A 57,671-nucleotide genomic window follows, 5' to 3' on the forward strand; every position below is an offset into this window, starting at 1 on the left:
ATCCTGAACTAATACCTCTTGCAAATTAGCGTCGTCCGTCGCCCATCCTAATACCATGAAGCCGCCGACATAACTCGGCACGACCGTGAGATAAAACGACACATCCGCGAACAGGGGCGTTAATCGCTGGTACGTCGTCGTCACCTCATCAGGTTGGAAAAACGGCACACCGTTCTGAGTCACCAAAATCCCACCCGGCGCAAGACAGCGTTTACAATCCGCATAAAATGCCTCGGTGAAGAGAACTTCGCCAGGACCTATCGGATCGGTTGAATCGACAAGGATCACATCGAAGGATTGTGCAGGGCTCTCGGCCATGTACGTCACTCCGTCGGCAATCACCACGTCAGTCCGCGCATCATCAAACGCGCCTGCGCTCAACATCGGCATGTGTTCAAGGCAGGCATCGATCACGCTGCGATCTAACTCCACAAGGGTCACAGATTTAACTCCCTTATGATGCAATACCTCCCGCAACACCCCACCGTCACCGCCGCCAACAATCAAAACACGACTGGCACTTCCATGCGCAAACAGCGGCACATGAGCCAGCATCTCATGATAGCAGGCCTCATCCTTCTCGGTCGTCTGAATAACCCCATCAAGCGCCAAAACCCGCCCAAACCGAGGATTATCAAAAATAACCAAATCTTGAAACTCAGACCGGTCTCGATGAACAACCCGGCTCATTTCAAAGCGCTGAGCATAACCATGGTTCAGCCGACTCAGATGCAAATCCTCATCAAACCAGTCCATTAGGGGGATACCTCCAACATGTGGGCACAATATGTTAGAGCTTTCTGATTGGCAAAAGAATAGGGGGGAGAGCCCATTCTCTAGAGGGTATTTCTTGCCTTCTCCTTGCTAAAGCGATGCGAAGGATTTGTTAAACTCCCAAGTGCAAAAGGCAAGACTTGACCCCGCACTTACGATTAGAGAACCTGATCCCGTGCTATTTTTGTAAAATAACAAACGCGTGCCGACCCCGGAGAGAACTTTGGATCCGGCGATATTTTTAGATGGCTTAGGAGAATTGACATGAAGGATGCGAATAGAGACCTTAGCCCCTTATATTTCTGGAAATTGAATGGAGGTGCCAAGAGACGTTCCCACCTGTTCAACACAGCTTTCAAATATGCGCTTTTTGGCTTATTTGCGTTTGTTATCGCCTCCCCTCTGTTTCCAGTTCCGAGCCGGAGTGAGGAAATTAAAGTCAAGGTTACGGATTTGACTCGAGAAGATTTCCGCGTTCGCCTGTTCCTCTATGAAAGAGTAATAGGGCGGTCTATTTGGACGGTTTCTCTCCAATGGTCACCGCGAGTGGCAACCATATGGAACGAACTGACCGATCTCTATATTTCTCATACTGGAGAAAGTTACAAAAGATCGAGCTATATGACTGATGCTGTACAAGTCGAAGGTGACGATGTCTGGTCATCAAATGAATTTTATCTGAAGTTCAAGACCTGGAGCGGAAAGGAAATCGGACCTTTTAAATATAATTTGGATTATCGGAAATTCGCTCAAGAATATAAACTGAAATATTAAATGACAATTTTGATTCCTTAGTCCCAATAAAATTTGGGTTGCAGGTATATCTCATCTACCCGATCAGGCTTCGAGTCGCGCTGCCTCAAGATGAAGAGGGCGGGTGAAGTTGCTTCATAATACTGAAGCTTCAACTCCCCCTACCTCACCCCTCTCTTCTGCTCCGACACATTCAGTTTATCAGGAGAAAAAAAATCGCGGATTTTGGGGATGGAATTGTAGGGATCACACGCGCCGCACATGAAGATGTCGATGGCGGCGAAATTTCGTTCTGGCCAGGTGTGGATGCTGATGTGGGATTCTGCGAGCACGACGACGCCGGAGACGCCGCCGCCGCTTTCGAAGCGGTGGATGTGGGCATGCAGTACTGTTGCGCCTGCTGCTTCTGCCGCAGCAGAGAGGACTTGTTCGATCTGATCCGGGTCCTCAAGGTTGTTGGCACCCCATAGGTCGAGCAACAGGTGAGAGCCTGCAAAGGTCAGGCCGTCTTGCTCAACGAAATAGTCATCGCTTACTATTCTTGCTGTATTTTGGGGCAATTGGGTATTGATCCGGGCCATCTGCCACACACTCCTAAATCAGGATACGAGATTTAGGGGATATAGGCGGGGGGTGGCAAGCGAATTGGCGACTTTGGGACTAATTAATTCCGCTTAGATTGCCCTGCTTCAAACGTTCTTTATAGGCTGCCATGAAGGTGGTGAATTTTTCCGCGTCCTTCACCTTTCCAGCGATGGTCCGATAGTCGATCAAGGCGCCTGTTTGCGGAGTAGCAATCAGGCGGAAGGCATCGCCGTAGGACGTCACATTCATCGCCGGACCAAAATCACGACGGATGCGGCTGGTGGCGCGCTCATTGCCGCTTAGGGTCATCGAAATTGCCAGATTCAAAACATAGCGCCCCTGTTCGTCAGTCAGTGGTTCATCTGGCTTGGCCTTAAGCTGGCGCAACAATCGGCGCAGGACCTGCGATGCGTTGGCCCAGTCTTTCCCAGTCCAAAAAATTTCGATGCGGAGTAAATTGGCGTTGATGCTTTTGTCTTTTTTCAGCAGTTGCAAGGCCGCCGTATCAAGCTTCATCCCCATCAGCGCCCGCGCCCGAAGGTGGCGGCGTTCTTCGGCTAATTCTTTTGATATATTTGGCTCATCGGTTGAAGACAGCACATTTCGGGCCTTGGCATATCGCCGGTCCATCAAATTAATAACGGAAAGTCGAGCGCCGACACGCGCCTTCTCCTCGCCTTTAAGCCGGAATTTGATCTGGTCTTCTAGTAGTTTTGCCCCTTCCGGTAATAGATCCACATTAACCATGCGGTCCGCCAACTTGCGGATCATTTCATCGCCTTGAGCACCGACGGGTGTCAGTTCCTTAAACTCGTCGAACAGCGCAATTGCAGTGACCGGCGGCAGAGAGTCGGCGGCACTGTTTAAATATAATTCGGCGAAAGCATCGGTCATTTCCTGGGTGACTTCCTTGGCTTTATTGATTTCCCGGAAATGAGTCGCTGCTTGCTTCAGCGTCCGCAACCCGTTTCGGAAATTGCCGTCTTCCATATAAAGCCGTCCCAACCGGCGCAGCAGGTTGAATTCGAATTCATCCCCCCGCCAGGCAAAGCGGAGCTTTTCCAATTCATCGATGGTTTCACCGCGGGAAATATTCTTAAGCTTCAGCAATAGTTCGGCGCGTGCAACAGCAGCACGGGCACGGGTCGGCCGATGCGGGCCTTTCATCGCGGTTTCCCATTCAGCCACTGCGTTTTCAAAATCCCCGGACAATTCCATGAACCGGCCCTTGGTAAAACTGAGTTGCCCCTTGATGCCGGGCTTGAGATTTTCCTCGGCTTCGACAACGTCCATAAACCGCTTGGAAATACGAATATCGCCGACATCGATCGCAGCTTCGGCAATGAGAAGACTCAGGGGGTACTTTAATTCTACTGGGTAGGGCCGGGTAATTCCCGCTAATCGACGCAGGTTAAGCGATGCCTGTTTTCTATCCCCCATCGTTCCGCTAACCGCTGAGCGCCAGAACTTTCCTTCGTCATATTCATCAATACTTTTGTGATTCACATCGGCCTGCGCTTCAGTAAATCGACCCAGCATATAATTCCCAATTCCGCGCATCAGCATGAATTCTGGGTCTTTCGTTGCTGCAGGTCTGTCTTTCTCGATCACTCGCATCATGCCAATGACTTCGGCTCCGAACCCATTGGCCATATAGAAACGCGCCAAATCCAACCGAGCGTCTTCCTTCTTAAGACCTTTCTTGCGCGTGATCGTGTATTGCAGTTTTCGTCTGTCTCGGGTGAAAGATTTAACCTTCACGTTCCGCCATTTCTTAAAATCCAACAATCGCGTCAAAGATCGAAGACCACCACTTTTAGAGCCCGCTGCAGCGGCTTTGGAAACTTTAGAAATGAGCAGTTTTCCGGGGCTGCTGATTTCTACCCCTTGGCGGAGCGAACGAACCCGAATGTTGTCTGCCCAAGGCCGCACGACCACCCCTTGGCTGGACGGAAGCAGTTGAAGCTGCGGATACATATATCGTTTAACCACGCCGTTCCCCAAAGGTACGACAGGCACCACAACCAGGCTGTCACCGACCTCTGGGTCCGTAACGACAACTGGGTCGCCTGGTTCTTGAACAGGCATAAAAATGCGGGCGCCGATGGGGGAGTTTGGCTGAGCCTTTGCATCGATGGCTTTGTTAACTTGCAGGCTTTGCTTCTTGAAATCAAAAATCCAAGCAAACCCATCGCGTTTGAGGGTCGGATTTATGCCTGAAACTGCGACCAAGCGCAGAACGGTTCCGTTTTGTGACGGGATAAGGTCGATGCTGCGGATTGCATTACCCCCTGCGGCGCGGAGGGCATCTAAATTTAATCCCTGGGCCTTGCGGTCAAATACGATCCAAAGCGCCCCTGCCCGCGGGAACACAGCCGCCGCAACTGGCTCTTCCCAATCCACTCGAAGCGATACGGTACCGGCGGCAAGTTTCATTTGCTCGGCTGGGGTGAGGGCCTTTGGCGGGTTCTTTTTAGCCGTTGTTGAACTTGCTGGTTTGGCGGGAGTAGGTGCCGGCGGCGGTGCCGTTTTTCCACGTTTTCCGCCTTCGGTAATTTTAATACCTTTACCGGGCGTCAAGGCCATGGGCTTCCCAGGTTTGGGTGGACCTGATTTTTTGGTCGCTGCTTTTGCAGGCGGCTGCTTCGGTGCATTTTTTGGTGCCGCTGCAAGCTGAGCTGGTTTCTTTGTTATTTTTTTCTTTGGTTTCGTCACCGGTTTAGCGGCTGGCTTTGCGGTAGGCTTCTTAGCAGGTAAAGCCTTCGCCGTTTTGACGGGCGATTTAGAATCAGCCGTCCGGGTCCCTGGTGCCATCACATCGACGACCACCTTAGACCCGGCTAGAAAATGGCGAACCTTTGATGTTTCGGGGACTTTTAAGGTGACGACGGGGCCCTTATTTCCAGCACCAGTGCGGATGCTTTTTACAAACTTCGGTGGCCGACGACCAACCGATCCCAAATTAATTTGGGCCGGGCTTTGGAACGCTATGGTTGCTGTATCGCCACTTTGCGTGAACGTATATTTCACCTTGCGCGGCCAATCGAAAACCACACGGCTATATTTGGCATGCTGACCCTTGCGGACCTTAATCGACAAACCACCCGACGAAGACGGGGATACTGAAGGTGGCGCAGACGAGGTCGCGGAGGCGCTTTTCTTAGCCTTTTTGGGTGTCGGTTGTGGCTTTGCAGCCTCGGTTGCTTTTGGCGCTTCGTCAATTAGGTCGACAACTACAGCTGTGCCAGAATCAAAACTACGCAAGCCAAACTTTCTCGTGAGCGCAAAAGTGACCGTGCGCTCGTCCGGTCCCGGCTGAACACCGCCGATGTATTTTTTTAGTGCACCGATGGCCCTGCTGTAATTGGCAACAATTGGGCGGCCAAATTGAATGACCAGGCGATTGCCGGAAATTCTTGCCGAATATTGTACGGGCGCGGGCCAATTAAAGACCAATCGCCCATAACCTTGATGGGGTGCAGACTTAACCGGCACTTGGTCGGCGTGAACGCCCGCACCGGCCGACAGCAAAACTATCGCTGTCAGCGCAATCCCCAGAACCCGACGGGCCAGAATCCGATAGGTCAGAACCCGATAGGCCGGAACCTGATAGGTCAGAACCTGATGAAAATACCTATTCTTCATCTGTCCTCCCTATTGTCGGCATGACGACAATATCCACCCGACGCCCCAAGGCGCGTCTTTCCTGATCAGGTAAATCCGGCAAGTAGCTAAATCGCCCATCCGCATAGCCGAAGGCGCTCAAATTTTCGGTGTAGCCCGATTGACGGAGCGTATTTGCCACCGACACCGCACGCGCCAGTGACAGCTCCCATTTAGAGGCATAGGTACCGCCTGTAACCTTCCCCGGTTCGGAATGCCCATTGACGATAACTTTATTGCCGATGTGGCGAAGTGCGCCGCCTAAATTAGAGATCGCCTGCTTGGCACTTTCGGTCAAATTTGCCAGACCGCCAGAAAATAACAAGTCACCAGGAATGGAAATGATCATCCGGTCTTCAAGTCGGATCAACTGCGCTTGTGCAAGGAATGCATCTTTACTGACCGCTTCCGTCAAAACCGATGTTAGGTAATCGAGATTGATCGCCTGTTTGCGAAAAATTCCAGAGATATTGAATTGCGCCGTGGCTTTGGCTTCCGTCTGAGTACTGTTTGGTCGCAGGCTCTGTGAGAGGGCGTCGGTAATCGATTTCCATTTGTCGACCGTTACGTTCGACATTGAAAACAGCAGCACGAAGAATGTCAGCATCAGCGCGACCAAGTCGGTGAAGATCACCATCCAGGCGAAACTTCGATGCTGGGGCTTGATATCGCCGATATTTGCCCCACGATTTGCCCCGGGATTATGTAACTGAGATACGGACATTACGGTGTATCTCCTTTAGCAGTGGGATTTTGACGTTCTTTAAAATTGATCGTCAGGTCCTCCTGGCTTCGTGTGAAGAACCAGAATTTTACCACATCTACATCGCCTGGTTCCACACCGACGGCAACGGCATCGGGGGGCGCGCCACGTCGCAGCATCTCGCGCGCAAAAACGTCTGCGCGTTCAACCTCAAGCGTCCGACCAAGCGGGAAGTTTCCATCTTTGTCCATCCTGGCACCAAGGACAAATTCCAGATCATGGTGAGTGCCTTCAGGCCGCCCCGCCAAGGCACTGACGAGTCGTTCCATCAAGTCTTCCTGCACAGGTTTGAGCTTAGACTGCCCAGGCACGAATAAAACATCGGTCGGGACTTTAATCAGCATCACCCGACCGGGTTGAACCGATTCGACCTTCGCAACCTGTAATGAGGTTGCGAACATGCCGGTGATTTCTTCTTGGAATGCCTGGCCCGCTTCTATGCCGCTATCTTCAGACGATGTGGCGATCTCTTCATTGCTGGGCAGGACGGTACTAAACACCGCCGTCAGGCTTTGCATTGCCAGCTTCGATTTAACATCTTCCAAAGTCGAAATGCTGACCAGCATGATAAAAAATGCGAGGACGAGCAGGTATAAGGCCAGGAAGAGAAACAGCGTACTGCGACTGTGCCCCCCCGCTTCGACGTGCCCTGTGTATTCTAATTCGGACATAACGCCACTCCCCACGACACCCCCAAGCGGCGCATCAACCGCCACCATCCTCGTCACCAGGGCTCGGCAGTTGGCGCAAACGCGAAAGCTCTACGGTAATTTCTGTGGCCTTTTTGGGATTCATTTTGGCCATGATTGGTGCCAGTTTACGCTCACTCATTTTCTCAACCACGAGCATCAACGTATTGATTTCTAATTCCTGAAAAATGCGTGCGGCATCTTTCGGCTTCATATTCTGATAAATCTTGACCATCTTGTCGGTTTTCTTTTGCTGCTCTTGATCGTGCGCAGCGAGCAGGTTCTCGATGGTCCTCTCAATTGCTTTCAATTCGCGGATTTTCTTGTCGATCCGAGTTTCAGCTGCCTTCATTAAAGCAACCCGCATATCTAATTCTTTCGCGCGCCCATCTAAAACATCGCGCCTTTCGGCAAGTTTTTGCAGCAGGTCAATTTCTGCCTGAGTCAGCAACGTCGGGTCTTTGGAAAGTAGGCCCGCTTGGCTCGGGTCACCCGCCATTCTTCCATCATCACCACCAGAACTCCCTGGTGCAGGTTGGCTGCCTTCTTCCAATTGAATCGTTGATGGTTTTGCTGTTGCGGGTTTGGCAGCCGCTGCCGGTTGTTTTGGTTGGGGTTTCTCTTTTGGCTTTTCCTGGGCGACAGCATCGGAAACAGAGATGCTCCCGTTCATCATCACGTCCACGCCTTCCCAGATGTTGCCGATTTTAACCGTTAACATTAAAACGGCGGCAAATATCGTAATTGGCAAAAAGCGAATTTTTGAAATTAAGTTCGTCATGACATCCTCAAGACGCTAATCAACGTGCTGCTTGCAAGGCTTTTAAAAGTTCCCGCTCGGCTTCGGCTCGAGTATCATCCGCCTCAGACGAATTGTCCTGAGTTGGTTGAGAGCCTTCCTTCACCGATTGAGCCCCCGTATTTTCCTCTGGCTTTGCGGGGTTATCTGTCTGTGGCCGAGGCGAGATATCGCCGTGCTTACGCGCTGTTCGGACTGTATCTTCCAATCGATCTGCAGCAGACCCGCCACGATCAATTAAAAAGACCAAGTCGTCTCTTAGCGACTGCGCCTTATCGACACGCTGTTGCAATTGCTCGGCTGTGTTTTTCAGCTTCCCAACACCTTCTTCAGCCCGAAGCGTCGCATTTGCAAAGGTTGATGCCAACTTTTCCAAGTCTTCTTTATCCTGGCGGAGCATTCCCAACCGCTTATTAAGAGACATTGCATAGCCGATGGTGATGACCAACAGGACAGCAAGCAACAAATCGAGCATTAAGGATATGGGCACGGCTAGTCCTTCAATTCTTCGATATGGCGTTCGGAGATACGCACGGCCATTCTATCACCTTTGCGACCCATTTTGCCTGTATATAATGAAACGTCCCCACAACGTAGATCAACCGGCGTATCCGGTTTTGCGTTGAACATTATCTGGGACCCTAGTTTTAGATTCATGACTTCGCTTAAACGCATCAGTTGCTCATCCAAAACAGCAACTAGGTCCACGTCAGTCACCCAAAGTTCTTCGCCCAAGTGAGTTTCCCAAATTGAGTCACGACCGAATTTTTCACCCATGAACTGCTGCAACAGAAGTTCACGAACCGGCTCCAACGTCGCATAGGGCATAAGTAACTCGAAGCGTCCGCCGCGGTCTTCCATGTCAATCCGGAGCTTGACCACGATCGCCGCATTCGCCGGCTGTGTAATGGTTGCAAACCGAGGATTGGTTTCCAAACGGTCGAAGCGGAATGTGACGGGACTCAACGGTTCGAACGCAGCGCTGAGATCTTCCAGCATCACATGAACCATACGTTCAACGAGGCTGCGTTCAATCGTCGTATAAGGCCGACCTTCGATCCGCATTGCTGCGGTGCCTCTGCGCCCGCCCAACAACACGTCAACGATGGAATAGATTAGCGATGAATCAACCGTGACCAGGCCATGGTTATCCCATTCTTCCGCCTTGAACACGCTGAGCATGGCGGGCAGCGGAATTGAATTCAAATAATCACCGAAACGCGTGGACGCGATACTGTCGAGAGAGACTTCAACGTTATCAGAGGTAAAGTTTCGAAGCGATGTCGACATCAGGCGAACCAGCCTGTCAAACACGACTTCCAACATCGGCAGACGTTCGTACGATACCATCGCACTGTTTAGGATTGCCTGAATGCCGGTACGGTCTATGCCGGAGACGTCTTCTTCATCATCAAAGCCGAGCAGACTGTCAATTTCATTCTGGTCGAGAACGCGCGTCGATTCGCGTCCTTGAGCAGCGCCCATGGGACCTGCCGAGGCCGTCTCCCCTCCGGCCATCGCATTTTCCCATTCGGCCGCAAGGTCGTCCTGGCTGTCGCCATCACCACCACCTTCGCCGCCACCCATGGCAGCTTCCCATTCTGCGGCTAGCGCATCTTGGTCTTCATCACCCGGAGCCGTCATTGTTTCACACTCTTATGTTTCATCGTCTACGCTCGGTTCGCGGTGTTTTGTCCGCGTTGAATTTTCATACCCTTATTGAATGAGTATTTGATTAAAAAGAACATCCCGTACCTTAATCGGTGCAACAGCAGCGCGGACCCGGGCCAATAATTCTTCTCGCAAACGATACATTCCCGCCGATCCTTTCAAATCTTCAACACGCAATTCTCTTAGATACACCTGGAAATAATCGATTACCCTGGGCATCAACACTTCGATTTTTTCCTTATCTGCCTCGTTGGTTAGCTCTAAACTGACCTTCATATTCAAAAAAACTGATTTCTTACCACCTGTATTGAGGTTGACGATCAAATCCGGCAAAGGCTTGAAGGCGCTTTCACCCGATGTCTCCACCGCGTCTTTGCTTTTTCCTTCGCCTTCCACAGGGTCCTCAGCACCACCCGATATCATCTCGATAACAGGCTGTAGTAACCCAGTGAAATAGGCCGCCGCCGCACCACCGACGACTAAGAACAGAACCAATCCGACGATGATGAGGAGTTTCTTATTGCCACCGCCCCCTCCTCCTCCTTCTTCTTCATCATCTTCGTCATATTCTTCTTCATCGTCGTCGTCAAAATCTTCGTCTTCGTCGGCCATACTTTCGCCTCGATCACGCTCTGAGCTCGAGCCCACACGATTTACCAATTGGTCATCGTAGGCTCAGTTCGTTAATAAGTGGTTGATAAACCTGACCCAAATTGGTTTCGTTTGTGGTTCATCTTGGCCTGCGAACGAGAGACAACGTCGCCTATGCGCGCGCACCCATGTTAACCATACCAAATTGCGCCCCCCCAGAGCAATAATGAGAGCAATAATGAGAGCAATAATGAGGGCAAAATTGAATTAAAGAGCTACTTGACGAGCATCTCTTTAAAATAGAGATCGCGGATTTTTGTCGGCGCGAATGCCTTGTTCAGCCTGGTCAAAAGCTCCTCTCGGATGCGCTGCATACCAGCCGCACCCTTTAAATCATTGGATTTTTGTCCCCGGATAAAAACTTGAATGCTATCATGAACCTTTGGCAGGATTGAATCGATGCGCAACGATTCTTCTTCGCTGCCTAATTCCAAAACTACTTTGATCCGAACGCCAACTTTTTTTCGCCGGCCCTCATTGAGATTGGTTAGAATGTCGGGAAAATCTTTGTAGATTACTTCCACGCCTTCGCCAGACTCGGCTTCAGCTTCTCCATCAGCGGATTTTCCGGTCTCTGGGGATGAATCAAAAACACCTGCGAAATAGGCTCCCGCACCCCCACCGATCAACAAAACCACAACGATGCCGATAATGATGAAGAGCTTCTTTCGGCTTCCGCCCCCTCCCCCTTCCCCATCTTCGTCTTCATCACCGTCTTCTAGTTCGTCGTCGTCTTCTGACTCGTCTTCGTCGTCATTTTCGTCGTCATCGGCCATGCGCTCTGTCCAATCCGATCAAGGCTATAAGAACAATACTACCAAATTGCAGTGCAGACGGGCAATAACTGCCCGGTAAAGGATGCCATCCGGTCCATTCCACACATCAAAACCAATCTAAATTTAGACCCTAACACATTGAAAAACAAGTTTTAATTAGAATGGCACGGTCCCTGCATATGTAGCTGCGGGTAAGTGTGAAAAATCAATTCGTGGAAATGAGTTTGTCATGGAAAATACATCTTTAATAGCTTTGTCGAAGCAATCGGCCCTCAACCAGAAGATGGCCATTCTTGCGAACAACCTCGCAAATATGAATACGACGGGGTTCAAGGGCGAGAAAGTGATGTTCGTTGAACACGTTCAGCAGAGCAAAGGTGGCCACGCCATCCTAGGCGACAAGCTGGCCTTTGTCAGAGATATCGCGACGGTCCGGGACCTTTCAGAAGGGCCGATCAAAACAACGGGGAACCCACTGGATCTTGCGCTTCAGGGTGACGGTTATTTCGTTGTACAGACCGACCTGGGCGACCGATATTCTCGTAACGGTCATCTTAGGCTTGATGAAACCGGGCAACTGGTCAACCAACAAGGTTTACCGGTGCTGGCAGAAGGCGGCCCTATCGTTTTTAGCCCTCAGGACACTGACATCATTATTGCACGCGACGGCACGGTTTCATCGGAAAACGGAGAAATCGGCAAGCTTCGCATCGTCGACTTTGAAAATCAGCAGAAGCTAGAGGTCATCTCCGATGGTCTTTTCTCCTCAGAGGAAACGCCGACGCCAGTTGAAAACCCTGGCGTCATCCAAGGCATGCTCGAAGGCTCAAATATCAAACCAATTATCGAAATGTCTCGATTGATCGAAACCCAGCGGGCCTACGAAGGCGTCCGCAAATTCATTGATCGCGAAGATGAGCGCTTAAAAGGCATGGTGAAGGAGCTCGGTCGACCAGTCTAAATCCAAACAACCAGCCAAAATCCAAAAAAAATCAGGATACGGCGACACAAGTTTAAGAATAGGAACGGGAAAAATGAACGCACTAGAAATCGCCTCAAGAGGAATGATGGCACAACAGGTCAATGTTGAGATTGTCGCCAATAACCTCGCGAATATGAACACCACGGCTTACGTTAGACGGTCTGCAGAATTCCAAGATCTCGTCTATAATAATATCTTGCGTCCGGATACCAGCGGCTCCAAGGCAGGCGCACTGGTCCCTGGCGGCATTCAAGCCGGTCATGGGGTTCGAATGGCGGGAATCACCGTCAACAATGAACAAGGCAGCCTAAAATCCACCGGAAACCCCTTTGACCTCGCGATTCAAGGCGGCGGATATTTTGAAATTAGCCTCCCCAGTGGAAACCCTGCCTACACCCGGGACGGCACATTCCAACTCAACGCGGCAGGCGAACTTGTCACTCATGACGGTTACCCCTTGGCGCAAGGCATTGTGGTTCCGGCGGGTACGACTGACGTGACCATTAACCCGACAGGTGAAGTTTGGGCCAAAATTTCTGGACAGGAAGACCTGGCCAACATCGGGCAAATCCAGCTCTTTAATTTTATCAATCCGGCAGCGCTTGAAGCCCAAGGCAACAACATGTTTGTCGCGACCACCGGGTCAGGCGAAGCATCACCTGGCATTCCGGGCGTGGCAGGCTTTGGCTCTATCCTCCAGGGCTACGTTGAAAGTTCCAACGTCGATCCCATTCGCGAGGTTGCGTCCATGGTTGCAGCCCAACGGGCTTACGAAATGAATTCGAAGGTGGTGAAGGCGGCGGATGAGATGTTAGCGCCAGGGAAATAGAGCCTAAGACATAGACGAAAGACAAAGAACGTAATTAAGAAAGGACGGGAACAATGAGATCTTTAGACATAGCAGCAACGGGCATGATCGCCCAGCAGCGCAACGTGGAAGTCGTTTCCAATAACTTGGCGAACATGAACACCACGGCGTTCACCCGCCGACGGACCGAATTCCATGATCTTCTGTATCAAAACCTCCGCCGCGTCGGCTCCACTTCTTCGAATGCTGGCACGGTTGTGCCCTCTGGTGTTCAGTTGGGCCTTGGCGTGAAGCTGGCGGCGGTTTACCGAATTCACGAACAAGGCAACTTGACCGCTACGGACAACACCTTTGACTTGGCGGTTCAAGGCAAGGGCCTGTTTGAAATAACACTGCCGACAGGCGAAGCGGCTTATAGCCGGGACGGCACGTTTCAATTGAATGCCAACGGTGAAATCGTCACCCATGACGGCTACCCGCTGCAACCCGGCATCTCAGTTCCCGACAACGCAGTCGATGTGACCATTAATGCCGCCGGCGAAGTGCTGGTGAAAATTGAAGGTCAGGTCAACCTGTCCAATGTCGGACAAATCCAGTTGACGACGTTCCCGAACGAACCGGGTCTGGAAGCCATCGGTGATAACTTGTACCTGGAAACGCCAGCGTCAGGCACGCCGACATCCGGCAACCCAGGTGACACTGATTTCGGATCGATCCTGCAAGGGTTCTTGGAAACATCCAACGTCAACGCGGTTGAAGAAATTTCCAACCTAATTTCCGCCCAGCGCGCCTATGAAATGAACTCGAAGGTCATTCAGACCTCCGACGAAATGATGGGCACTCTCAACCAGCTTCGATAAGAGCTGAGGAGATAAGGAGAATTAACATGAGGAAAATAGCCATTACACTAGCCCTGGCAGGCCTCCTCGCTATCTTAGGATCGCAGGACACCTTGGCGGGTACAAAATCCGCCAAGGGCCCTGCCAGTAATCGACCGGTAATGCTGATAGATTCAGTCACCGTCAACAGCACGATCATTCGTCTCGGTGATGTCTTTACCAATACCGGCAACAAGTCCGAAATCGCCATTGCCTATGCGCCAGGCCCTGGTCAAACAGCGACCCTAGATGCCAATTGGCTCTATCGCGTGGCCAACGCCTATAAACTGAAATGGCGTCCGCTCAGCGTTCAGGAGCACGTCATCGTCCAACGTGAAAGCGTGGTCATCACCCGTGAAGAGATTGAAGATCGCATCCTTGTGGCGCTTATCGACAAGGGTGCTGACCCAAAATCAAAGGTCGAACTCAGCAACCGACTCATGCGCATTCATGTTGCCGGCGGTCTGTCCGCCACAATTAAGGTCGAGGACGTTATCTTTGAACCCAGGATGAAGCGCTTCACCGCTGTTCTGGTCGCGACCGGTTCATCCACAAAGGCGCAACGCACGCGCGTCACAGGACGGGTCCATAAAATCTTGGATGTCCCGGTCCTGAGCTCTCGATTAAAGCCCGGTGATATCATTCGAAAGCATCATGTGAAGTGGATCAAGGTCCGCGCGGAACGGCTTCAACGCGATATTATTCTAAACGAAGCCGGTCTGGTCGGTATGGCGTCCAAGCGCGGACTCCTGGCCGAAACGCCGCTTAGGAATTCAGACGTTCGGCGCCCAATCCTGGTGGCAAAGAATAGCCTCGTCACCTTGGAACTGGCGATGCCATTCATGAACCTGACAGCACAGGGCAAGGCGCTAGAGGACGGCGCCCGGGGGGATACCGTCCGCATCCATAACTCACGTAGCAAAAACATTGTCGAAGGCGTGGTTGTTGGAGACGGCAAAGTCCGTGTCCATATGGCCAAACGCGTCGCCCTAAATTAGTAAAGAATTAGGAGAAACCATATGCTCCCCAAAACGACCCGTAAAAACCTCACCCTTGCAGTCATCGCCGCCGCGGCTGTGGCAGTGACAGGTTGCAACGTCACCACGCGACTATCCGAAGTCGGCGACGGCCCCCAGTTATCGAAGATCACCAACCCGACGGTGATGCCTGATTACCGACCTGTGAGCCTGCCCATGCCGGCGCCTAAAACCGCCGAGCATAATCCGAACTCGCTATGGCGGGCCGGAGCCAAGGCGTTCTTCAAGGATCACCGGGCCAAGGCAGTCGGCGATATTCTGACGGTTCAGCTGAACCTTGATGACAGCGCCAGCCTCGCCAATTCAACCGAACGCGAACGTGACGATTCAGAAGATACCGATGTGACTAACCTGTTAGGTCTGGAAGCAGAATTCGCCAAGAAACTCCCGCAAGCAATCGCGCCCGGTTCAGTGATGAGCTTTGGCTCCAAACATGAAACAAAGGGTGACGGTTCCATCGACAGATCAGAAACGGTTGAGTTAACTTTCGCCGCCGTGGTCACGCAGATCCTGCCCAACGGTGCACTTGCGATCATTGGCCGCCAGGAAGTACAGGTGAATAACGAGCTGCGTGAACTGATGGTCACCGGCGTCATTCGCCCAGAAGACATCGAATCCGATAACACAATTACCCATGACAAAATTGCTGAGATGCGCGTCGCCTACGGCGGACGCGGAACCCTAAGCGGTCTCCAGAATCCGCGCTGGGGCACAGAAGTATGGGATATCCTGTTCCCGTTCTAGGTTCACGGACACTGAACCAGGACACAAACTGGCCGGTGGATTTTCCACCGGCCGTTTTTTTTGGGTGAATAACACTAATAGAATTCAGGTCCCAGGATCTGCCATTGGTGTGGGCTCAAAAATTATGATCCCAGCTGTTCCGTCTACGTCCGGGCCAAATTTTATCGGCATCTTAACTTGGTGCATTAACTGATAGTTTTTATTCACGAAATGAAGCGAGCTGGTTATGAACACTGGCTTTCTTTTTGTAAATGCATCCTCGTGAAATTGCCTGAAAAAGGACTCTGATTGCCCCCAATCGCGATCTTTGATTGTTGTTTTCGTTAGGTCCTTTCCGAAAGTGCTGACCAACATCGTTCCAAAAAATACACAATTGAACTCGTTACTGTCTTTTAGATATTTGCTAATTGTAAGTCGCGGCCAGAATTTCATAAAAGGACGAGATTGCGTATCGGAGAAGCTTAGAAACCCATCACCAACGGTGTCCGCAACAAGATCAACAAACTCCTTTATTAAAGGGTCCTGTTCCGCTTGAACGCTATCTTTTTTGTAAAACTTGGGCACCTTACTCTTCCGTCACAGATTTCCGCAGCCACTCGCAAAGTTCAAACCCGATCTTGCGTCGTTCTTCACTATCTGAGGTTTGCAATTCACCAAGTTTGGTCGCAATTCTTTCAATAATTTCATGATATTCGCGAGCTGTTTCGGCTTCAATTTCTACGCGGTGGGTCAGGTGGGTGATTCTGTCCTTCAAGTCTTCAAGCGGGAGGTCGAGATTTTCAGGTTCCGCATAGACTGCGTTTTCTCGAATGTGCCGAATTCGGTCGAGTTCCGGTTGGTTCAGTCCTAATGCAGGGGCAATGCACTTGATCTTTTCATAATCGACATCGCCCTCAAAGGTTTCGATCTCCGCCGCCGCCAAGCGTTTGTTTAATTCCGAACGTTTAACCCCCAGCAGACGGGCCGCCTTCGATACACTAATTTGTTGCCCCATAATTTTATTTCGCGACCCCTTCAGTCTTTATAAACCGCATCTTTACATATTTTAGTAAAGTCTCTCTTGGAAATATTTGAAGCAAAGAGATCGTTCTCATCTCGGTATATAATCGCCTCATAAAGGTCCGGCACCTGCCCAATCAGACCAGAGACATACCATGGAAAATTGGAAAATGCATCCATTGCCGTGTCGAGTTTCTTAATTACACTTTCACGAAATGGCTCTGCATCTGCGGTTTCCGACAATACATTGGCGATGGTTTCAAGCGCTGCCTTGGTCCAACAAATCCGCGAGACCTGACCCGTATAGCGCTCTATCAATTCATCAGAGTCGTCCGAAAGAGACACAAGAATTTTAAACTTATCAGTCTCACCAGATGCATAGAGCGCATAGACTTCGGACAGCACAGGGACCAAATTATCACCGGCGCATCCAACGGCACCCGGGCATGTGTCACAAGATTTCAACTCACGCTCCTTCGTCCTGTCTGAATTGACCATGTCCCCTTAAAAGTCATATCTTGGATCGTGTATTTTTGACCAGGGGGCGGCGCAGGTATGTTCTTTCATTTTCATTTAATTTTTGACTCAAGTACAGCGGAGAAGCGGCAAAACTCACGCGCGGCGGAGGAAGCCTATTTGGCTGAAATTGGCGATAATTTGGTCCTTCGCGGCGAAATCATGTCGGATGACCAGAAGACCCAAACCGCCACGGTAATGTTTGTGGAGTTTGATGACTTGGCTTCGGTCCGTGCGTTTTTGGCTGATGACCCCTGGCATAAAAACGGCGCTTACAAAGAAGCTCATATCAACCGTTGGACCAATGGGCTGAAGCGCACGCCCGACACCCTGCCCTATCACGAAGGCGAAAGTTACTGGCATCTTCGTGGATATGGAAAGCCGGATACACACGCACGGCGCCAGGAAATACTGGCCGACCATATTGGCTATTACGCCCCCCATGATCCTGATAAAATTCTCATTCGCGGGGCGTTGCTGAACGCGGAAATCGATGAATGGCAAGGCAGCGCCATCGTGATGGAGAAGGAGTCTCGCGAAAATATCTTAACGTTCTTGGCCGATGAACCCTATTACGTCAACGGGCTCTATGACCGAATTTTAATTGAACGATTTAAGGTAATGCCGCGCTTATAAAGCCCAAATTATGTTGAGCTCTGATGCTCTCCGCACCAGGCTCCGCCCTCTGTCCGGGGCCACGTAATATGTTGATCGCCTGGCCTGGGGGCGTGGCGGCGACAGCGACCGTAACGGTTCTCATCATCGTCAATCGCCCTACGGCTGTCTTCTTCCCAATACCGGCAGGTCGTACAGTTCGTGTCTGACATTCTGGCCTCCTTCTTAGATTAGGGACACCGAAAGTCTACACTGACTTTTCGAAAATGTCGCCCTAGAACATATCACGTTCTAGTCGTCGCGGTGGGTTTTTTCCATCCGCTCGTGGCGTTCCTGAGCTTCCAGGCTCAACGTCGCAATGGGCCGAGCTTCGAGGCGTGACAAGCTAATGGGTTCCGCCGTTTCTTCACAAAACCCATAAGTGCCGTTTTCAAGTCGCTCCAGCGCTTCATCAATTTTCGCAATTAGCTTACGCGCCCGGTCCCGGGTGCGAAGTTCCAACGAGCGCTCTGTCTCCGTTGAAGCACGGTCGGCGATATCAGCCTCCATCCCTGTATTTTCCTGGAGATGCACAAGTGTCTCGCTTGATTCTTCGAGAAGTTCATCGCGCCAGCCCCTGAGCTTGCTGCCGAAGTATTCTTTCATCACCGAACTCATGAATTCTTCTTCGTCGGAAGGCTTGTAGTCTTGAGGAGTCGTTACATTCATTCTTAGTAACCCACTGTAATGATCGAAAATTTTGCCGGAATATAGAAGTGTGGAGCCGATCCTGCAAGAAGGATTTATCAAAATTCAATCATTTTTAATGGGATGTAACAATTGGCAGGATTTTGCCATTTCGCAAAATTATTGCGTAAATCACACGTCGCGAGTCAATTTAGCGATTTCGACTTCGGCGCGGAGCTCGATTTCATCAATGATCTCATTGAGGTTCGGGTCTTCTGTTTCCCGGCGATGCGCACGCATCTGACCTGCCAAGTGGGCCAAATCTTCCTTGGCGATAGCACCGGTGAGTAGTTGTCGGCGCAGATCTTCCATCTGGTCGAGTAAATCCTCGCCATAGTGCTGCAACTTGCGCTGACCCTGCTGATCAACGTTCCCAGAGACTTCTTGCAGCGCGAGAATAGAGTCCACGGGTCCAGTGGCACTGACTTCCGACGCGGCAGAAGTCCCCGTTGTACCGGCAGCCTTATTCAGCTGCTCGGCAAACTGCACTCCGTGCCCCGGCGCCGCTTTCTTGCCGCGCGAGACCCCTGATGCTTTGCCAGTTGTAACCTTAGATACTTTCATCGTGTCAACGTATCACGTTTCACCCGTTGCTACAGGACTTTAAACCGAAGTGAAATCTCAGCCGAAATTCTCACCTGGAAAAACTTAATAATGAATTGACCAAAATCAATTCGTTTTCAGCTCAATCTGCTTGATATAGGGATGGGGCCTTAACAACCAGTGAATTTATTAACGGAATAATTTTTGACGAAAGGGTTGCCAATTCAAGTCAGCCGCAGTAGGTTGGGGAACAGTTGTTGCGAATAATTCGCATTATCTTAGTAAACATTGATAGAAAACAAGTCTTTATCAATATCTTGGAGGAAGAATGAGAAGGTTTCCAATTTTCATACTCGTCGCCTTTGTTGGGCTTATGGCTGCATTTAATTTCGTGCCTGGGTCTTATTTAGGTCTTGGGCCTGCACACGCGGGAGATAAAGAAGTAAACCTTTATTCCTATCGCCAAGCCTTTTTGCTAAAGCCCCTTTTGGATGGATTCACCAAGGAAACCGGGATTAAGGTCAACGTTGTTTACGCGAAAAAAGGCATGCTGGAACGGCTCAAGGCGGAAGGTGCCAATAGCCCGGCGGATGCAATCCTGTCGGTCGACATCGGTCGATTGAACGATCTTGTTCGGTCCGAACTGGTGCAGCCAATCAATTCCAAAGTCTTAAATGCCAACATCCCGCAACAATTTCGTCATAAGGATGGCCTGTGGTATGGCCTAACGGCCCGCGCCCGGGTTCTTTATGCGCACAAAACACGCGTTAAACCGGGCGAACTCACATCCTATGAAGATCTCGCGAAACCGCGGTTCAAGGGTCGAATTTGCACCCGGTCCGGCAAGCATGTTTACAATATTTCCCTTGTTGCCTCGATGATCAAAGCGCTCGGTGAGACCAAGGCAGAAGCCTGGGCCAAGGGTGTAAAGGCCAATCTGTCACGGCGTCCCCAAGGCAATGATCGGGCCCAGGTCAAAGCCATTTACCAAGGCGAATGTGACGTTTCCATTGGCAACCACTATTACATGGGGAAAATGGCCACGAATGAGAAAAAGCCAAAACAAAAAAAATGGGCTGAAACTGTCAGGATCGTATTTCCCAACCAGCAAGACCGGGGCACCCACGTCAACGTCAGCGGAGCCGGCATCACCAGCAGTGCCAAGAACAAGGCCAACGCGATCAAGCTTCTCGAATATTTAAGCGGAGATTTAGGCCAGGAAATCTACGCCCAGGTGAATTTTGAATATCCGATTAAGAAAGGCGTGAAACGCCACCCTATGGTCGCCTCCTGGGGAGATTATAAACCAGATGCGGTTCATTTGTCGGATATCGCGGCGCTGCGTACGGCGGCCTCGAAACTGATGGACAGGGTTGGATTCGATAACTAGATTCCCAACCCAAGGAACAAAAGAGGGCCCGCCGGTCACATGCCGGTCGGCCCTCTTTGATGTTCGCTTCTTTAATTTTCTGGGGAATTTAAGGAAATAAACGACGTGACCACGAATACAGCCGCAATTGGGCAACGCTCGAGACTTCCCTCCTTTCGAAGGGTGCGGTTGAACGTCTGGAGCGTGGGCACGCTAATTGTCGCGGGATTGGCATCGATCCCCATCATCGCCGTCATTGCCATGGCGCTCATGCCACAGGTCAATATATGGCCCCATCTGGCCTCAACTGTTCTGCCTCATTACATTTTGACCACCCTTTTCCTGATGACAGGCGTGGGATTGGGGACACTGATTATCGGCACTGGCTGCGCCTGGCTGGTCACCATGTGCCGCTTTCCAGGACGTCGCGTATTTGAATGGGCGCTGCTGCTGCCAATGGCTGTGCCAGCTTATATTGTCGCTTATGTTTACACGGATCTTTTAGAATTTGCCGGACCCGTTCAAGAAACCCTGCGTGATCTGTTCGGCTGGAAGTTGAAATCAGAATATTGGTTTCCTGAAATTCGCTCCACCGGTGGGGCCGCGCTGATGATGACGTTGGCGTTTTACCCTTACGTCTATTTGCTGTCCCGCGCAGCCTTTTTAGAACAATCGGTCGGTGTCTTGGAAGTCGGGCGGACCCTGGGTCGTGGGCCGTGGCGGGGGTTTTTCCGCATCGCCCTCCCCTTAGCGCGACCCGCAATCATTGTCGGACTGACATTGGTGTTGATGGAAACTCTTAACGATTTTGGCACGGTTGATTATTTCGCCGTTGCCACGTTTACCGCCGGGATCTTCGATGTCTGGTTGAATATGAACAATGTCGGTGGTGCTGCGCAGTTGGCGACGGTCCTTTTGGCCTTCGTGTTGGTGCTGATTTATCTCGAACGGCGCAACCGCCGTGGCCAACAGTACCATTCCACCACGACCAAGGTACAAGCTCTTCCCGGTTATCAATTAAAAGGTTTCTCAAAATTTGCGACTGTGCTGGCGTGCTGCCTGCCGGTTTTATTTGGCTTCGTTTTACCCGCCGGTATATTATTGAATTACGCGGTCAGTCATTACAGTGAAGCGCTTGATGCCAATCTAATCGCCTTTACCTTGAACAGCTTGATGCTTGCCTCTGCCGCAGCCCTCATTTGTATCTTTGTTGGCGGCTTCATGGCTTATGGTGCCCGGCTTGATGGCAGCGCCCTGGTCAAAGGTGCCACCCGATTTGCCAGCTTAGGATACGCAGTGCCGGGTGCTGTGCTTGCAATCGGTGTGATTATCCCGACGGCGTGGTTGGACAACACAATCGATGCGACCATGAAGGGGCTCTTCGGCATCCCTACAGGACTGATCTTAAGCGGCACCATTGTCGCGGTGACCATCGGCTACGTCGTGCGATTTTTAGCTTTATCGTTTGGCACGGTCGAAGCCAGCCTGGCCAAGGTGACGCACAATATGGACGGTGCTGCCCGCACTCTGGGCCACGGTCCGGCGCAGACATTTATAAAAGTCCACATGCCATTGATCCGTGGCAGCATTCTGACAGCGGCCATTTTGGTATTTGTCGATACCATGAAAGAACTGCCGATGACGATCATTCTGCGACCGTTCAATTTTCAGACATTAGCAACCTTTGTCCATCAATATGCTTCCGATGAATTGCTGGAGGAAAGTGCATTGGCAGCATTGATCATTGTTGCCGCAGGGATTTTGCCGGTTATTCTGCTCAGCCGAACCATTGGCCGATCACGTCCTGGAACAGAAGCTGGAGACCGCGTATGAACGACCAGGGTATGAACGACCTGCGGATGACCGACATTGCGCATGCTTATGACGATCACGAGGTCCTTAAGGGTGTCGACCTAGCAATCGTCTCCGGTGAACTGGCTTGTCTTTTGGGTCCGTCTGGGTGTGGCAAGACAACTTTGCTGCGTCTGGCGGCAGGACTCGAACCCCTGCAGCAAGGCATGATAACCCTTGGCGACAGTGTCGCCGCAAATGCTGCCGCCGCAATCCAAGTGCCCCCGGAAGATCGCGGCGTCGGCATGATGTTCCAGGATTACGCCCTGTTCCCGCATCTTACAATTTTTGAAAATATCGCCTTCGGATTGCCCGAGCAGACCAAAGAACGCCTGGAGTGGATACAAGATGCGCTGAACCGAATGGACATGACCCGGCACGCCCGCCATTACCCACATACTCTTTCAGGCGGCCAACAACAGCGGGTTGCGCTGCTGCGTGCCTTGGCCCCAAAACCCAAGGTCCTCTTACTGGACGAGCCGTTTTCCGGGCTGGATGTCACCCTCAGGGCGCAAGTCCGAGAGGAGACCCTGAACCTGCTGAAGGAAACCGGCGTTGCCACACTTTTGGTCACACATGACCCAGAAGAAGCGATGTACATGGCCGACACGATCATGGTCATGGACGAAGGCAAGATTATCCAGGCAGACCCGCCGGCGAAAACCTACATCCAACCGGTAAACGATTATGTCGCCGGGCTGTTCGGGCCCGTCAACAAGGTCACAGGCAAGGTCGAATTCGGTCAGGCACAAACACCGTTTGGACCTTTCGATGCGCCCGGTGTTGATGACGGCACGGAGGTTCAGGTCTACATACGTCCCGAAGGCATCACCGTGACCCCAGCTAACAACGGTGATAATTTGATGGAGATTACGGCGGTGCGCTTATTGGGCCGATCCAGCCACATCCGGTTGTGCCGCAAGATCGATACGCCAGAGGGTGAAATCCACCTGCAAGCAAGAGTCCCCGGCATTTTCCGGTCCGAAGACGGCGCCACGGTCGACGTAACCATTGACCGAACCCACGCGTTTGTTTTTCCGAAAAGCTAGAGAATCAAGCCTTAACTATCTTATCCCGATTGTTGCTCACATTGGCTGTAGCATTCCGAGTATCAATTACCAACGGAACTGCCTCAACCAAGGCGGCGTAATCAACGTCACTGTGGTCGGTGCAGATGAGGGCAACATCGTAGGCGGCGAAGGCTGCTGGATCCCAAGGGACGGCCCCCCGACCCGAAAGACTATCGTGTTTTCGCGTGTGAGGAATTTTATCGACAAACGGGTCGTGGAAATCGACGAACGCGCCGCCCTCTTCCAAAATTTCTATCAGTCGGAAGGCCGGGCTTTCACGGACGTCATCGACGTTTCTTTTGTAAGCAACGCCCATCAATAAGACTCTTGCACCTCTGAGGTCTTTGCCAAATCGAGATTTCAATTGTGCCGCCAAAACACCAACCACATGGTCCGGCATGGCGGTATTAATCTCACCGGCAAGTTCAATGAACTGGGTTGGCTGGCCGTACTGCTTGGCTTTCCAACTGAGATAAAACGGATCAATGGGAATGCAGTGCCCGCCGAGACCAGGTCCTGGATAAAACGGCATGTAACCGAACGGCTTAGACTTGGCCGCATCGATTACCTCCCAGATATCGATGCCCATTTTGTCGTAGATCAGCTTAAGCTCGTTGACGAGGGCGATATTAACCGACCGGAATATGTTTTCGGTCAGCTTAACCGCTTCCGCTGTTTCAAGAGAACTGACGGGGACTGTGCCCGCCACGACATTCCCATACAGCGCTTCGGCGAGGCTCAGCGCTATTGGCCCGTCGCCGCCGACGACCTTGGGAATCTTTGCCGTGCCGTGACTTTCGTTGCCAGGGTCTTCGCGCTCTGGAGAGTAAGCGAGGAAAAAGTCCTCGCCTGATTTCAGGCCTCCCGCTTCCAATAAAGGACGGATGATTTCAGATGTGGTGCCCGGATACGTCGTCGATTCCAACACAACCAGCTGTCCGGGCCGCAAATACTTTGCAATGGTTTCGGTGGTGGATGTGACATAGCTCAGGTCTGGTTCGTGCGCGCCGGTCAATGGTGTTGGCACACACATGATAACTGCGTCCATTTTGGCAAGTTCGGCGAAATCTTTTTCGGCCCGAAACTTCCCAGAGGCAACCATGGCCTTGATATCGCTTTCAGGAATGGTCTTCAGATAGGTTTCACCGCGATTCAGGCAGTCAATTTTCTCGGCATCAATGTCGAACCCAGTGGTCGAAAAGCCCTGTGCAATAAACGCCCGCGCCAGGGGCAAGCCAACGTAGCCCAATCCGATAATCCCCACGGTGGCATCGCCGGACTGGATTGCGCCTGCGAGATTCTGGGCGTGCACATTATCAACTGCGTTCATGGTTTTCCTGGTTCTAAAAATCTGAAGGCCAACTTATATGCCAGACTTAGCTTTACAAAGTCTTTATCCAAAATTTCTGAATTACCGTACAAACCAACTCGGCAAAAATTGCAGGGCGACCCAAAATATGTCCCAAGACCGGTATCCTTTACCCTATGATACCTTTCTAAAATCACATTAATTCAATGGGTTAGGTAGATTACAAACTTGGCATCCATTTTGCTTAATAAGGGGAGAGTTATTGCGTGTGCCCCGCGAATTGGGCAGAAATATGGAGTTTTTGGATGGCTATTTTTGGATCCTTTGCATCAAGCACACTTGCTATGATCTCGCAGAGTCATGCCTTCAACAACATTAGTACGAACATCGCCAACATTAACACGGGCGGTTACAAAGCGACGGATACACGGTTTGCGACTGTGTTGAGCCGGACGTTTACCTCTGGTCAAGGCAGCAGCACGCTGTCTGGCGGCACGCCCTCACTGGATTCCGGCATAGGTGGCGTAAGGCCTACGGACATAAATCGCATTAACCAGCAGGGCAATATTGTTTCGAGCGCACGCGAACTTGACGTTGCCATCAACGGCAAGGGATTCTTTGTTTTAAATGCCAGTCAAGACGGGAGTGGACAAGAACTCTTCACCCGCGATGGCTCTTTTGACCTCTCGACTGGTGCTAGTTTCAGCGTAGCGGGAATTCCGTTATCCGATGGATCTGCAGGTTCAGTTACAAGCAACGAAGGTTTTCTTATCGACAAGAATGGATATTTTGTCCAAGGCCGCAAGGTCGGTTCCGACGGTAAGTTCTCCGACAGCGGCTCGTTACAATCTATTCGTCTGGATCAATTTGCCTTTGTCGCCGACTTCGTTCCAACCACGGGTGCCGAGTTGGTTCTGAATATTCCTGCGGGTGAAGCGGTAACCCTCCCACAAACCGATCAATTTTCTTTATCGGGGAGCTTTGCGGTTGGGGATGTGGTTTCGATCAACGTTAACGGAACAACGGTCTCGACCGCACCAATAGTTGCAACCGACACCTTCCAGACCATTCGTGATAATTTGGTTGCTGCCATAAACGCCAACGCGACAATTGCCGCCGCCGTGACCGCCAGTGCCTCTGCGACCAGCGGCACAGACCTTAATATAACCGCTGATCAACTCAGTGTCGGTTTCACCAGTTTTGGGTCGGTCAATTTAACATCTCCGCTTGTTATATCAGGGTCGACGGTCGAACCCGTGGGTCTGCCGGAAACAGTCTTTAATATTCAAACAATCGATTCTGTCGGGGTTAAACAAACCCCACGGCTAGATTTCGCCAAGACCGCAAACAATACGTGGGAGGTTCGAACAACCACCACGCGAACACCCGTCAAACAGGTAGATACGATCACCCTTGTCGGCGACGCAGAAGCCGGTGATAAATATAATTTCACCGTCAATGGGCAAAACATAACGTTTACCGCAACGGGCCTGGAAGGTGATATCAACGCCATCCGAAGCGCCATCGTCACCCAGATTAACGGGGATAACAATTTTAATAAAACCGTGGTTGCGACCGGCACCGCTAATGCCGGTGAGTTCACTCTATCTGCTGTCACTGCAGGAACCGCATTTGTTGCAACCACTTCAGCCAGTGACACAGGGACGGCGCAGGTGGATACACTGACTTTAACTGGCGCAGTTGGTGATGTCGGCGATATTTATACTACGACAATTGACGGTAAGATCGTCACCGTACCAACAGACGGCACAGAAGTCTCTCTGGATGCGATCCGCGACAAAATTGTCGCCGCAATTAATTCAGACCCGATCACGGGCCCCCTTGTGACCGCTGCCGCAGGTGGTGCTGGGCAATTAACCCTAACGGCTAAGACCACTGGCACCCCCTTTGTAGCAGCGGCGACACTTACGGATGTTGCGCTCGGTGCCGTAAATACCTTTACCCGAGCAGCCACGACGGCCAACAGCCCTGTGGATACGTCGACATTGGTGAATACGACCGCCAACGGAGCGGCATCATTTACATCTGCACCAACAACAATTGTCTTTAACGGCGACGGCACACTGCAGACACCAACCACGCTGACCTTACCGCTAACATTTGATGGCGGAGCAACGGCCAACGTCGCCCTGGATATCAGTGGTATCACTCAGTTCGAAGGTGCTCTTACGCCTGTATCATTCGAATTTGGCGGGTTTGCTAAATCAGAACTCGCCTCTTTCTTCTTCGAGCCAGATGGCGTGATCTCCGGTAAGTTTGAAGATGGTACAACCCGACCGTTGTTCAAAGTTCCACTGGCGACTTTCACCAACGCGGACGGCCTTGCCCGGAATAACGGCAACACCTTCACTTCAACGGCAGAATCTGGCACAGCCAGGGTCGTTAACGCCGGTGGAGATGGCGTCGCATTGCTGTTGGCCAACTCTCACGAATTATCCAATGTAGATCTGGCAGATGAGTTCACCAAAATTATCGTGACCCAAAAGGCCTACAATTCTGCAGCAACCGTGTTTAGAACCGCCGATGAAATCCTTCAGACGGCGCGCGATCTGAAACGATAACCTCCCTTTTCGTCAGTGAATTTACGCCGGATGTATACAACACACATCCGGCGTAAATCCCTGAAATCACAGCTAAAATCTTGATCCAAGTGCCACTCGGCAAATTCTACCGCTACCCGGAAACCCGTGCCGCCAATTGGCGGGCCTTGTTGCCGCAACCTAAAAATAAATCATTATAAATCAACAACTTAACGGAAATAAGATTTTGGCATGAAATTCGCATAAATAGTTACGAAAAATAACGTTCAGAGACTTGGTTAAAAATAATGTTGCACCAAACAACGCATAACGGGACCCAAACAATGCTGCTTCGTGAAAATACCGTTTTGGTCAAACTGACCCGAAAAGTTTTCGCTTTTGCCATCTTGGCACTGTTCCTGACAGCCCTCCCGACAACGTCCGTCGATGCATCCTCACGGATCAAGGACATCGTCGAGTTCGAAGGCGTTCGGGACAATATGTTGGTGGGCTATGGCTTGGTTGTAGGTCTCAACGGCACCGGCGATTCATTGGCAGACGGCCACTTCACCAAGCAGAGCCTGAAGGCCATGTTGAACCGGTTGGGCGTTAAGCCGACCGATTCGGGTTTGGATTCAAAGAACGTCGCAGCTGTGATGGTGACGGCGACCCTTCCTTCTTTCTCCCGTCGCGGTTCGCGGATCGATGTCACGGTTAGTTCGCTCGGCGATTCCAGCAGCCTGCTGGGCGGCACCCTCCTGGTTACACCTGTTTTGGGTGCGGACGGAGAAGTCTACGCCGTCGCTCAAGGTCAACTGGCCGTCGGTGGATTTACCGCAGCAGGGGCCGCAGAGTCGGTAACCAAGGGTGTTCCGACCAGCGCACGTATCGCCAATGGCGGCATTGTTGAACGCGAAGTCAAATACAACATGACGGGGATGAAAACGATTAAGATCAGCCTCCGTAATCCGGATTTCACCACGGCCCGTCGGGTGTCCCAGGCAATCAACGCTTTCTTGGGCACAATGGCAGCGCGGCCCAGTGATCCCACCACGGTTCATCTGAGGGTGCCGAAAAGTTACAAAAACAACGTCGTTAACCTGATCACCGATGTCGAACAGCTGCGTGTCACTCCAGATCAATTGGCCCGCATCGTCATTGATGAGCAATCCGGTACCATCGTGATGGGTGAAAATGTACGGATCAGCACCGTCGCCATCGCGCAAGGCAGTCTTACTATTCGCATTACTGAGGCACAGCAGGTATCTCAACCTGGTCCCTTTGCCGAAGCCGGCACCACCGAAGTTGTCGACCGCACCGACATTCAAGTAGATGAAGGTGGCGACCGCAGGCTGACAGTCTTTCAAACTGGCGTCACAATTCAAGAGTTGGTTAAAGGCTTAAACGCGCTGGGCATCGGGCCTCGCGATATGATCACAATCTTGCAAGCGGTCAAAGTGGCCGGTGCGTTGCAAGCTGAAATTGAGGTGATGTAATGGCTGACCCAATGAGCACAGGCCAAGCCTATTTGGCGACCCAGAGTGGACGGGCGTTACCCAATACGAAGGGCATCGTTGATCCTAAGCAGGCACGCGAGACGGCCCAGGAATTTGAAGCCGTGTTCCTGAGCCAGATGCTTAAACCCATGTTCGAAAGCGTCAAGATTGATCCGCCCTTCGGTGGTGGCATGGGCGAAGACATGTGGCGTTCGATGCAGGTCGATGAATACGGCAAAGCAATTGCACGCGCCGGCGGCATCGGAATCGCCGACGCAGTTTTCCGCGAAATGATCAAACAACAAGAGGCACACTAGTCATGGACTCAACAAAAAGAATTATGGACCTAATCAATATCACCAGTGAACTGGTGGACATTTTGGTTGAAGAAAATGAAGCGTTGAAAGAATTCCGACTCCATGAGATCGGTGATTTGATCAAGGATAAGGTCACCGTCAGCCGGGCCTATGAAGCCCATGTGCACGAACTAATCTCCAATCCGGCCATTCTGACGGAAGTTGATATTGACTTACATGAGAAACTTCGCGGGCTGGGCGATAAGGCAAACCAATTCATGGGTGAAAACGCCCGACTTCTTAAAGCCGCGATCAACGGCAATAAGCAGGTTATGAAACTGGTCTCTGATGCAGTGAAGAAAGCAAAGGCCGGTGCTGGAACCTATTCTCCTTTGGGAGAATCGACGACCGGCAAAACTCAATCGGCGCCGAAACGGATCGCCGTATCAGTTGATCAGTCTCTTTAGGTTTTTTTGAGCTCGAATAAGGCAAAATACCATGGCCACAATCGGTGATCTTACCCTCTCACTTCGCTCCGCCGCCAGCGGACTGCTTGTAAACCAAGCGGCGTTGAACACGATTTCGAACAACGTTGCGAACGTGAATACGGAAGGGTACTCCCGCAAAATCATCAATCTCGAAAGCCGTGCTGTGGACGGCGTTGGTGTTGGTGTTCAACTGTCCCAAGTCACGCGTTCTGTCGATGAAGGCTTGCTCAAGAGCTTCCGATTGGAATCGAGCACACTCGGCGACTTGGCGGTCCAAGAAGACTTTTTTGCCCGAATTCAGGAACTGTTTGGCGAACCCGCCGACAACACATCAATCTCGCACCTGTTCAACGAATTTAACGTGGCGCTGGAGAGCTTATCGACCCAGGCCAATGGGACAATTGAACAAAGTGAGCTTGTGCGTCGTAGCGAAGATTTGACATCCAAATTACGCACGATGACCGATACCATACAGGAATTACGTCAACAGGCCGATCAGCAAATCGGCGATATCGTCACCGAAATTAATACGGTTTCAACAAGCATCGCCAATATTAACGACACCCTTGTTCGCACTCAAACAGCGAACAATGACCCGTCCGACTTACAGGACAAGCGCGATTCCGAAATCAACCGGATGGCGGAGTTAATTGACATCCGGTTTTTCAAGCGTGATGACGGCGACATTGTCGTCTTTACATCCAGCGGTCGAACGCTGGTTGATAGTGTCCCTGGAGTCCTGAGCCATAATTCTGCCAGCACCACATCCCCGACAGTGACCGCTGCCGAAGGTGGAATTGATGGCATCTTTATCGGCACGCGAATTGCGGGGAATGATCTTACTGACGAAATCCGCGGCGGCGAACTTAAAGGGCTGATTGATATCCGGGATACTGTCCTTGTAACCCTGCAATCAGAAATTGATGAATTATCAGCAGAGCTTCGCGATGTCTTCAACCAAATTCATAACCAGGGCACCGCCTTCCCCGGACTCCAGTCGACGACTGGCACCCGGAATTTTGTCGATTCATCGACACAGACAATTAAGTTCACTGGCAACGAAGATACAACGCTGACCCTGTTCGATAGCTTGGGGAATCAGACAGATACAACCACCATACGGACGTTGCTGACGACGGCAGGCCCTCACACCATTGATGCTGTCGCAACAGCCCTGCAGACCTATCTTCAAGCGAATGGTGCGCCGCAGGCGACAGCTGCCGTTACGAATGGCAAGTTTGCGATTAACCTCAACAATTCAAATTTGAGTTTTTCTTTCCGAGACGAAACCGCAACCACAGTTGGAAGCACCGTTCAGGATGCGAGCATTGGTTTCGATGAAGGCGGTGGACTAACGAAAATTACGATTGGCGGCACGTATGAGGATGCAGATGCGGTCGATATCGTCATCAACGGAACCACAATTTCTGTAACCTCCATAGCAGGTAACTCGACAATCGCAGATTTCCGAAGCCAAATTGTTACAGCGATTAATGCGAGTGCTGTCGGTACCGGCGCCACCCAGGTTGTCACGGCCACGGCCGGTTCTGGAATTGGAGAGATTATCCTTACCCAGGACAAAGTCGGTACGGATGAGACTGGTGCCCTATTTACCGCAACGGCAAGTGTCACGGCGACCAATGCCGACACAACGAATACCGTCACTGTAGACGGCATCGATAAAACCATTAGCGGCTTTTCTAACTTCTTTGGCTTCAACGATTACTTTGTCGATAATTTGCCCGACAATATTTATGAATCGAATGTGCTGGCTAGCGGGTTCGCGGTGTCCGCAGCCGGTTTGCGGTTTAGTGACGATACTGGCCTTTTAAGTGGAAGCCCGGTGACTGTCGTGCAGGGGACAAGCCTCAAGGATCTCGCTACTCAAATAACAAACAGCGTAACCAATGTAACGGCATCGGTGATACCAGACGGCGACGGTGTGCGCCTGCGAATTGCCCATGATCAGGGCAAGAGTCTAGTCGTAACCGATAACATTGCGACCCCAGATACCATCCTAACGGACATTGGGCTGCATGTCGGCGATGTCAGAGTTTCCAGCGTTATCGAAGTTCGCGCTGATATTATTCAAAACCCCTCAAGGATTGCGACGGCTGCCATGCAGTTCAATTCTGCCATTGGCGCTAATGGTGAGTACTTCTTAGGGTCCGGCGATGATACAACCATCATCGCCCTTGCCGACAAACTGGCAGCAACCAACCAATTCGAACAGGCGGGCAAACTAGGTGCCATTACTGCAACGTTTGGAGAGTTTGCAAACTCAATCCTCGTTGAAGCTGCCAACCAATCAGGATCGAACCTTCGGAACTTGGAGTTTCAACGCTCTGTTACGCAAAACCTGAAGGTAAAATCTGACAATATTAAGGGCGTCAACTTGGATGAGGAACTCGCGCAACTTATCCTTTTTGAACAAGCATTTAACGCCGCGGCCAGAGTTATCAGTGTCATTCAAGAAATGATCGATACTCTGGACCGGGCTGTACAGTAGTGAGGGCATCATGGGCCGCATCGCAAGCTTAGCCACAAGTAATCTGCTGATTAACCAGCTTTTAGCAACGCAAAAGCGAATCACAGAAACCTCGTTCCAGGTTAATACGGAAAAGGTATCCCGGGATTATACAGGACTTGATAAAGTCGCCGAACGGTTGATCAACTTTGAGACGCTCAGCAACTCGTTAGAAAGTTTCATTTCAGGAAATGAGCAGGTGGAAACACGGCTTGATACAATTAATGCCTCTATTGAGGGAGCGAGAGACACGCTCTTGGAATTCCGCAACGCCTTGGTCGACTTCAACACCTTTGGCGGCAACCAAGAGCAACAAGTCAGAGACATCCAAGATATTGCCTTTAAGTCATTACAAACATTACAAAGTTTCCTAAATACCAGCGTCAACGGAAATTTTCAATTTGGTGGTACCCGCGCAGATGTCGCCCCAATTAACATTGGATCGAGCACATTGACGGACTACCAAAACAGGTTTGACGGGCAGCGCGTGACCTATCCGACGACCCGAGAGGCGCAACTTGCTCAGTTTACAATCAATAAAGACGTCGCTGACGAAAAAACCAATTTTCTAACTTTCCAAAGAGACGACGGCACCACGCCACCGGTCGGGCGTATTACGGCGACGGGTACAAATAACTTTGCGAATGTCAAAGTTGGCACGACGATAGTGGTAACCGGCACGGGAAACAGCGGCCTGAATGACGGCACCTATACGGTCAAGGGCATCGATTCGACCAATGGTCAGTTTATCACGGTTGAAACGACAATGCTTACCGATGAGGCGGCAGGAGGCAGCGTAACCCTGACATTACCGGATGGGTCTACAGTTCAATCATCGTCAATAACCTTTAATCGTGCAAATGATACGATTACTTCAAGTGTACTTGGCGAACTTGCGTCCATTCCGGTAGGGACGACCATTACAGTGAGCGATACAACCAATAACAACGGAAGATTTACGGTTGAGGCTAACACTGGCGCGGTCATCACGATCGCGGACCAGAAACTCACCGACCAGGGCACGGTCGCCGCACCGCTTCTCAGCTTTACCAATGCTGGCACGGTGACGTTTACGAACAATACAGCCCCTACAAAGGACACCATCGGGTCCGGCGTTCCGGGTTCATTCAGCGAACTACGCGCTGGCATGAAAGTGGTTATTGCCAGCGCGACGGCTGGCGCAAACAACCAAACAGTTACGGTGTCTTCCGTTAGTGCTGACGGCAGTACAATTACGGTTGATGAAAATGTTACGGCCGCCGCAGACGTAGCTGCCCTAACCATGACGACCCAGCAAACCGGTGGAACGATCACGGCCTTGCCCTTTTTCAGTGGTGATACCCGTGCCACCACCCACAGAGTCAGCGATCGCCAGAGCTTCGAAGTGGATATCACTGCAGCAGACCCGGCTTTTGAAAAAGCCTTCCGCGCGATGTCTCTTATCGCCCAAGGTCAGTTCGGTACGGCGGGTGGTTTGGATCAGAATACCGAGCGTGTCGGCCAATCCCTCTTTCTCCTCGCCAGTGCGCTCGACAACAGTTCCAACGCAAATGTGACCGCAGTTGCGCAGGTAAACACAGTTGATTTCACGGCTGCTACCCTGGGCACGACGGGCGACACACATACGGTGACCATTAATACGGTGCCGGCGGGAACCGCTGTTGCCGTAACTGTTCCCGGTGGTGGAACGTTAACTGCAATTACGGCTGCCATGACCACAGCTATCAACAATAACGCCTCGGTTAACAGTCTGGTAAAGGCGACGGCGAATGGCACAGTCTTGACTTTGACGGCGGCAACACCTGGTGTTGGCTTCTCATCCTCTTCATCGACCAACCTAGCGACTGCTGCGGTTGATAGTGTGACTACCACGAACGTCGCATCGTTGACTGTGGGCTCGCCGCCATTCGGCGCAGAACAAGTCAGCAACCTTGAACAACTGCAACGCGCCGTTGGTTTTGATCAGGTGCTTCTGGATCGGGTTAACCAAGGCCATGAGACGCTTAAAGGTTTCATCGATGTACGCATTTCATCGTTTGAGAACATTAATCAAGCAGACGCAATCACGCGACTATTAGACGATTCACGAGCCCTTGAAGTTTCTTTCCAGGTGCTCGGGCGGGTTCGTGATTTATCGCTGGCTAACTTCCTCCGTTAGGTATTTGTTTACGACATTTAGTGCACAATCATACCAATGTGCTGCTTAGAATAAGCAACCATCCACAAAACAATGGGAAGAACAGAGGACTCAACAATAACACCCCCGAAATGGCATTCTTGCGGGCAGAATTGAATTCCCCTAGAATGGTCCAAAGACAGTAATTTCTGTCGCTGGCACCCATAAGGTTATAGGTTGAGAACGCCTCAGAGCCAAATTGGAGAAACCATGTCCCCTTACGGTAAACATACACAAAAATACGAACGCGTTCCGGAGCCAGGTTCGCCACGGCAAACTGAAGGTTGGGCCTTGAATGAAGCTGCCAAACGTATGGCAGCAGCGATTACACTAGGGGACGTTTCTGATCACGATGTAAAAGCCAAGAGAAAATCGGCTGTCAAATTAAATTGGAAACTTTGGACAATTTTTCAGGCGGAATTAACACTCGAAGACTCGGGAATGGATGAAGAAATTCGACGTAACATGCTGACGCTGTGTAAATTTGTCGATAAACACACTATTGGCACCCTTGTTGAACCGACAGATTCAAAAATGAGCACCCTAATCGACCTAAACCGCAACATTGCTTTGGGTTTATTGCAGATGCCTGCCGATGAAGTTGACGCAATGGAAAAGGCTCGCGAAGCGGAGAAGCATGAGAATGCTAATGAGGATGATAAGCAAGGGGATGGGGCTCCCCATCAAAAGCTCGAGATCAATATTTGACGCGTGCAATGCCTCAAAGATTTCAAGTGTGAATTCGGTGCGCCCCCCCTCGTTAAACATCGACTTCCAAAAATGGTTTTCCCCGTTAGATAACACGCTTCGGATATCCAGCTTGGTTGTGCCCTTTATTGCGTGTTGGAATGTAGGCAGAATTTATGAGTGACGATACAATCTCAGAACAAAAGCCCGAGGCCTCCCCGGAACCGTCGACTCCTGAACCAGAGACTTATGCTCCGACGGTACTCCATGCTCAGATAGGGTCGGATGCCGATAAGCAGTTCTATGTGTCCGTTGCAAAAATTCTCGTCGAATTATTAACCTTAGACGCGGTTGAATTGGCTGATTCAATATCGGAATTATTTAAGGAGAGAGACAACACGGCAGAAGGGTTTTGCCTTCTTGGATTGGTTTCTTGGAGATTGGCAGACAACGGTAAAGCCATTCAGTTATTAACGACAGCCCATGAATTGGCCCCCGATTGTCGAGATTATGTAGACGCATTGGCTACAATTCACACCCAGGTCGGAAATTTATCGGATGGGTTATACTATGCGAAGCTCGCAACCGCACTTGAACCTCATGAATACATTCATCCATTTCTTCCACCAGGGCTGTCCAACTATTTCACTGCACTATCAAGCACGTCGCCTTCAGGGCACTATGTGAACGGCCTCGTTAGATATAACCAAAGGCAGTTTGAGGCCGCAATAACTGAGTTGGAGGCGGAACTCGAACTCAACAATAATCATTATGAATGCCTTACTTTGTATGGAAAATGCCTGCATGAACTTGGTCGTTATGATGAAGCGATAATCGCGTTGCAAAAGGCAACCAAGATTAAACCGGATGGCGCGGAGCCGTTCATTGAAATGGGAAATTCCCTGTATCGCTTGGGATTATTCAAAGATGCCGTGACCTCGCACCTAACAGCATTAGAATTGGACCGAAGCATAGAAATCTGTGCCGCCGCCGCAGACGGAGTTAAATATCTCGGATCGGAATATGAGAGCGAAAGAAATAATCTAAATTCCCTCACCAACGAAATTTTTGACGAGATCGAGGTCTACCCGCCCAGAGAGCCACGCGGAGTAAAGTCCAATCCAGACATCATCCATATAGGCTATATTATAAATTCAATTTATCAGGGGGACTACTACCCATTATTTGAACCAATTTTACGGCATCACGACCACACAAAATTTAAGGTATTCGTCTACCAATTATCGGTCACGGAAGATGCTTTATTCACACTCATCAAGAACCACGCTAATTCGACTCGGCAAGTTTATGATATCGATCCGGAAACGCTCGCCGTGATAGTTAGAAATGACCGCTTGGACGCCGTCGTGGACTTAACCGGATATAGCAATGGACAACAATATACTCTTCTTAAACAAGGCATCACTCCTGTTCAAATTGGACACCTCCGATACCCATTTGGCATCACGTCGCCTGGAACAAATTTTGTAATTTCAGATAAGACTACGGCTGAAATGGACCAAAAGGAAATACCGGAAGGCGTAAAAAATATCGTCATGGATCACGGTCTATATGCAATTGATCCGCTTAATAATTTCCCTGATCCAGTGTCGGCTCCCGCAGTAAAAAATGGATTCGTTACTTTCGGAGGAAAGAGTGATCTCGCGACCCTTACGCCTAATCTTGCAAGGCTTTGGGCCGAAGTATTACGTGCGGTTCCAGACTCCCGGCTATCTCTGGGCGGTACCGCGAAGCAATGCGACTACGCAAAAACACGAATCCACGAAATGTTCGATAATGAAGGCGTCGCGGACCGTGTTACAATCTTAGAACCGGAGCAAGCGAATCCGGTTACAGATGTTAGCTTCTACAACAGCATCGATATCTATTTGGATAGCTTTCCAAACTCAGGCTCCAATATTATTATCGAGGCATTATGGATGGGGATTCCAGCGATTACTTTAGCGGGAGAGCAACGTTCCTCGCTTCTTGCAGCGTCCATCCTAAGCGCTGCAAATAAAGCAGAATGGATATCAAATTCAGAAGATCAATACGTAGAGTTGGTAGTGGAATTATCGAAAGACGGCAAATCACTCAGTAAAATTCGGAAGTCCTTGCGTCCAGAATTAGAAGAATCCAGCCTATTCGATACGGCAGCACACACCAGAGCCTGGGAAAATGCAATTGAAAGCTGTATAAAACAATCCGAAGCCGGTTGAAATCCCCATTAATTAACTATCCTGGCAAAGCATTATCTGCACTAGCTTCAGCTCCTGCCTCCGCTATGTTTTCTTTATTTAAGCTGCCGAGTTCCTTCAGCGCGTCTTCTCGCAGCTTTTCAATCATAACTTGAACTTCTTCCTTAACGATTTCGGTAAATTTCGGTAACTTTTCCGGCTCGGTTATACGTTTCGTGTAATACGCTATCGAAATTATCATTTGGAACAATGTCCCTCTGATGAGAGTAATAACGCCTCGATCCATCCGGCTTGGCCAAACTCCCGTATCGAAGACGAGCACTTTATTCAAATCAATTTGGTAGAAGTTATCGGACACATCCTCAACGCCATCAAAAATTTCAGATATTGTATCCATTACCGAATCCACGCTGTTCTCGAACTCTTTTTCATCCCAATATTCGCTAAATTTTTCTTCGGTATAAACCGGCATTTTGTCATATATTTTCTGAAGGAGATCCTTTTTGCTAAGTAGAAACTCTGGGAGATCAATTTTCTCCGGCAATATTGGTAATGTATTGGGAATATAGGCACCATCGCTACAGTTGTAATATCGTCGGCCACGCGTTTTCTTTAAAATTGCTGCCTCAAGGTGATCAAGCGATTCCAGCAACCCCTTCGACGTAAAGAAATCTCCACCAAAGTTCGACGTAACTGGGATGTCAAAGATTTGGTCTACATGCAGTGCATCCTCAGTATACTGATAGGCATCCTTTGAGTGGTGGCGCGCTTGGTCAATCGTGCCGCAATCGACCCCAAAAAAGTAAAAGTCTTTAAATCCTAATTCCTGAGCAAATGAAAACGACGCATTCACCACAGTATTGTGCGGGCGTTCAAGGGTAGAAGCCTTGTCATCAAAATAAATAGGGAACGGGGATAAACTCGCGCGAGAATAATAGATGATATTATCAAAATACTTGGTCACTGTCGGATCAACCGTCGTCGCGGCAACATACAGGATAGAAGATAAATCGTACTTTTCAGCAACTTGGTCTACAGTTAGATCGACATTGAGATTTTCTTGTTCCAGATGCATATCTGGCAAAATTCCATTGAAGACAAGAGGGCGTAGCGATGTCCCCGCCGAAATAATAAAAGCGCGGTCAGCGTTTTTCTTAATCATAGGAAGGCACGCATCCAAAGAGGGGCCACTGCCAACGACAAAGACCGGGATGTCAGCCGGAAACATCTCATTTGGGCGTTGATAGTATTTTGATTCTCCCGAACATAAATTTACATGGCAATTTTTCAGCATAAGTGTTTCGTCGTAGAAAAAACCTAGGCTGGTCGCAATCAAATTCACATCCCGGGCGAGCTTTTGAAAGGCTTCATCCAAAATAGCGTTTTTTTGATGCATAATAATCGACACACCATCGACACCACCAATATTGCTGCCTCGGATAAATAATCGGGCATATATGCCAATCTGATCCGGCGAAGTATCTATTACGAATTTGATGCGCCCATTACGAGACGTTATGAGCTCATCAAGTTTTTCCCAGTCGTAAACTTCTAATGAATGATATAAAAACTCGTAGTTCACATCAGCAAATACAATTGCGGAACAATTCGTTCTTTCGACGATTTCATCGATATGAAGACCAAGACCAATACCAAAGACTACGACTGTAAATGCATTATCGGAAACTATTCTACGGTGGTAGGAAATATCCTCTTTGTCTGCCCGTAAAAGAATATTAAAGAGGGTGGGACCAGCATAATCATCCATGCCGTCAGTTTGGGGCGGATTAATTTCTACCCGTGTCGGCAAAGCCCACGTCTTCTCAAGCTGATTTTTGGCAAATTCTGCCGCTTTGTTATTGTAATAATACTGGCCATCAAACCACACGTCGGGTTCGCCATCTTCGTCAATTCTTAGTTCCGAAATTGGTTTGTAGTCTTTGAGAGCGGCATAAATTTCCGGGTATATCGCCTCAAACATTTCCAAGTTATTTTTGCGAAGCTCTTCACGATCCACCATGGTCGGTCCTTCTTAGTCGGGCTCAAAATTCGAGTTATATTTAAAGTATTTAGAATAACGATTAAAGAGTTTCACATATTATTCTAAAATTCTAATGCAATTTTTATTAAAATTAAATAAATAGAGCGTAAAATCTAACGATAAAGTTTTCAACAGTATTGATCGACAACTAATTGATTTAAAAGATTTTTTATGGTACTGTTAAGAACTTAAAATGCTCACTCTGGACATGGTTTAATTTCATGGCGCCCGTCAGTTTTGGACAAACATTTTCTCAGATAACGGCCAACGCCGCAGCGCCGGCGTTCGAGCTACAATTCAGCCAAATTCAGAACACGCTCATCCGACGTTTGAACGGTGAAATCGATAAATTGTCTGACGACCCGATTACGGACATTAAATTGCGGCGATTAAGAACTGAGGGGCAGAAATTAATTGATGCTCAGCCGGTTGTTGAGGATTTTCTTCAAAAGACGCGTAACTCGCTTATCGCAGTTCAGGGCATTTCGGATGATTTAAGTAATTTGAATGATCTTTTGGGGGCTGACGATAACGTTACCCAAGCAGAGGTTGATGCATTTGTCGCCCAACGTGATGCAATAGGTGAGCGAATTAATAACCTATTTATTTTCAGCAATGTTGATATCCCTAATTTCGACGCGGTAAAATTGTTTAAGGATCAGCTGGAAGATTTTCAGGCGCTTACACCTGTCGTTGGAACGAAGTCCGTAGACAATGCGGCTGTCACCGCGGGCGTGTCCGATCTTACGGCCCGGTCCTTTAACGCCGAAGCACTCATTGCGATTACGGTCGAGCAGGCCGTTGATGTGAGCCTCAATATTCAGCGAGATTTCATTGGCGTTGATAGCGATATTCTTGTGCTTGAAACGTCAGCTTTTGCAGAGAAACAAACGGAAATCGATAATCTAAAAGCTGATGCGGCGAATCTTTTGCAAATATTTTCACTCGCATTTGACGCCCAGGCTAAGTTTGCGCAGAACATCGCAGATTCGCTCCGGCCCCAGACTCCTGCGCCAGGCTCCGTACTTAATCTTTTCGCCTAGAACATCTTAAAATTTAAGGGAAATTGCGCGTGATATTCACGTAATGATTACCCGCGCTTATCTTATCCAAGACTCCCATACAATGACCTATAGTGATTGCGTAATACGCACGACCGAATAGCCTCGTCCCCACCTTACGATGCCTAGTGGAATTTGCTGCATTGTTAATCCAGAGTCTTTGTATTAGCGGCCTTCGCGACACGCTTTAATAAAAAAAATCCCGCCGCAGTCGAAACTACGGCGGGAAAATTTTCGAAAGGTTTGGAAAACTAAATTAGAAATTTTCCAAACAATCTTACCTAACTTAGGGCCTATCTGAACAAGCTCAGAATTCCCTGTTCGGCCTGACCAGCAAATGCCAGGGCGGAAATACCCAGCTGCTGTCTGGTTTGCAGGGCCAACAGGTTGGCACCTTCTTCGTTGATGTCCGCCAACGTTAGTTTGGCTGCACCACCAGCAAGGTTGTTCACATACTGTTCTGTGAAATCCAACCGAGTTTGTAGCAATGCAACGTTCGAACCCAGGGTCTGAGCATTAGACCGGAGAGTTGTCAACGCGTCATCCAACTGCGTGATCGCGGTATCGACCTGCGTCGTGTTTCCTTCAGCGATGAAGTTGTCATTATTACCCGCAATGCTATCGACGGTAAGCTCGGTCGATGAGACCGTAAGAGAACCAAAGAACACGTTGGAAGCAAGAGTATCGATAGACGCTGTGTTTGCATTACCAATCAACGTAACCGATAAAACATCGCCCTGACTAAGCGTTTCACTTCCGCCGCCACTACCACCGACACCAAGAAGGATGGACAGTGTTCCGAAGGTAATCGTCGGACCAGCCGCCGTTACACCGCCAGCAGTAATTCCGACGCCCGTACCTTGATACGTTACCGTAATTACAGTACCTGCAGCACCCGTATTCAATGCCAAGCTGGTAACGCCGGAGAAGTTAAACGACGTGTTCGAAGCCGCAACAGCCTGTCCGATGTCAAGACCAGTTTCGGAAATGTTCACGCCATCAATGGCCAGAGAACTTGCAGTTTCCTGACTGAAGCTCACCGCCAATTGCTCGGTCGTGGCATTAACAAGGTTTACGCCCTGGAAGGAAGTATCTTCCGTCAACGTTCCGATTTGCGTACGCAGACTGTTAAACTGCGTAATTAGATCTGTAAACTGTGTTCCTGTAGCGGACTTAAGGCTACCGGCAACACCTTTGATCTGACGCACGATGCTTTCAACAGCCTCGATGCCGCCAAGAGCCGTTTCAACCGTACTAATACCCTGGTCAATTGCGTCTTTCTTTTCGCCGAAGTCGAAAGCACGATCAGACAAGGTCTTTGCTTGGAAGAATGAGACTGGATCGTCAGTTGCAGCAGCAACCCGCAAACCAGTAGAGAGTCGACCCTGAGTGGTGTCAATTAACCGAGTCGTATCTTTGAGAGAGAGCAGGCTATCACGCACTGCAGTTGATAGTGTTACTTCTGAAGCCATTTTGGTTTCTCCTTTCTAGAGAAAATATTTCCAAGGCATTTTTGCCTTGCACTTGGTGTCACAAACAAAGTTAAAGCGTTTCTCGCTTTCACCAAGCTCTCGCATACTAACAAATTAGATTTCAATGTAAAGAAGTTTTTTCTTAACAAATCCTTACCGGGAGCACGGCCCCAGGAATTAGCTATATTTCAAATATATGGGCATTTGACATATAGGTAACTCAAGAGTGTATGTTATACATCTATTTAGTGAAATATTCTATAAAATCAGCAGGTAATCAGTCGTGCCACTTAAATTAGACTTAAAAACCGGTATTCGCTTGGTCATCAATGGGGCGGTGATTGAGAACATCGGCCCAAATACAAAACTCTTGGTTCACAATGAATCGTCGATTTTACGTGAGAAAGAGATTTTATCGGCCGACGATTCGGCAACACCGGCATCTAGAGCCTACTTTGCGCTTCAATGCGCCTATATGTTCCCTCAGGAAAAGGAGAAATACTTAGATTTATTCCTGCCGCTCTTGAACGACTATACCCAAGCCCTGCCCAGTTCGGCTGAAATTGGCGTCGATATAAAGGCGGCCCTGGATGAGGGCAAACTATATAAGGCACTAAAAGGGGCTCAGGATTTGGTCCGCCATGAAGCCAAGATTGTCGAGGATATGCGCCATACCGCCGAAGAAGAAACCGGGGAATACCTGCCAGAGGCTGGCGACGATATCGGAAATAGATAGGAAGATAGATAAATTGCTAGCCTGACGGGACTAATTTTCCCAATTCTTCCGCCACAGTTTTGATCGTTTCATCCCACTCAAACCTTTGCGTTGACCGAAAAAGTCGGGCTGACGGATACCAAGGCGTCTTCTCCCCTTCCAGCATATACGGCCAATAAGGGACTTTCACGACCATTACCCACACCGGAATTCCCATAGAGCCCGCCAAGTGTGCAATCGCAGTATCAACGGTTATAACCAAGTCCATGCAGGCCATAGCCGCCACGACATCAACGAATATGTCTTTACCATTGAGTTCCGGCCCCAAGTGTTCAAATGGCCAGTTGCCATCGACATCCGCAACCTGATCCTCTCCCGCGCCAACCTGAAGCCCATAAAATTGCGCGCCCTCAACACCCATCAGAGGTGCCATCTCCTTTAGAGGTATTGAACGTTCGGCATCACGGATTTGATCCGGATTACCTTGCCAACATATCCCGACCTTAAATTTCCCCTGCAATCGAGTTTGCCATTTCTTTTTTAAGGCCGGATCGGCAGAGAAAACATTGCTATCTGGAATGGAATCAAGGGTCGTATTGAAAACTGCTGGCAAACTCAATGAGTGAAGATGAAAATCGATGACATCCAAGGGAATAGGCTCGCCATCCTCAATTATGATCAACTCTGGGAAAGCCGCCTGAAACAACCGACGTCCTCCCACGGGGGCCGCGAACATTACTTTTCCAACACGTTCTAACGCCAACGGAAAATAACGTGCTGACATGAACACGTCTCCAAACCCTTGGTCTCTATGAATTAGAAGTGTCGATTCTTTAGCCGGACTCCCATCCCAATAGGGTATCGGAAATTGCGTTACTTTCTTTGCAAGGTACGCCTGCATTTCAAGCCTGCGCTGGAACAGGGGCCACGCTTCTTCGTAATCCCCCTTCAGAAGTTTAAAACTTGCATATTCATAAAGTCCCTCCGGGAATGCGGGTCGGCGCCTCTCAAATTGCTTAAAAATACTCTCAGCCATAAAAAAATCGCCTGCCCACATAAGTTCAAGCGCGCGATTGACGGATTGAAGCAATAATTGCATTTCATGCATACACTTGAACCAACTCTTCTCTGTGACTTCTCGGTTAACGCGGCGGTAATTAATTCTGCGTTATCTTTAGGCTTAGGCCAATATACTCTTTATCCTATTTATGCGCACAGGAGAATAAGGTGAAACTCGGCAGTTTTAACACGAATGCTGAAGTCCTGATTATCGCCGAGATCGGTAATAATCATGAAGGTGATTTCGATCTCGCCCGTCGGTTGATTGACGAAGCGGCGGAAGCCGGAGTCCAGGCCGTAAAGTTTCAGACTTTTATTCCGGAGCACTATTCGAGCCAACTAGACTCAGACAGAATCGCAAAACTTAAGGGATTCCAGCTGAGCTTTGAACAGTTCGAGCAACTGGCTGATCATGCCAGAAAAGCCGGGCAGATGTTCATCTCGACTCCCTTCGATCTTGAGAGCGCGCGATTCTTAGGCGGCCTTGCCGATGGCATCAAAATCGCCTCAGGCGACAACACGTTCGGCCCGCTGATCAAGACCGTCGCTGAAACCAACAAGCCGATGATCGTGTCGACAGGGCTTGCCGATACCGCGCAAGTTCAAAACGCTGCCAAGCTTATTCAAGACACTTGGGATGCAAATGGATGCACAGCAGACTTGGCGATCCTGCACTGTGTCGCGAGTTATCCGGTGCCACCGAAGGAAGCGAACCTGGCCGCGATTCCCATCCTGGCCGCCGCCTTAAACAATGTCACCATCGGTTATTCTGACCATACGTTAGGCGTGGACGCTCCTGTCCTGGCAGTGGCCTTAGGCGCGCGCATTGTCGAAAAACACTTCACCATCGACAACAATTATTCAGACTTCCGCGACCACCAAGTCTCTGCCAACCCCGAAACCCTGAAGGAAATGGTCAAGCGGATTAAGGATACAGAGGTATTCTTAGGCTCCGGTGCGATCGGCATGGAAGACTGCGAACAGCCCATAGAAGCCGCCATCCGACGTTCCATCGTCGCCGCCCATAACTTGGCTGCGGGCCATAAGATTCTAGATACGGACATCACCTGGGTACGCCCCGGCGGCGGCATTCCGCCCGGAGAAGAAGATCGCGTGTTGGGCAAAGAGCTAACCCGCGCGATTAAGCCCGGCGAAATGATTTTGTCTGAAGATTTGGCGTAATGCGCCTCATAATTCTGACCACACAAACCCCGCACCACGCCTACTTCGTGCGTGAAATAGCGCGGGAGTTTCCGACCGAACTCATCCTAAATGAGATCACTCCTCTTACCGCACCGTTCGAAGTCGAGCATCCCTTTGAAACCGAGCGAGATATTTACGAGCAGAAGACTTGGTTTTCCGGCGGCAATCCGTCGTTGGCGGAAGCAAGCGGGTCCGAAATGCGACCCTTTGCCTCAATGAATGACCCTGAAGCCGTTGAATGTCTGAAGACCCTATCGCCTGACGTGGTCGTGGTGTTTGGCACCGGCCTGTTGCGCCCGACGGTCATCGCCACGTGTCCTGATGGAATGATCAACCTGCACGGTGGCGATCCAGAAGGATACAGAGGATTGGATACGCATCTCTGGGCCATCTACCACGGTGCTTTCGAGGATCTTATCACGACGCTTCATCATGTTGATCCGGCGCTGGACAATGGCGATGTCATTGAGAAAATGAACATCCCCGTGTCCCCCGGCATGAAGTTGCACGAACTTCGGCGCGCCAATACAGAAGTCTGCGTTGAACTGACAAAAAATGCCCTCAGAATCTATCAGGAGACGGGAAAGTTCGCGTCCGCCCCCCAGACAGAAAAAGGACGGATGTATTCGTTTATGCCGGAGGTACTGAAAGACCTCTGCGTCAGACGGTTTGAATTTTATACGAGTCGCCTACCATGAAATACGGCATGAGATACAGCGACCGCCTGAGCGACGATACCCTCGCCATTCTGCTGTTCCACGGCGTTGTCGAGCATGATTCCCATCCGCTTCGAAACTATAACCGCAAGCATTTAGAAAAAGATGCCTTCGCCGACATTCTAAAAGACATGACAGATGAAGGCACCGCGCTATCCCTTGATGATGTGGTAAGATTTCATAACGCAGGTGAACCCTATCCGCCGAAGTCGTTTGTCGTGACCTTTGATGACGGGTTTGCCAACAACCTAACCGTCGCCGCCCCTGTGCTTGCAGATTTTAACGTTCCGGCAACGGTTTATATCACAACAGATTTTGTTGAGAACAATCGGATGTCTTGGATCGATCGTATCGAATGGGCAATCGAAGAAACGCCGAAAGTCGGGCTCACGCTTCCGTGGAATTCAGAAAGCGTAAATGCGGGCGACGTTGAGGACAAACGCGCCCTTCTTGATGACATTCGGAGCCACGTAAAAAGCGATGCCTCAATTGATCCGGATATATTAGCAACCGATATTCAGCTGCAATGCGGCTTGTCCGAAACATGGTCGACCCTCGATCCTCTAGACCTAAAATTGACTTGGGAACAAGTGCGGGAATTGGGAAATGATTCTTTGTTCATCGTCGGTGGGCACACACATACCCATGCCATTTTATCATTCCTGGATGAGAATGAGTTGGCGGATGAACTGGATACCAGCCTGACCCTGCTGCGCGATAACGCCGGTGTGGGGAACACCCATTATTCCTACCCCGAAGGATTGGCGCACTGTTATTCCGATACCGTCATAGCCGCTCTCAAGGCGCGCGGCGTGGTGTGTTGCCCGACCGCAATCGATGGCGTCAACACGCCTGATGTCGACCTCTTCAACCTCAAACGCGTCCCGGTGGTGTAGAAGCCCATGTGTGGAATAGCGGGCAGCATTGGCCCCACCCTTCCCGGTCGCGATCAAATAAATGCGACCCTTGCGGCACTCGACAATCGCGGGCCGGATGCCAATGGTTACTACACCGCTGAGGTCGGCGGCAATCAAGTCTGCCTGATCCACACTCGACTTTCCATTATCGACCTCGACCCCCGCGCCAATCAGCCTTTTGAGCGCGAAAACTTAGTCCTTGTTTACAATGGAGAGGTTTATAATTACCTCGAAATCCGTTCAGAGCTCGAAATTCTCGGCCATAAATTCAGTACAAATTCTGATACCGAAGTTGTCCTTAAATCTTACCAAGAATGGGGCTCAGCCTGCTTTGAGCGGTTCGAAGGCATGTGGGCATTGGCGATCCTGGACACCCAAAAAGGCACGGTTATGCTTAGCCGCGACCGCTTTGGTGAGAAGCCTCTATATACATGGGCAGTTGCGGGCACTCTTTATTTCGCTTCAGGAATCAAAGCCTTAGCCGCACTGAGTGGACTCACGCCAAAAATCAACCAGGACCAAGTAACGCGCTACCTGGTCAACGGCTATAAATTTTTATTCAAAAAAAATGCACCGGGTTTTTTCGAAAATATCGATGAATTTCCTGCGGCACATTATGCCGAACTCAGCGGCCCAAATATGCCCGACCCCCAGCGTTATTGGCAACTCACCTACGCTCCAGAATTAATGACAATGGACGACGCGATTGAAGGTGCCAGAGAGCGATTATTTAAATCAGTTGAACTTCGCCTTCGGGCGGATGTCCCCCTCGCCTTCTGCCTTAGTGGCGGAATTGATTCGTGCACGCTTGCGGGAATCGCGGCCAAACATTTCAACCACGATATCCATTGCTTCTCCGTAATCGACAGTGACGAGCGCTACGACGAACGGGACAACATCCGAACTATGGTCGATCACATGGGGTGCGAGCACTTCGAGCTTCACACCTCCACCGATGGCTTCTTTGAACGGATGGAACGCTTGGTAAACGATCATGACTCGCCGGTAGGAACCATCAGCTATTACGTTCATTCGTTCCTCTCCGAAGCCATTCATGACCAAGGCTATAAAATTGCCGTTTCGGGGACGGCGGCGGATGAACTGTTCACGGGTTACTATGATCACTATTCCATGTGGTTAGCGTATATGAAGGCAAATACGGATGCTGATTTCGAGCAATTGGTGGATGACTGGAAGAACAGCTACGGCGCGGTCGTTAACAATCCGAAACTCCAGGACCCGCTTGCCTTTCTGAAAAATCCCGACCAACGCGACCACATTCTCTTGGATACAGGCCTGTTCGAATCGTTTCTAAGCCGTGATCAATATGAAAACTGGCATGAAGACTGGTCAGAAGAGACCTACTGCGACGACCTGCTGCGCAACCGCATGATGAACGAACTGTTTCATGAATCCGTGCCGTTTATCCTGAACGAAGACGACGCCAATTCCATGGCCTGGTCAGTGGAAAATCGCTCACCTTATCTAGATCGGGATTTGGCCGAATTTATGTACACGGTCCCCAATGATCACCTGATCCAGGATGGCTACGCCAAGTGGTTGTTGCGCGAAGCCGGGAAGGACGTATTGCCAGACGCCATTCGCCAATACAAACGCAAGCACGGCTTTAACGCCTCCATCGATTCCCTGGTTGATCGCAATGACGCAGAGACCCGAGACCGCCTGCTGAGCGACAGCCCAATCTTCGATATCGTAGACCGATCAGCGATTGAGAGGTTCTTAGACGGATCAATGGAGAGCAACAGTTTCAGCAAATTTCTCTTCAGCTTCATATCGGCAAAATTGTTTCTTGAGAGTTCGTCCGCATGAAAACCGTTGCCGTCATTCAAGCGCGCTATACATCGACCCGATTGCCGGGCAAGGTCTTAATGAATCTCGCAGGAAAACCCGTGCTCACCCATATTATTGATCGATTGCGCGCGGTTGAGGCAATTGACGAAATTTGCCTTTCCATCCCAGATGGCGACGCGCAACAGCCCCTGCTCGACTTCGCAGCAACCGTTGACGGGCTGACCGTTTCTAGCGGGCCTGATGAAGACCTGATCCGCCGCTTCGCGAATGCGGTAGAAGAAACTGGGGCCGATACCGTTGTCCGTGCCTGGGCAGATTGCCCCGCGGTTAACCCGACCAGCACTGCCGCCCTTATCGCCGCGTTCCACAATGAAAATGTCGCTTATGCTGAAATCCCCAATGATAGTGGTTACCCGGAAGGCTTTGAGGTGCATGTTCTCTCGGCAGCCACAATCAGGACGGTCGATGCCGGCGCAACCGACCCGTTTGACCGAGAAGCCATCATTCCGTTTCTAACCCGTTACCCGAAGCGCTTTTCGTGCCTGCGCCTGAACAGGTCGCCTTCGCGCAACGATATAAAACTACTTTTGGACACACCGGAAGATTATGAGAAACTAAAAAAGATCTTCGATGTGCTGTATCCAAAGAACCCTCTCTTTGGATTGACGGAAATTGAGGGCCTGGGTGATGAGTTCCTAAAAAATTTGGAGACGGCTTAGCATGGGGCGCTCAAAATTACGGAAGAAAAAAAAGACCCCGCAGGGTAGTTCGATCAACCTTGTGAAGACACTCGAAGAAACCATTGCGCATTATAAGGCTGGGCGTCTTGTAGAATGCCTTCAGGGATGCCGCAAAATCCTCACGGTCGACAAGCATAACCCAAATATATTTAAACTTGCTGGAGATCTGGAAGCTAAAGTCGGTGATCCTATCCAGGCAGAGGACTATCTAAACGCCGCCGTTAAGTTTGCTCCCCGGGACGCCGATGCTCATTACCTGCTGGCCGGCGCTCAAATGACGAATGGCCGGATTGAAAACGCCATCAAAAGTTATAATTCGGCGCTTCAAATTAGACCGGACTATATTGAGGCCTACAATAACCTAGCAATAGCCGAGATGAGCATGGGTGATTACGAGTCTGCCCAAGGCAGTCTCCAGAGCTTGATAGGACTAAAGCCAGATCACGCAACGGCACACTATAATCTTGGCTCAATCTTTATGCGTCAGGACCGTATAATTGATGCGATCCAGTCCGTGCGCCAAGCCATAAGATACGCGCCTGATGAGCAAAATTACTGGGGGTATCTGATACATCTGTACAACATGCTCCCCGACATCGAACTTGATGATGAGATGAAGGGTGACGTGGCCTCCATCATTACATCGCATGACCTTAGCCTCGCGCCGATCACGGCCCTAGCTTGTAAGTTTATCCTAAACGATCCGGAAGTAAGGAAATTGATCGCCAAGGCAACGGCGTCGATTGATACCTTTGCCATTGAGGAATGGCTATCCGACGAAACTCTAAACGCACTCAGCCAACCCATCATACAATCTTATGTCGCCCGGGCGCGATTGATAGAAGTTGGTTTTGAACGCGTGTTAACGAACGTCCGACGGGCGATTCTTTTAAGTTCGAACGGCCCCCCGATAAACATTGATTTATTATCCGCAATTGCAGACCAGTGCTTTTACAATGAATATGTCTTCCTCATTTCAGATGAAGAGGCCAATGCACTTATCCGCTTAGAGCAACACATGACATCAACTCTGGCGGACGGCGACAAACTTCAACCCGAAGAAATTGCCATTTATGCATCCTACAAGGCGCTGTTTAAATTGCCGGGTTTCAGTAAAAACGTCGCTAAAGATCACGCTCTCCTCCATCCTGACGTGTCCGGTTTAATTCAGCACCAAATTCTCGAACCGCTTTCTGAGCGAGAGATAATTATTGAAATCCCCAGCATCTCTGAGATTTCAGATCAGGTTTCGCAGAAAGTCCGCGCACAATATGAAGAAAATCCGTTTCCCCGCTGGCGCAATTTTGAAAAATCCGTTGTCGTTAGCCTGAAACATTACCTCAAGAACATGTTTAATGTCGGAGAGGAAGGCGACGAATTTCCATCATCCCCCCGCATCTTAGTTGCAGGATGTGGAACTGGGCGCCACCCCATAGCCGTGGCACAAACCATCGAAAAATGTCATGTTTTAGCCGTCGACTTAAGTCAGGCAAGCATTGCGTATGGATGGCGAAAAGCCCGTGAATACGAGGTAAAGAACATTGAATTCAAGCATGGGGATATATTGAGTTTGGGGGAGTTACAGACTGAATTCGATATGATCGAATGCAGCGGTGTCCTGCATCATATGGAGAATCCTGAAGCGGGCTGGAAAGTTCTCACCGGGCTTCTTTCGCCATCAGGCTATATGAAGGTAGGTCTCTATAGTGAACTGGCGCGCCAAAATGTGGTGGTGGCAGCCCGGTCATTCATCGCAGAACGCGGCATTCCCTCGACGATCGAAGGGATCAGAGAATTTAGAAAATTGGTGTTTGAGATGCCCGACGACCACCCCGTAAAATCGGTTGTTTCCTACCTTGATTTCTTCACGGCGTCAGACTGCAGGGACCTGTTGTTTCACGTTCAGGAACACAGGTTTACAATTTCGCGGATAAGGACAGCCCTGGCTAACTTAAATTTAGAATTTTGCGGATTTCATTTTGCTGGCCAAAATACCGAAATAGCAGCGTACAAAGAGGCCTATCCCGATGACCCCAGTTGTTTATCTCTTGATAACTGGGAAGCCTTTGAGGACAAAAACCCCAACACCTTCGCCGCGATGTATAACTTCTTCGTGAGAAAGGCACCCGCTAATTGACCCTAGAAAAGTCCCCCATTCTCACGGCCGTCGTTGGTCTTGGTGTTGGTGAACAGCACGCCCATATGTATGCCGAACTTGAGACCTGTCGCGTAAAGTGGCTTTACGATATGTCTCGAGAGCATGCGGATGAGGTCTCGGCGCGTGTCGGACAAGGGGACGTTGCAAATAGTTTCGAGCAAATTTTGTCTGACACGGATGTATCTATCGTCTCCCTCGCGACCTTCGACCATATGCATTTTGACGAGGTCATTGCCGCGTTCAACGCGGGCAAGCACGTGTTCGTTGAAAAGCCATTGTGCCGGACCCTAGAAGAATTGGCGACGCTCGAAAAATCCTGGCAATCCAACGGCCATCCCCACCTGCAATCGAACTTGGTTTTGCGCGAAGCTCCCGTCTACAGGCAACTCAAAGAAATGATAGAGCGCGGTGAACTTGGGTCGATCTACGCCATCGATGGGGATTACCTGTATGGTCGCCTGCATAAGATCACCGAAGGCTGGCGCGAAAATGTGCCTGACTACTCCGTCATGGAAGGCGGTGGCATTCATATGATTGATCTGATGGTCTGGCTGGCAAGCGAACGCCCGGAAGCCGTGACCACCGTCGGGAACAATATCAGCACGCGGGAGACCTCGTTCGACTACAACGACTTCATGGCATCGACATTTGAATTTCCCTCAGGTCTTATTGGACGCATTACCGCAAACTTTGGCAGTGTTCATCGCCACCATCACGTGCTCCGCGTGTTCGGCACCGAAGCGACCTTTATCTATGACGACATGGGCCCCAGAATTCACCGAACACGGGATGAAGACGCGCGGGCAGAGATTTTGGACGTGGAGACCTTACCCAACCACAAAGGTGCACTCATTCCAGGCTTTATCGACGCCATCTTAGCTGGCACCGATCCAGCCCCCGCCGCGCACCGAGAATTTGATTTGATTAGTATTTGCGGGGCGGCCGATATGGCCCTCGCCGCCAAGAAATCTGTGGAGATAGACTACCTATGACGAGTGCTCGAGATATCCCCTTTGGACGCCCCTGGATCACCGACGAAGACCGCGCGGCGGTGATGGAGGTCTTAAACGGCCATATCCTTACTCACGGCCCCAACTGTGCTGGGTTTGAGACTGAATTCGCTGAAATGATGGGTGCAGGCCATGCGACCAGCACGTCGTCGTGCATGGCAGCACTACATCTTTGTTATCTTCACTTGGGCGTCGGGCCCGGCGATGAAGTCATTGTCCCGGCGCAAACCCACGTCGCGACGGTTCATGCGGTCGAACTGACAGGGGCGACCCCGGTGTTTGTGGATTGCGACCTTGAGACCGGAAATATGAACATCAACAAGATCGAAGAAGCCATCACCGATAAGACCAAAGCCATTGGCATTGTTCACTTCGTCGGCATTCCCATGGCCATGCCGGATGTGATGGCCATCGCTGATAAACATGATTTGAAAGTGATTGAGGACTGCGCCCTGGCCGTCGGCGCGCGATACGATGGCCGCCACGTAGGCCTGTTCGGTGAAGCAGGCTGTTATTCGTTTTATCCCGTCAAACACATCACCAGCGGCGAAGGGGGCATGTTCGTTTCCCAATACGACGATGTGGTAAAAAAAGTCGCCAACTTCCGCGCCTTTAGCTACGACAAATCTCTTAAAGAGCGCACGGCCCTGGGCATTTACGATGTCAGCAATGTTGGTATGAATTATCGGATGAGTGAATTGCAAGCTGCCCTTGGTCGGAGCCAAATCAAGAAAATTCCTGATATTCTCAGCAAGCGGTCGGCAAATTTTAACGCGCTTAAGGCGGCACTTGGAAACATTGAGGACGTGCTGGTTCTCGATTCCACAGACTCAAAATCTGATAACAGCCATTATTGTCTTATTGCAGTTTTGACCGGCAAAGCTGCCGAAAACCGCAATGAAATTGTCTCTGAATTTAAAAAGCGCCAACTTGGGTATAGCATTTACTACCCACATCCCGTGCCCCGGCTTGCGTACTACCAAGAAAAGTATGGCTACAATGCGAAAGATTTCCCAAATGCCGCCGCCATCAGCGACCACGGCATCGCTTTACCCGTCGGCCCGCACCTAAACGAAGAAGATATGGCGTACATCGGCGCTATTTTTGCAGATGTTAAAACCTCGTTAACTGAATCCTGAGTATGGTGCCAATTGAAATTTTGTCTTAAGAATGGTACAGACCAAAGATAGCAAAACGCTATTGTCAAAGTTTCCCGTCGAGAATTAGACGGTGTAAGGTGTACTCAGAACGAGGAGAAAGAGATGTCCGTTATCGTGGATCATAAATATATTAAAGATAATTTATCTGCTGAGCGCATTGCGCTCGTCGGTGGTGCCGGCTTCATCGGCCATAACCTAGCTACTCACCTGCGCCAATATGGTGCGGAAGTCATGGTTATGGATAACCTGATGCAAAACAACATGACCGCAAACATCACTGATACAGATTTAGATGGATTTAGGCGCGAACTGAACCACGGATTTCTGGCACAACGGTTTGAGCGCATGCGCGACGCCGGTGTCGTGATGCGAAACGCCGATGCCCGTTCGACAATCGACGTGACGGCCGCTCTGTCTGAGTTTGAGCCCACCAAGATCGTTCACCTCGCGGCAATTTCCAGCGCCGTCGAAGCCAACAAAGACCCCGGTCAGTGCTTTGATCTGCAACTACTTACGCTTCGAAACGTCTTAGAATATTGTCGGCTCACACGGAATGATGTGAACCAGCTTGTCTTCATGAGTTCCAGCACCGTCTACGGTAACTTCAAAGGCTCGGAAGTGGATGAAAACGTCCGTCCCCGGCCTTACGGCATTTACGCCAGCGCCAAGTACATGGGCGAACGCCTGATCCGGACCTATAATGAACTGTATGGCCTCGGCGCCACCGTCATCCGCCCAAGTGCTCTGTACGGTGAACGCTGCATCAGCCGCCGGGTTAGCCAAGCCTTTATCGAGAACGCGCTGATGGGCAAGCCTCTGCTTCTTGAAGGCGGCGGCGACGGTAAACTCGACTTTACTTACATCGATGACCTTGTTGATGGCATTACCCGTTCCATGGCAGCGCACGAAAAGCCGGATGGGCGGAATACCTTCAACATCACCTTCGGCAACGCCCGCACCATCGCGGATCTGGCGGCCATCGTTAAGTCGGTTGTTCCCACAGCAATTTTGGAAGAACGTCCCCGCGACAAGGCCAAGCCAATCCGTGGCACACTGCTCACTGATCGGGCGCAGGATATGCTGAACTTCAAGCCCCAATGGAACCTTGAAAAAGGCTATAAACAGTACTGCGAATGGTACGTTGATCAGTGGGAACGGACCGGCGCTCGCATGGGAATGAACCACGCTTAAGCCTGCCCGCAGTTCATCATGATCGGCATTATTGATTACGGCCTTGGAAATCTAACCTCGGTAGCCGGTGCCGTCGAAAAGGTTGGGTTCGAGCCCGTTATCACAAGTGATCCAAGCGACCTCGCCCGGATGGATAAGCTTATCCTACCGGGCGTTGGTGCGTTTGGGGACGGAATGGCCAACTTAAAATCTCGCGGTTTAGTCGAACCTTTGGGTGAACTTGTCGTCACCAACAAAAAACCGATCCTCGGCATCTGCCTTGGCTTTCAGCTGATCGCCCAATCAAGCGATGAATTCGGCAGCCACGAAGGGCTGGGTTGGATTGATGCAGAGGTTACAAGGCTCGCCCCCGGCGACGACACCCTTCGCATCCCCCACGTCGGCTGGAACGAAGTCCATCAAGTGGGAACGAGCGTACTTTTTGATGATGTGCCAAATGATGGGTTGTTCTATTACGTGCATTCCCACCGTATGGAAACCACGGCAAGTGACTTGGTCGTCGGCGAATGTGATTATGGCGCACGGTTTATCAGCGTGATCCAGGCAGGCAACATCTACGCGACCCAATTCCACCCGGAAAAAAGTCAGCTGCACGGCCTGACGCTTCTCAAAAACTTTCTTGAGAAGGGCTGAGCCATGTTGCACAAACGCCTGATCACCGTCCTCACCTTCAACAATGGCACCCTGTTCCGGACCAAGTTGTTCGACCCGGATTACCGCTACACCCATAATTTTGTCGACAGCTGGTCAGTGGATGAGATCGTCATTTTGGACATCACCCGCGATGGTGAAGGCGACCGGGATAAATTTTTGGACGTGGTCCGCACCTTTGCGCACGATTGCTTCGTGCCGATTTGTATTGGCGGCGGGGTTCGAAACTTGGATGACGTTGCCGAACTGATGAAGGTTGGCGCAGACAAGGTCATGGTCAACACCGGCGCCCTTGAACGCCCGGAACTCATCAAAGAAATTTCTCGTGCCTATGGTGCACAATGCGCAGTTGTTTCCATTGACGCAAAAAAGAATGAAGACGGCGACTACGAAGTCTTTTCAAATTGCGGACGCGCGGCGACATCCAAGTCACCTGCAGATTGGGCGCAAGAAGCAGAGGACCTGGGTGCTGGTGAAATACTGATCACATCCATAGACCGCGACGGCTCTCTACAAGGCTACGACATTGACCTCTGCAAAGCAGTATCAGACAGTGTGAGCATTCCAGTCTTAGGGCTTGCCGGCGCTGGAAACTGGAAACATTTTCTTGAGGGGTTTGAGAAAGGTGGCTTGTCTGCCGTCTGCACCCAGAACATTTATCACTTTACGGAAAGCAGCATTACCAGTGCTAAGAATTTCTTGACCAAAAATGGTATAGAAGTACGCCAATAACAAAATACAGAAAGTTCGCTCCATGGTTCGATATTGTAAAACCTGCCTGATGCCTGATACCCGGCCGCGCATCGAATTTGATGACGAAGGCGTCTGCAACGCGTGTCATACGGCAGAGAAGAAAAACCATATCGACTGGGATGCGCGACGGCAGGAATTTTTGGACCTTGTGGATCAATTCCGCGCCAAGGACGGACCCTATGATTGCGTCGTGCCGTGGTCGGGGGGCAAAGACTCCAGCGCCATCGCCTACAAAATTAAATTTGAATTTGGCCTCAACCCCCTGCTCGTCACGTTCTCTCCTTTGATGCCAAATGATCTTGCCGTTCATAACCGCGAAGAAATGATCAAGCTTGGGTTCGATCACCTCATGATCCGACCCAACCAGAAAGTTTCCCAACAGTTGTCGCGGCGGTTCTTCATCGAACGCGGTGATCCTAAAATTCATTGGAACGCAGGGGTTAATTCAGTCCCCGTACAAGTCGCGGTAAAATATAAAATCCCGCTGATCTTTTATGCCGAACACGGCGAAAGCGAATACGGCGGCCGCACGCTATCCGAAGAACACACAAAGATCCGCGATTTTGCCGAGGTCCTGGAACATCAAATTGGTGATGATCCGAACAATTGGGTCGATGACGGCATCGAAGAACATGACCTAGCCCCCTACGTTTATCCGGACCTAGGCGAGGTCGAAGAAGTCGGCGTAAAGGCCTTGTACTTTGCTTATTTTTTCCGTTGGAGCATGCTGGAAAACTGGCACTTTATTAAAGATAAATTCGACTTTCACACCGAACCCAATGGCCGCACTGACGGAACCTTTACCGACTTCGATAGCTTGGACGACAAGATCGATAATCTTTATTATCACATGCAGTTCGTCAAATTTGGCTTCGGTCGCGCGGTGCGAGATTCCTGCCGGATGATCCAAAACAATCAAATGACCCGTGAAGAAGGCTTAGAGCTTGCCCGTAAATATGACGCCGAGTTCCCCGCCACATTCCACGATGAACACCTGGACTATTTAAACCTGAGCGAACTCGAATTCACCGAAACCCTCGACAAACACCGCGACCCGGAAATCTGGGAACAGTCAGGAAATCAGTGGGTTCTGCGGCACGCCTTGAAATAGCCAAGGCCATGGCCTCAAAAATGGCGAAGAACCGTGATCGATTTAAGAGCACATGATCTAATTTACGTGACTCACCTTTAATCCAACACCGGCTCAATGTCATAACCCACGACCATACGGTCCTGATCCGTATCACAGGGAACTGTGGAGTGTGACATATAAGATGGCCAAGCCAGCATCATGCCCTCAACCGGCCGAATGGTACGGCGCTTATTTTCAAATCCGAGCGCAGACTGAAATAAGTTCTTGCCATATTCAATGCATCCCCGGTCGGTATTTTCTGCATCTTCGACCTCGGGGACTTTGACGTAATAGTTTCCGACCATAAAACAATCAGAATGCACATGCGGTCCAGCATGGCCGCCGCCTCTTAAGCCGGCAGCAAACATTTCCAGTCGATAATTTTTCGGACGACGGCCGAAGCATTCATGTTCGGGGGCCGGCGAAGTCTCCGCAATTTTATCCAAAACGCTTTCCGCTCTTTCTTCAAAGACGGCTTCAAGCATACGTACAAACGGCCCTGGATTATCCCTGTTCAATCTTGATGCAATAAACCAGTTGCTCGATTGGACCTCGGTCCAGTGCTTATATTTTGGTGATTCACTGACTTCTGCATATAATCCTTCATTGAATTCCTTCGTGCTCATCCCGGCGATTGTTTCTTTTGGTTCGTAGACCAAGGGGTAGGTATCAATATCCACCCATTTTCGGGCTGCCTTTTCATCGCCGACTTGCTCTTCTAAAACGGCTAATAAATTTATGACATAGGCAACCCAATATTTAGTTTCCTGACAATTGGCCAGGCATTCGAGATATGATTCTCGTGCTTCGTCGAAACGCCCCTGTATGTGATACGCGAGCCCCAGATGGACCTTATAAATTGGAACTGATGCAGGAAATTCTGCGGCACCATTCTCATTCT

53 protein-coding genes (2 of these 53 cut by a window edge) are annotated in these 57,671 nt (G+C 50.2%); 32 read left to right on the forward strand and 21 right to left on the reverse strand.

All coding sequences use genetic code 11. The features are described from left to right. Window positions 1–756 carry the 5' portion of a polyamine aminopropyltransferase gene (gene speE, locus HOM51_01595; GenBank protein MBT5033189.1) on the reverse strand. 111 nt of this gene lie to the left of the window's left edge, so the window shows 756 of its 867 coding nt (coding positions 1–756); it begins with the start codon at window positions 754–756; the stop codon falls past the left edge of the window. Between the two features lie 282 nt (window positions 757–1,038). On the opposite strand from speE, the gene HOM51_01600 reads away from it, so the two are divergent. Continuing rightward, window positions 1,039–1,548: a hypothetical protein gene (locus tag HOM51_01600; GenBank protein MBT5033190.1), complete on the forward strand. Its 510-nt coding sequence runs from the start codon at window positions 1,039–1,041 to the stop codon at window positions 1,546–1,548. Between the two features lie 140 nt (window positions 1,549–1,688). On the opposite strand, the gene speD is transcribed toward HOM51_01600, so the two are convergent. The 9 genes from speD to HOM51_01645 all read right to left on the reverse strand — a co-directional run bounded on the left by speD (window position 1,689) and on the right by HOM51_01645 (window position 11,124). Then, on the reverse strand, window positions 1,689–2,108 hold the full coding sequence (speD, locus tag HOM51_01605) for an adenosylmethionine decarboxylase (GenBank protein MBT5033191.1): 420 nt from the start codon (window positions 2,106–2,108) through the stop codon (window positions 1,689–1,691). A gap of 79 nt (window positions 2,109–2,187) precedes the next feature. Beyond that, complete coding sequence (locus tag HOM51_01610; protein ID MBT5033192.1) at window positions 2,188–5,757, reverse strand: hypothetical protein; 3,570 nt, start codon at window positions 5,755–5,757, stop codon at window positions 2,188–2,190. Continuing rightward, complete coding sequence (locus HOM51_01615) at window positions 5,747–6,499, reverse strand: OmpA family protein (protein MBT5033193.1); 753 nt, start codon at window positions 6,497–6,499, stop codon at window positions 5,747–5,749. Before HOM51_01615 ends, HOM51_01610 begins: the two co-directional genes overlap by 11 nt. Continuing rightward, a complete protein-coding gene (locus HOM51_01620; GenBank protein ID MBT5033194.1) occupies window positions 6,499–7,209 on the reverse strand; it encodes a hypothetical protein in 711 nt (236 codons plus the stop codon). Before HOM51_01620 ends, HOM51_01615 begins: the two co-directional genes overlap by 1 nt. A 34-nt stretch (window positions 7,210–7,243) precedes the next feature. Further along, window positions 7,244–8,008 carry a hypothetical protein gene (locus tag HOM51_01625; protein MBT5033195.1) on the reverse strand — a complete coding sequence of 255 codons (765 nt, stop codon included), beginning with the start codon at window positions 8,006–8,008 and terminating at the stop codon, window positions 7,244–7,246. A gap of 19 nt (window positions 8,009–8,027) precedes the next feature. Next, window positions 8,028–8,501 (reverse strand): hypothetical protein, encoded by a 474-nt coding sequence (locus HOM51_01630; protein MBT5033196.1) that lies wholly within the window; start codon window positions 8,499–8,501, stop codon window positions 8,028–8,030. 17 nt (window positions 8,502–8,518) lie between these two features. Next, window positions 8,519–9,670 carry a flagellar motor switch protein FliM gene (fliM, locus tag HOM51_01635; protein ID MBT5033197.1) on the reverse strand — a complete coding sequence of 384 codons (1,152 nt, stop codon included), beginning with the start codon at window positions 9,668–9,670 and terminating at the stop codon, window positions 8,519–8,521. 72 nt (window positions 9,671–9,742) lie between these two features. Beyond that, on the reverse strand, window positions 9,743–10,309 hold the full coding sequence (locus HOM51_01640) for a flagellar basal body protein FliL (protein MBT5033198.1): 567 nt from the start codon (window positions 10,307–10,309) through the stop codon (window positions 9,743–9,745). Between the two features lie 254 nt (window positions 10,310–10,563). Continuing rightward, a complete protein-coding gene (locus HOM51_01645; protein MBT5033199.1) occupies window positions 10,564–11,124 on the reverse strand; it encodes a hypothetical protein in 561 nt (186 codons plus the stop codon). A gap of 229 nt (window positions 11,125–11,353) precedes the next feature. On the opposite strand from HOM51_01645, the gene flgF reads away from it, so the two are divergent. From flgF to HOM51_01670, 5 genes are all read left to right on the forward strand, one after another. Further along, window positions 11,354–12,085 (forward strand): flagellar basal-body rod protein FlgF, encoded by a 732-nt coding sequence (gene flgF / locus HOM51_01650; GenBank protein ID MBT5033200.1) that lies wholly within the window; start codon window positions 11,354–11,356, stop codon window positions 12,083–12,085. A gap of 73 nt (window positions 12,086–12,158) precedes the next feature. Continuing rightward, entirely contained in the window at window positions 12,159–12,935 is a 777-nt protein-coding gene (gene flgG, locus HOM51_01655) for a flagellar basal-body rod protein FlgG (protein ID MBT5033201.1), read from the forward strand. A gap of 53 nt (window positions 12,936–12,988) precedes the next feature. Next, complete coding sequence (gene flgG, locus HOM51_01660; GenBank protein ID MBT5033202.1) at window positions 12,989–13,774, forward strand: flagellar basal-body rod protein FlgG; 786 nt, start codon at window positions 12,989–12,991, stop codon at window positions 13,772–13,774. A gap of 26 nt (window positions 13,775–13,800) precedes the next feature. Then, window positions 13,801–14,790: a flagellar basal body P-ring formation protein FlgA gene (gene flgA, locus HOM51_01665; GenBank protein MBT5033203.1), complete on the forward strand. Its 990-nt coding sequence runs from the start codon at window positions 13,801–13,803 to the stop codon at window positions 14,788–14,790. A gap of 21 nt (window positions 14,791–14,811) precedes the next feature. Then, entirely contained in the window at window positions 14,812–15,573 is a 762-nt protein-coding gene (locus tag HOM51_01670) for a flagellar basal body L-ring protein FlgH (protein ID MBT5033204.1), read from the forward strand. A gap of 84 nt (window positions 15,574–15,657) precedes the next feature. Here the strand turns inward: HOM51_01670 and HOM51_01675 are convergent, their stop codons facing one another. From HOM51_01675 to HOM51_01685, 3 genes are read right to left on the reverse strand one after another with little or no spacing between them, the layout of a single operon-like run. Beyond that, a complete protein-coding gene (locus tag HOM51_01675) occupies window positions 15,658–16,137 on the reverse strand; it encodes a hypothetical protein (protein ID MBT5033205.1) in 480 nt (159 codons plus the stop codon). 1 nt (window position 16,138) lies between these two features. Beyond that, window positions 16,139–16,567, reverse strand: coding sequence for a hypothetical protein (locus tag HOM51_01680; protein MBT5033206.1), 429 nt, complete (start codon window positions 16,565–16,567; stop codon window positions 16,139–16,141). A 20-nt stretch (window positions 16,568–16,587) separates the two neighbouring features. Continuing rightward, a complete protein-coding gene (locus HOM51_01685; GenBank protein ID MBT5033207.1) occupies window positions 16,588–17,037 on the reverse strand; it encodes a hypothetical protein in 450 nt (149 codons plus the stop codon). Window positions 17,038–17,127: 90 nt separating this feature from the next. On the opposite strand from HOM51_01685, the gene HOM51_01690 reads away from it, so the two are divergent. Beyond that, window positions 17,128–17,724, forward strand: coding sequence for a hypothetical protein (locus tag HOM51_01690; protein ID MBT5033208.1), 597 nt, complete (start codon window positions 17,128–17,130; stop codon window positions 17,722–17,724). A 270-nt stretch (window positions 17,725–17,994) separates the two neighbouring features. Here HOM51_01690 and dksA read toward each other — a convergent pair whose 3' ends face one another. Then, window positions 17,995–18,411 carry an RNA polymerase-binding protein DksA gene (gene dksA, locus HOM51_01695; GenBank protein MBT5033209.1) on the reverse strand — a complete coding sequence of 139 codons (417 nt, stop codon included), beginning with the start codon at window positions 18,409–18,411 and terminating at the stop codon, window positions 17,995–17,997. Window positions 18,412–18,561: 150 nt separating this feature from the next. After that, entirely contained in the window at window positions 18,562–18,993 is a 432-nt protein-coding gene (locus tag HOM51_01700) for a hypothetical protein (protein ID MBT5033210.1), read from the reverse strand. A 352-nt stretch (window positions 18,994–19,345) separates the two neighbouring features. Here HOM51_01700 and HOM51_01705 point away from each other — a divergent pair, with 352 nt between their 5' ends. From HOM51_01705 to HOM51_01715, 3 genes are all read left to right on the forward strand, one after another. Further along, a complete protein-coding gene (locus tag HOM51_01705; protein MBT5033211.1) occupies window positions 19,346–20,362 on the forward strand; it encodes a Fe(3+) ABC transporter substrate-binding protein in 1,017 nt (338 codons plus the stop codon). A 240-nt stretch (window positions 20,363–20,602) separates the two neighbouring features. After that, window positions 20,603–22,174: an iron ABC transporter permease gene (locus HOM51_01710; protein ID MBT5033212.1), complete on the forward strand. Its 1,572-nt coding sequence runs from the start codon at window positions 20,603–20,605 to the stop codon at window positions 22,172–22,174. A gap of 11 nt (window positions 22,175–22,185) precedes the next feature. After that, the gene (locus HOM51_01715; GenBank protein ID MBT5033213.1) at window positions 22,186–23,241 is read left to right on the forward strand and encodes an ABC transporter ATP-binding protein; all 1,056 of its coding nucleotides are present in this window, start codon (window positions 22,186–22,188) and stop codon (window positions 23,239–23,241) included. Between the two features lie 4 nt (window positions 23,242–23,245). Here the strand turns inward: HOM51_01715 and HOM51_01720 are convergent, their stop codons facing one another. Continuing rightward, window positions 23,246–24,592: a nucleotide sugar dehydrogenase gene (locus HOM51_01720; GenBank protein ID MBT5033214.1), complete on the reverse strand. Its 1,347-nt coding sequence runs from the start codon at window positions 24,590–24,592 to the stop codon at window positions 23,246–23,248. Window positions 24,593–24,876: 284 nt separating this feature from the next. Here HOM51_01720 and HOM51_01725 point away from each other — a divergent pair, with 284 nt between their 5' ends. The 8 genes from HOM51_01725 (at window position 24,877) to HOM51_01760 (ending at window position 37,000) form a co-directional block, all read left to right on the forward strand. Further along, a complete protein-coding gene (locus tag HOM51_01725; protein MBT5033215.1) occupies window positions 24,877–27,153 on the forward strand; it encodes a flagellar hook-basal body complex protein in 2,277 nt (758 codons plus the stop codon). Window positions 27,154–27,455: 302 nt separating this feature from the next. Further along, window positions 27,456–28,607, forward strand: coding sequence for a flagellar basal body P-ring protein FlgI (locus HOM51_01730; GenBank protein MBT5033216.1), 1,152 nt, complete (start codon window positions 27,456–27,458; stop codon window positions 28,605–28,607). Continuing rightward, entirely contained in the window at window positions 28,607–28,924 is a 318-nt protein-coding gene (locus tag HOM51_01735) for a hypothetical protein (GenBank protein MBT5033217.1), read from the forward strand. The genes HOM51_01730 and HOM51_01735 overlap by 1 nt, the downstream gene beginning before the upstream one ends. Window positions 28,925–28,926: 2 nt before the next feature. Then, window positions 28,927–29,370: a hypothetical protein gene (locus HOM51_01740; protein MBT5033218.1), complete on the forward strand. Its 444-nt coding sequence runs from the start codon at window positions 28,927–28,929 to the stop codon at window positions 29,368–29,370. 31 nt (window positions 29,371–29,401) lie between these two features. Beyond that, window positions 29,402–31,900 (forward strand): flagellar hook-associated protein FlgK, encoded by a 2,499-nt coding sequence (flgK, locus tag HOM51_01745; protein MBT5033219.1) that lies wholly within the window; start codon window positions 29,402–29,404, stop codon window positions 31,898–31,900. 10 nt (window positions 31,901–31,910) lie between these two features. Next, window positions 31,911–34,076, forward strand: a complete 2,166-nt coding sequence (locus HOM51_01750; protein ID MBT5033220.1) for a hypothetical protein — start codon at window positions 31,911–31,913, stop codon at window positions 34,074–34,076. Between the two features lie 228 nt (window positions 34,077–34,304). Further along, a complete protein-coding gene (locus HOM51_01755; protein MBT5033221.1) occupies window positions 34,305–34,802 on the forward strand; it encodes a hypothetical protein in 498 nt (165 codons plus the stop codon). 155 nt (window positions 34,803–34,957) lie between these two features. Next, on the forward strand, window positions 34,958–37,000 hold the full coding sequence (locus HOM51_01760) for a tetratricopeptide repeat protein (protein ID MBT5033222.1): 2,043 nt from the start codon (window positions 34,958–34,960) through the stop codon (window positions 36,998–37,000). 16 nt (window positions 37,001–37,016) lie between these two features. Here HOM51_01760 and HOM51_01765 read toward each other — a convergent pair whose 3' ends face one another. Further along, on the reverse strand, window positions 37,017–38,999 hold the full coding sequence (locus tag HOM51_01765) for a motility associated factor glycosyltransferase family protein (GenBank protein MBT5033223.1): 1,983 nt from the start codon (window positions 38,997–38,999) through the stop codon (window positions 37,017–37,019). 242 nt (window positions 39,000–39,241) lie between these two features. Here HOM51_01765 and HOM51_01770 point away from each other — a divergent pair, with 242 nt between their 5' ends. Beyond that, the gene (locus tag HOM51_01770; GenBank protein MBT5033224.1) at window positions 39,242–40,063 is read left to right on the forward strand and encodes a hypothetical protein; all 822 of its coding nucleotides are present in this window, start codon (window positions 39,242–39,244) and stop codon (window positions 40,061–40,063) included. A gap of 311 nt (window positions 40,064–40,374) precedes the next feature. Here the strand turns inward: HOM51_01770 and HOM51_01775 are convergent, their stop codons facing one another. Continuing rightward, window positions 40,375–41,553: a flagellin gene (locus HOM51_01775; protein MBT5033225.1), complete on the reverse strand. Its 1,179-nt coding sequence runs from the start codon at window positions 41,551–41,553 to the stop codon at window positions 40,375–40,377. A gap of 283 nt (window positions 41,554–41,836) precedes the next feature. Between HOM51_01775 and HOM51_01780 the strand changes: the two genes are divergently transcribed. Next, window positions 41,837–42,289: a flagellum biosynthesis protein FlbT gene (locus HOM51_01780; GenBank protein MBT5033226.1), complete on the forward strand. Its 453-nt coding sequence runs from the start codon at window positions 41,837–41,839 to the stop codon at window positions 42,287–42,289. 16 nt (window positions 42,290–42,305) lie between these two features. Here the strand turns inward: HOM51_01780 and HOM51_01785 are convergent, their stop codons facing one another. After that, on the reverse strand, window positions 42,306–43,304 hold the full coding sequence (locus HOM51_01785) for a hypothetical protein (GenBank protein MBT5033227.1): 999 nt from the start codon (window positions 43,302–43,304) through the stop codon (window positions 42,306–42,308). A gap of 191 nt (window positions 43,305–43,495) precedes the next feature. Between HOM51_01785 and HOM51_01790 the strand changes: the two genes are divergently transcribed. After that, window positions 43,496–44,509, forward strand: a complete 1,014-nt coding sequence (locus tag HOM51_01790; protein MBT5033228.1) for a hypothetical protein — start codon at window positions 43,496–43,498, stop codon at window positions 44,507–44,509. After that, window positions 44,509–45,228 (forward strand): hypothetical protein, encoded by a 720-nt coding sequence (locus tag HOM51_01795; GenBank protein ID MBT5033229.1) that lies wholly within the window; start codon window positions 44,509–44,511, stop codon window positions 45,226–45,228. Before HOM51_01790 ends, HOM51_01795 begins: the two co-directional genes overlap by 1 nt. On the opposite strand, the gene HOM51_01800 is transcribed toward HOM51_01795, so the two are convergent. Then, entirely contained in the window at window positions 45,207–45,341 is a 135-nt protein-coding gene (locus HOM51_01800) for a hypothetical protein (protein ID MBT5033230.1), read from the reverse strand. The genes HOM51_01795 and HOM51_01800 overlap by 22 nt on opposite strands. A 36-nt stretch (window positions 45,342–45,377) precedes the next feature. Here HOM51_01800 and HOM51_01805 point away from each other — a divergent pair, with 36 nt between their 5' ends. The 10 genes from HOM51_01805 (at window position 45,378) to HOM51_01850 (ending at window position 56,749) form a co-directional block, all read left to right on the forward strand. After that, window positions 45,378–46,142 (forward strand): polysaccharide deacetylase family protein, encoded by a 765-nt coding sequence (locus tag HOM51_01805; GenBank protein MBT5033231.1) that lies wholly within the window; start codon window positions 45,378–45,380, stop codon window positions 46,140–46,142. A gap of 6 nt (window positions 46,143–46,148) precedes the next feature. Beyond that, complete coding sequence (gene asnB, locus HOM51_01810; GenBank protein MBT5033232.1) at window positions 46,149–47,993, forward strand: asparagine synthase (glutamine-hydrolyzing); 1,845 nt, start codon at window positions 46,149–46,151, stop codon at window positions 47,991–47,993. Further along, window positions 47,990–48,694: an NTP transferase domain-containing protein gene (locus HOM51_01815; GenBank protein ID MBT5033233.1), complete on the forward strand. Its 705-nt coding sequence runs from the start codon at window positions 47,990–47,992 to the stop codon at window positions 48,692–48,694. The genes asnB and HOM51_01815 overlap by 4 nt, the downstream gene beginning before the upstream one ends. A 1-nt stretch (window position 48,695) precedes the next feature. Next, window positions 48,696–50,852, forward strand: a complete 2,157-nt coding sequence (locus tag HOM51_01820; protein ID MBT5033234.1) for a tetratricopeptide repeat protein — start codon at window positions 48,696–48,698, stop codon at window positions 50,850–50,852. After that, window positions 50,849–51,865 carry a Gfo/Idh/MocA family oxidoreductase gene (locus HOM51_01825; GenBank protein MBT5033235.1) on the forward strand — a complete coding sequence of 339 codons (1,017 nt, stop codon included), beginning with the start codon at window positions 50,849–50,851 and terminating at the stop codon, window positions 51,863–51,865. Before HOM51_01820 ends, HOM51_01825 begins: the two co-directional genes overlap by 4 nt. Continuing rightward, on the forward strand, window positions 51,862–53,022 hold the full coding sequence (locus HOM51_01830) for a DegT/DnrJ/EryC1/StrS family aminotransferase (GenBank protein ID MBT5033236.1): 1,161 nt from the start codon (window positions 51,862–51,864) through the stop codon (window positions 53,020–53,022). Before HOM51_01825 ends, HOM51_01830 begins: the two co-directional genes overlap by 4 nt. Before the next feature lie 123 nt (window positions 53,023–53,145). Continuing rightward, window positions 53,146–54,234, forward strand: a complete 1,089-nt coding sequence (locus HOM51_01835; protein ID MBT5033237.1) for an NAD-dependent epimerase/dehydratase family protein — start codon at window positions 53,146–53,148, stop codon at window positions 54,232–54,234. 18 nt (window positions 54,235–54,252) lie between these two features. Next, window positions 54,253–54,867, forward strand: coding sequence for an imidazole glycerol phosphate synthase subunit HisH (gene hisH, locus HOM51_01840; GenBank protein ID MBT5033238.1), 615 nt, complete (start codon window positions 54,253–54,255; stop codon window positions 54,865–54,867). 3 nt (window positions 54,868–54,870) lie between these two features. Beyond that, the gene (hisF, locus tag HOM51_01845; protein MBT5033239.1) at window positions 54,871–55,617 is read left to right on the forward strand and encodes an imidazole glycerol phosphate synthase subunit HisF; all 747 of its coding nucleotides are present in this window, start codon (window positions 54,871–54,873) and stop codon (window positions 55,615–55,617) included. Between the two features lie 49 nt (window positions 55,618–55,666). Next, window positions 55,667–56,749, forward strand: coding sequence for an N-acetyl sugar amidotransferase (locus HOM51_01850; GenBank protein MBT5033240.1), 1,083 nt, complete (start codon window positions 55,667–55,669; stop codon window positions 56,747–56,749). A gap of 77 nt (window positions 56,750–56,826) precedes the next feature. On the opposite strand, the gene HOM51_01855 is transcribed toward HOM51_01850, so the two are convergent. Continuing rightward, on the reverse strand, window positions 56,827–57,671 hold the 3' portion of the coding sequence (locus HOM51_01855; protein MBT5033241.1) for a hypothetical protein. It continues 319 nt past the right edge of the window; 845 of the gene's 1,164 nt are visible here — the last part of the coding sequence; the start codon falls outside the window, past its right edge; it ends in the stop codon at window positions 56,827–56,829.

Source organism: Rhodospirillaceae bacterium (genome assembly GCA_018660465.1).
Lineage (GTDB): Bacteria > Pseudomonadota > Alphaproteobacteria > Rhodospirillales > JABJKH01 > JABJKH01.

What these genes read in the sequence shown, in the direction of transcription:
- HOM51_01710 (MBT5033212.1), top strand. Translation starts at nt 20,603, where the DNA reads ATGGCGCTCATGCCACAGGTCAATATATGGCCCCATCTGGCCTCAACT.
- flgF (MBT5033200.1), top strand. Translation starts at nt 11,354, where the DNA reads ATGGAAAATACATCTTTAATAGCTTTGTCGAAGCAATCGGCCCTCAAC.
- HOM51_01630 (MBT5033196.1), bottom strand. Translation starts at nt 8,501, where the DNA reads ATGCTCGATTTGTTGCTTGCTGTCCTGTTGGTCATCACCATCGGCTAT.
- flgG (MBT5033202.1), top strand. Translation starts at nt 12,989, where the DNA reads ATGAGATCTTTAGACATAGCAGCAACGGGCATGATCGCCCAGCAGCGC.
- HOM51_01645 (MBT5033199.1), bottom strand. Translation starts at nt 11,124, where the DNA reads ATGGCCGATGACGACGAAAATGACGACGAAGACGAGTCAGAAGACGAC.
- HOM51_01700 (MBT5033210.1), bottom strand. Translation starts at nt 18,993, where the DNA reads ATGAAAGTATCTAAGGTTACAACTGGCAAAGCATCAGGGGTCTCGCGC.
- HOM51_01615 (MBT5033193.1), bottom strand. Translation starts at nt 6,499, where the DNA reads ATGTCCGTATCTCAGTTACATAATCCCGGGGCAAATCGTGGGGCAAAT.
- HOM51_01770 (MBT5033224.1), top strand. Translation starts at nt 39,242, where the DNA reads ATGGCGCCCGTCAGTTTTGGACAAACATTTTCTCAGATAACGGCCAAC.
- asnB (MBT5033232.1), top strand. Translation starts at nt 46,149, where the DNA reads ATGTGTGGAATAGCGGGCAGCATTGGCCCCACCCTTCCCGGTCGCGAT.
- HOM51_01715 (MBT5033213.1), top strand. Translation starts at nt 22,186, where the DNA reads ATGAACGACCTGCGGATGACCGACATTGCGCATGCTTATGACGATCAC.
- HOM51_01795 (MBT5033229.1), top strand. Translation starts at nt 44,509, where the DNA reads ATGCGCCTCATAATTCTGACCACACAAACCCCGCACCACGCCTACTTC.
- HOM51_01835 (MBT5033237.1), top strand. Translation starts at nt 53,146, where the DNA reads ATGTCCGTTATCGTGGATCATAAATATATTAAAGATAATTTATCTGCT.
- HOM51_01785 (MBT5033227.1), bottom strand. Translation starts at nt 43,304, where the DNA reads ATGGCTGAGAGTATTTTTAAGCAATTTGAGAGGCGCCGACCCGCATTC.
- HOM51_01815 (MBT5033233.1), top strand. Translation starts at nt 47,990, where the DNA reads ATGAAAACCGTTGCCGTCATTCAAGCGCGCTATACATCGACCCGATTG.
- HOM51_01600 (MBT5033190.1), top strand. Translation starts at nt 1,039, where the DNA reads ATGAAGGATGCGAATAGAGACCTTAGCCCCTTATATTTCTGGAAATTG.
- speD (MBT5033191.1), bottom strand. Translation starts at nt 2,108, where the DNA reads ATGGCCCGGATCAATACCCAATTGCCCCAAAATACAGCAAGAATAGTA.
- HOM51_01775 (MBT5033225.1), bottom strand. Translation starts at nt 41,553, where the DNA reads ATGGCTTCAGAAGTAACACTATCAACTGCAGTGCGTGATAGCCTGCTC.
- HOM51_01765 (MBT5033223.1), bottom strand. Translation starts at nt 38,999, where the DNA reads ATGGTGGATCGTGAAGAGCTTCGCAAAAATAACTTGGAAATGTTTGAG.
- HOM51_01620 (MBT5033194.1), bottom strand. Translation starts at nt 7,209, where the DNA reads ATGTCCGAATTAGAATACACAGGGCACGTCGAAGCGGGGGGGCACAGT.
- fliM (MBT5033197.1), bottom strand. Translation starts at nt 9,670, where the DNA reads ATGACGGCTCCGGGTGATGAAGACCAAGATGCGCTAGCCGCAGAATGG.
- HOM51_01820 (MBT5033234.1), top strand. Translation starts at nt 48,696, where the DNA reads ATGGGGCGCTCAAAATTACGGAAGAAAAAAAAGACCCCGCAGGGTAGT.
- HOM51_01830 (MBT5033236.1), top strand. Translation starts at nt 51,862, where the DNA reads ATGACGAGTGCTCGAGATATCCCCTTTGGACGCCCCTGGATCACCGAC.
- HOM51_01680 (MBT5033206.1), bottom strand. Translation starts at nt 16,567, where the DNA reads ATGGGGCAACAAATTAGTGTATCGAAGGCGGCCCGTCTGCTGGGGGTT.
- HOM51_01800 (MBT5033230.1), bottom strand. Translation starts at nt 45,341, where the DNA reads ATGCTTGCGGTTATAGTTTCGAAGCGGATGGGAATCATGCTCGACAAC.
- flgK (MBT5033219.1), top strand. Translation starts at nt 29,402, where the DNA reads ATGGCCACAATCGGTGATCTTACCCTCTCACTTCGCTCCGCCGCCAGC.
- flgG (MBT5033201.1), top strand. Translation starts at nt 12,159, where the DNA reads ATGAACGCACTAGAAATCGCCTCAAGAGGAATGATGGCACAACAGGTC.
- HOM51_01625 (MBT5033195.1), bottom strand. Translation starts at nt 8,008, where the DNA reads ATGACGAACTTAATTTCAAAAATTCGCTTTTTGCCAATTACGATATTT.
- HOM51_01735 (MBT5033217.1), top strand. Translation starts at nt 28,607, where the DNA reads ATGGCTGACCCAATGAGCACAGGCCAAGCCTATTTGGCGACCCAGAGT.
- HOM51_01725 (MBT5033215.1), top strand. Translation starts at nt 24,877, where the DNA reads ATGGCTATTTTTGGATCCTTTGCATCAAGCACACTTGCTATGATCTCG.
- HOM51_01760 (MBT5033222.1), top strand. Translation starts at nt 34,958, where the DNA reads ATGAGTGACGATACAATCTCAGAACAAAAGCCCGAGGCCTCCCCGGAA.
- HOM51_01690 (MBT5033208.1), top strand. Translation starts at nt 17,128, where the DNA reads ATGTTCTTTCATTTTCATTTAATTTTTGACTCAAGTACAGCGGAGAAG.
- HOM51_01640 (MBT5033198.1), bottom strand. Translation starts at nt 10,309, where the DNA reads ATGGCCGACGAAGACGAAGATTTTGACGACGACGATGAAGAAGAATAT.
- HOM51_01720 (MBT5033214.1), bottom strand. Translation starts at nt 24,592, where the DNA reads ATGAACGCAGTTGATAATGTGCACGCCCAGAATCTCGCAGGCGCAATC.
- flgA (MBT5033203.1), top strand. Translation starts at nt 13,801, where the DNA reads ATGAGGAAAATAGCCATTACACTAGCCCTGGCAGGCCTCCTCGCTATC.
- HOM51_01705 (MBT5033211.1), top strand. Translation starts at nt 19,346, where the DNA reads ATGGCTGCATTTAATTTCGTGCCTGGGTCTTATTTAGGTCTTGGGCCT.
- HOM51_01750 (MBT5033220.1), top strand. Translation starts at nt 31,911, where the DNA reads ATGGGCCGCATCGCAAGCTTAGCCACAAGTAATCTGCTGATTAACCAG.
- HOM51_01670 (MBT5033204.1), top strand. Translation starts at nt 14,812, where the DNA reads ATGCTCCCCAAAACGACCCGTAAAAACCTCACCCTTGCAGTCATCGCC.
- HOM51_01805 (MBT5033231.1), top strand. Translation starts at nt 45,378, where the DNA reads ATGACAGATGAAGGCACCGCGCTATCCCTTGATGATGTGGTAAGATTT.
- HOM51_01610 (MBT5033192.1), bottom strand. Translation starts at nt 5,757, where the DNA reads ATGAAGAATAGGTATTTTCATCAGGTTCTGACCTATCAGGTTCCGGCC.
- HOM51_01755 (MBT5033221.1), top strand. Translation starts at nt 34,305, where the DNA reads ATGTCCCCTTACGGTAAACATACACAAAAATACGAACGCGTTCCGGAG.
- hisF (MBT5033239.1), top strand. Translation starts at nt 54,871, where the DNA reads ATGTTGCACAAACGCCTGATCACCGTCCTCACCTTCAACAATGGCACC.
- HOM51_01730 (MBT5033216.1), top strand. Translation starts at nt 27,456, where the DNA reads ATGCTGCTTCGTGAAAATACCGTTTTGGTCAAACTGACCCGAAAAGTT.
- dksA (MBT5033209.1), bottom strand. Translation starts at nt 18,411, where the DNA reads ATGAATGTAACGACTCCTCAAGACTACAAGCCTTCCGACGAAGAAGAA.
- HOM51_01740 (MBT5033218.1), top strand. Translation starts at nt 28,927, where the DNA reads ATGGACTCAACAAAAAGAATTATGGACCTAATCAATATCACCAGTGAA.
- HOM51_01850 (MBT5033240.1), top strand. Translation starts at nt 55,667, where the DNA reads ATGCCTGATACCCGGCCGCGCATCGAATTTGATGACGAAGGCGTCTGC.
- hisH (MBT5033238.1), top strand. Translation starts at nt 54,253, where the DNA reads ATGATCGGCATTATTGATTACGGCCTTGGAAATCTAACCTCGGTAGCC.